This window comes from Flavobacterium panici (assembly GCF_903819335.1).
GTDB lineage: Bacteria > Bacteroidota > Bacteroidia > Flavobacteriales > Flavobacteriaceae > Flavobacterium > Flavobacterium panici.
Genome location: NZ_CAIJDE010000064.1, coordinates 13,009 through 70,679, shown reverse-complemented (window position 1 = coordinate 70,679; position 57,671 = coordinate 13,009). Strand labels below are relative to the sequence as shown.

Below are 57,671 nucleotides of genomic sequence, written 5' to 3'. Positions count from 1 at the left end.
TAAAATACAAAGACAATCTAGTTTTTGCAGGAGTTAAGTTAAAACCGGGAATATTCGATAAAAAGTTTAAATGGGATGGCGAAACCTATTTAAATCTGGTTACAGTTCCGTTAAAAAATATTAATGCAGCAGATTCTATTACACATTATTTTGCAAAGGAATTAAAAACGGGAATGCACGAATCAAATGCCATTTTTACCAAAGATGGTAAAACAATTTACTTTACAAGAAATAATTCTAAAAACGGAAAGAAAAAGAAAGACGAAAAGAAAATTTCAAACCTTCAAATTTTCAAGGCAGAATTAGTCGGAGGAAAATGGACGAATATCACATCGCTTCCGTTTAATAGTGCAAATTATTCCGTAGAACATCCAGCACTTAGTGCTGATGAAAAAGTATTGTATTTTGCTTCAGATATGCCTGGTTCAATAGGTTCTTTTGATATTTATTCGGTAAACATAAACAAAGGTGCATTTGATATTCCAAAAAATTTAGGCCCTGAAATTAATACCAATAAAAGAGAGCAATTTCCTTTTGCTTCCGCAGATAATAAACTTTACTTTTCTTCTGACGGGCATTTAGGTTACGGATCTTTAGATGTTTTTGTTTCTGAAATAAACGGAAATGAATATTCAAAACCAATAAACATCGGACTTCCATTAAACTCAAATTTAGACGATTTTGCATTCAATATAGATTCGGAAACTAAAGAAGGATATTTTGCATCAAATAGAGAAGGCGGGAAGGGCGGCGACGATATTTATCAATTTAAAGAAACTAAAGATTTAATTGTTGAAGATTGTCATCAGTTGATTGCAGGTATTGTAACAGATATCGACACTAAATTGGTTTTAGAAAATGCAACCGTAATACTGCAGGATTCAAATAATAAAACCCTGAATACAGCAACAACTTCTGCAGACGGAAAGTTTAGTTTTAGAGTTCCATGTGAAGCTTCTTATAAAGTTTCGGCTTTTAAAGAAAAATATACAAATGAATCTAAAACGGTAACTTTAGATAATATCAGAGATAAAGAAAATGACGCTTCTTTAGCATTAAAATCTTTGGAAAAAATTAAACTCGAAGAAAAAGAAAATGCTGAAAAGAAAAGACAACAGGAAATTATTATAGAAGAAGAAAACAAGAAAAAAGAAGTTCTTGCCGCTGTCGAATTAAAGCAGAAAGAGAAAAAAGCAAAAGAAGCTGAAATCGTTGCTGCAGAAGTCAAAAAGAACGAAAAAGTAAAACAAATTTTAGAGCAGGAAAAAGATGTTGTAAGAGATAAAGATCGTTTAATTATCAAAACAGATCCAATTTATTTTGATTACAATATGTGGTATATTCGTAAAGAATCAAAAGTTGTTTTAGGAAGAGTTGTAGCACTGATGAATAAATATCCGGGAATGGTAATCGAGATTGGTTCGCATACAGATTCACGTGGAAATGCAAAATTCAATGAAAATTTATCTCAAAAAAGAGCCAATTCAACTAGAGAATTTATCATACAATCCGGAATTGATGCCAAAAGAGTTTCTGCTAAAGGCTACGGAGAATCGGTCCCAATTATAAAATGTAAAACCGATGATGCATGCTCTGAAGAAGAACATGAATTAAACAGAAGATCTGAATTTGTGATTAAAAATTTATAAATTCTGTGAAAACAAATAATTTAATTAAGAAGCCTTTATTTTGGCTTCTTTTTTATTTAATTTTATAAAATAACCTTGAAACAAAATATTGAAATATGAAAAACCTAGTTTTACCTTGTCTGGTAGTTATCTGCATTGGATTTCAAAGCTGTAAAAATGAAGAAAAACAAAAACAAGCTGAAGCAGCAAAAGCTGAATCTGAAATAGTTGTAAAAACGGAGTGTTATCAGGCCATATATGAAAAAGATACTCTTCAGCTAAAGCTGAACACTTTAAAAAATGGAAAATTAAGCGGAAATATGATTATGAAAGTTGCGCCTTCAACAGTTAGAACAGGTGAAATTAAAGGCGAATTTCATGGAGATACTTTATTTGCTGATTATACTTTTAAGGATTTAGCAACTAAAGACAAAACATTTAAAAACCCAATGGCTTTTTTAAAGAAAGACAAACAGCTTATTTTAGGAAACGGAACAATGCAGACCACAATGGGAGTTACTTACTTAGTAAAAGACCAGCCAATTGATTTTGATCGTGTAAAATATAAATTTGATGCAGCTGAATGTGCTGTGAAAACAGAAAAATAGCCACAATATTGTCATTTCGACGAAGGAGAAATCTCCACGAGAAGCTCGACAAAGATTGGATACTCGTTGCGGAGTTACTTGCGGAGATTTCTCCTTCGTCGAAATGACAAAATCATCAAAAAGTGACTTTAATTCATCATAAAAAAAAGCCGTTTCTAAATTTAAGAAACGGCTTTTACTATTTATTAGATTTTATTTTTGTTATAAAACTTCACCTTTAATTTTTAAGGCAACGCGGCCATCAGGATAGTTTACAGCATTGGTTTCAACCGTAATTGTTTTACGAATTGGTCCGGCTGCCATGTTATATTTAACATCAATTTTTCCTTTTTTACCAGGCATTACAGCTGCAGCAGGTTTTGTAACAACTATAGAACTAACTGTCGATTCTGCACCAATAATTAAAAGCGGTGCATCGCCGGTGTTAGTAAACTCAAAGGAGCGAACTCCATTATCAGTCTTAGAAATTTTTCCATAATCAATTGTATTGTCCGGGGCTGCAAATTCAATTTTTGGGCCATTTTGTGCATAACCTATTGCGCTAAACAATACGACTGCAATAAAAGAGGCAACATTTTTCATCTTGAAATTATTTTTAAGTTGTAAGTAAATATACATTCTTTTAATTAACACACAAATTATTAATTCGCTTTTTATAGTGTACTTAATTATTTACTTTTGCTGTCAATTACAATTACAAAAATTGAACCAGTTTTTCTGTTTAATTGCTTAATCGTTAATTTGTTTAATCGAATTGATGATTTGAAGGCTTATCAAAACAATGAACCGATTAAACAGTTAAACAAAAAACGATTAAACAATTAAACGATTAAAACAACCTATTTAAATGACAATTCCAGCACAATTTGACGCTAAGACGATTGAGAACAAATGGTATGATTACTGGATGAAAAACAACTATTTTCATTCAGAACCAGATCATAGAACGCCGTATACTATTGTAATTCCTCCTCCAAACGTCACTGGTGTCTTGCATATGGGACATATGTTGAATAATACTATTCAGGATGTTTTAATTCGTAGAGCACGTTTAAAAGGTTTCAATGCCTGCTGGGTTCCGGGAACGGATCACGCCTCAATTGCAACTGAAGCAAAAGTAGTAGCAAAACTAAAAGCAGAAGGAATTAATAAAAACGATTTAACTCGTGAAGAATTCCTAAAACATGCTTGGGAATGGACAGATAAATATGGAGGTGTAATTTTAGATCAGCTTAAAAAACTTGGAGCTTCATGCGATTGGGAACGTACTAAATTTACGATGGATCCAGATATGTCTGCATCCGTAATTCGCTCTTTTGTTGATTTATACAACAAAGGTTTGATCTATAGAGGATATAGAATGGTAAACTGGGATCCGGAAGCAAAAACGACTTTATCTGATGAAGAAGTTATTTATGAAGAACAACAAGGAAAATTATTTTTCTTAAAATATAAAATCGAAGGAACTGAGGAATTTTTGACCATTGCCACAACTCGTCCGGAAACAATTTTTGGAGATACAGCAATTTGCATCAATCCAAACGATGAGCGTTTTACACATTTAAAAGGTAAAAGCGCCATCGTTCCTATTTGCGGCCGTGTAATTCCAATTATTGAAGATGAGTATGTAGATGTTGAATTCGGAACAGGATGTTTAAAAGTAACTCCTGCACACGATATGAACGATAAAACTTTAGGAGAAAAGCACAATCTTGAAATCGTTGATATTTTTAATGAAGATGCTACATTAAATAGTTTCGGATTACATTATCAAGGAAAAGATCGTTTTGTAGTTCGTACTGAAATTGCAAAAGAATTAGAAGAAATTGGAGCTTTGGCAAAAACCGAAATCCATTTAAATAAAGTAGGAACATCTGAAAGAACAAAAGCCGTAATCGAACCAAGATTATCAGATCAATGGTTTTTGAAAATGGAAGAATTGGTAAAACCAGCCATTAAATCAGTTTTAGAAACAGGAGATATTAAATTACATCCAAAACGTTTTGAAAACACTTATGCGCATTGGTTAAACAACATTCGTGATTGGAATATTTCTCGTCAATTATGGTGGGGACAACAAATTCCGGCTTATTATTACGGAGACGGAAAAGAAGATTTCGTAGTTGCAGAAAACATTGAAGACGCTTTAAAACTAGCACAAGAAAAAACTAACAATCAACAATTAACAATTAATAACCTAACACAGGATGTTGATGCATTAGATACTTGGTTTTCTTCCTGGTTATGGCCAATGTCAGTTTTTGGCGGAATAATGAATCCTGAAAGTGCAGATTATAAATATTATTACCCAACAAATGACTTGGTTACAGGTCCGGATATTTTATTTTTCTGGGTTGCCAGAATGATTATTGCAGGTTACGAATATGCAGGTGAAAAACCTTTTACAAATGTATATTTGACTGGTTTAGTACGTGATAAACAACGTCGTAAAATGTCTAAATCATTAGGAAATTCTCCTGATCCTTTAGATTTGATCGATAAATTTGGTGCTGATGGTGTTCGTGTAGGATTGCTTTTAAGTGCTTCTGCAGGAAATGATATTATGTTTGATGAAGAATTATGCCTTCAGGGAAAATCGTTCACAAATAAAATCTGGAATGCTTTCAAATTAATCAAAGGATGGGAAGTTTCTGAAACAATTCCGCAGCCGGAATCATCAAAAGTGGCAATCGAATGGTACGAAGCGAAATTACAGCAGACTTTAGTTGATATTGAAGATAACTTCGAAAAATACAGAATTTCAGATTCTCTTATGGCAATCTATAAATTAGTTTGGGATGATTTCTGTTCTTGGTTCTTAGAAATGATCAAGCCAGCGTATCAACAACCAATTGATAAAGTAACGTTTGATAAAGCAATCGAAATGTTAGAAAGTAATTTAAAATTACTTCACCCATTTATGCCTTTCTTAACGGAAGAAATTTGGCAGTTAATTGCTGACAGAACTCCGGAAGAAGCTTTAATTGTTTCAACTTGGCCGGAACTAAAATCGTTTAATGCGGATTTAATTTCTGATTTTGATAATATTACAGAAGTAATTTCTGGAATTAGAACTATCAGAAAAGACAAAAATATTCCATTTAAAGATACGATCGAATTAAAAGCAATCAACAGCGAAAATCTAACGACGCATTTTGATTCAATCGTAACAAAATTAGGAAACGTTTCTGCTTTCGAATATGTTTCTGCGAAAGTTGACGGTGCGTTATCTTTCCGTGTAAAATCAAATGAGTATTTCATTCCAATTACCGGAAATATTGATGTTGAAGCTGAAATCGCAAAACTGACAGAAGAATTGAATTATACAAAAGGATTCCTGAAATCTGTTGAAGCAAAACTTTCAAACGAAAAATTCGTAAACGGAGCTCCTGAAAAAGTTTTAAATATAGAGAAACAAAAACAAGCCGATGCTTTAGCAAAAATTGCTACAATCGAGCAGAGTTTAGCTGGTTTGAAATAAAAACCAGAATTTCTTTTTTATTATAAAAACCCGATAGATTTTTTTAAAATCTGTCGGGTTTCTTATTTGTAAAATATTTTGTTTTTAGCTAAAAAATATTTTCATTTTTTAAATTTTATATCTCAAAAATGATATAATTTTAATACGATTTCTATTAAAATAAAATCTCTCTTCTGAATGAAAAAAATCGTGTTGTTTGTGTTTATTTCCTCTCTTTTTTTGGGCTGTTCTAATAAAGTAGAAAACGTTGAAAAATCTTTTTATTACTGGAAAAGTAATTCTTGGCAGTTATCCGACAATGAAAAGGCAAGAATGCGCGATTTACAAGTTAATAAGCTATATGTCAAATTTTTTGAAGTAGATCATGATGAAAATTATGGAGATTTTCCTATTTCAAAAACATCTTTGCGCTATTATGGAGAACAAATACTAACTATTGTTCCTACTGTATACATAAAAAACGAAGTCTTTAAAAACACCAATGAAAAAAGAATAGATACTTTGGCAGATAATGTAAACTTTCTTATAAATAAATATACAAAAGAGAATTTTGAGAAGGCTAATCCTGTTACTGAATTTCAAATGGATTGCGACTGGACTTTAAAAACAAAAGAGAATTACTTTTATTTTTTGAAGAAATTAAAAGCGATTTCTAAAAAGCAAATAAGTTGTACATTACGATTGTATCCTTATAAATATCCTGAGAAAATGGGAATTCCGCCGGTCGACAAAGCAACTTTGATGTGTTATAATTTAGTAAACCCGCTGGAAAATCATTCTAAAAATTCTATTCTGGACCTTAAGGAATTAGGTCTTTATCTTAATAAAGAAAAAAAATATCCGTTGCATCTCGATATTGCATTGCCCACTTATTCCTGGATGCAGGTGTATCAGAATAATAAATTCTCAAAAGTAATTTATGACAATCAAAAGGAAATTTTAGAATCATTAAAAAAAATAAAACCATTGTGGTATGAAGTCACAAAAGACCAGCTTGCAGGCGATTTTTATTTAAGAATAGGGGATAAAATTAAATATGAAGTATTGACTCCCGAACAAATAAACCAAGCCATTGAAATTATCAAGAAAAATGTTGTTTTTGATCCTGAAACAACTGTAACATTATTTCATTTAGACGAAGAACAATTAAGTAAATACAACGATGAAGCACTTTCTGGTTTTTATACTAATTTTAGCAAGTAATGCTATTTTTGCCTGCGGATTTTATCCTTATGGCGAAGATGTTCGTTTTTCGTTTTTTAATCCGGAAAACTTCAACTATTACTGGTATTCTGGTTTTGATTATTCTTCAGACTCTTTTTGTCCAAATCAAAAGTTTGCAGATGGAATAATAAAAATGGATGCAAATGAAAAACTTTGGAGGCAATATTGCAGAAACAAAGTTTCTCTGGAATCGATAAAAGAGGTTTTGTTTGATTTTACTTTAGAAGATATTACAGATAAAAGTACAAATGAAATGCTTCGTTACCTTTATAAAATCAAAGATATTGACGCTATCAATTATTTGAAATTTGCCAAAAAATGCGAAGTTTTTAATATTTTTAATGAGAATCTTTGGGAGCATAATCCTGCATCATTAAAGGTTGAAAACAGAACAAAATGTATTGATGAGGCAATTTTGGTTTCAAATTCAATTAAAAACAAAAACCTTAAACAACGATATACTTTTTTAGCCATACGATTAGCGTATTACAATGGAGATTTTCCAAAAATCAGAACTTTATATACTAAGGTTTTCGAAACTCAAAAACAAGATAATATATTAAAATATTGGAGTTTGTACTTCAGGACGTTTGCAGAACCAGATAAAGCTGTTGCTAGTTTTTATGCCTCGCAGGTTTTTGCAAATGCACCGGATAAGCGTTTTGTAGTTTCATCTGCATTTAATTCACAAATTCCAATTGAAGCAATTTTAAAATACGCTAAAACAAATAAGGAAAAAGCGAATGTTTATTTACTTGGTGGAATAAAAAAAGCAGACCGTTCGCTTGATTACCTAAAACAGGTTTATAAATACAATCCTGAATTGGATGGGCTTTCATTTTTGCTATTAAGAGAAGTCAATAAAATTGAAGACTGGGTTTTTACACCTTATTATTCTCTTTTTAATCCATCGATAGTATCTTATGATGAAAATGAAAAGAATTCGGTCAAGGAAATTATGAAACGTGTAGAAAGGGACCGAATTTATGCTGGTGAAGTATTGGATTTTATCAAGAACCTTAATTTAAAAAAAGTACAAAATCCTATTTTTTGGAAAACTTGCAAAGCTTATTTGTCATTTGTAACAAAGGATAATCAGGGTTGTTTAAATCAAATTTCAAAATTAGAGAAAAACATATCTAAAAAAGATTCAATTTATAATCAAATTGAGATTATTAAAGCTTTGGCATTAACAGCAAATCAAAAAACCGAAAAAGCAGTTATTCTGAATGATGTTAAACCTATTTTGCTAAAAAATAAAAACCACAAGAAATTTTTATTTGCTATTGGAAGAGAATTAGAATTTAAAGGAAATCGAATTGATGCTTCATTTCTATATTCGAAATTAGAGGAAAATCCAGATAATTATAATTATTATAATTTTGCTTATTGGAAAAGCTCTAAGGCAAAAGTTGGTTACTACACAGATTATTATTCGGACTATTTTACTTATATCAATGTTTTTTATTCTCCGGAACAAGTTCAAACCATAATTGATGAAACTGTAAAAAGTGAAAAAGATTCAGATAAATTTTCTGTTTGGAAACATAGTTTTATTAAAAAAGAAATTCCAAGACTTTACGATTTAATAGGCACAAAATACATTCGTCAGAATAAATTAGAACAGGCTTTGTTTTATTTTGAAAAAAATGATAACAAATCATATAGAGAAATTAATTATTCTGATTGTTTGTGGGAAAAAGAAAATTGTGACAATAGATTAAAAGACCCTTTTCTTGTTTTAAAATACACGCCAGAATTTGTTGTGCAAAAAAAAATATTTAGGTTTGATAAATATGCAATAACTCAAAAATTAATTTTGTATTTAAAACAAGCTTCAAATCCTGCAGAGAAAAATAAAGATTATTATAATTTTTTGGTTGCCAACTGCTACTATAACATGAGTATTTATGGAAGCCTTTGGCAAATGAGACGTTACGGACAAGGAGAAACAACTGATATTAGAGATTTTCCTATTGAAGATAACAATGAATATTATGAATGCAATCTGGCAAAAAAATATTATAAACAGGCGTATAAAAATGCAAAAACAGCTAAGTTTAAAGCTTTGTGTCTAACTATGATGGCCAGGTGCGAGGCAAATAAATTAGCTCATAAATATCCGGATGATTATAATAAACCAAAGAAAAATTATGAAACTTTTCTTTGGAATAAAAATAGATACTATAAGGATTTGGAATTAAATTATGAATATGATTATGACAGGTTAGCTTTTGGTTGTAATGCCTTTGAAGACTATTTTAAGGCAAGAAGATAAATGATTAAACCTAACAGTCCCGAAGACTCGGGATAAAACCTGTTAGGTTTTTTTATGCGCAATATTTACTTTTTCTTCTTGATAACCAAAAACAAAGGATAAGAAGCAATAGTGATTCCCAAAATAACAATAAAGCTTTTTGGGTCGCTGTAAATAAATCCAATCAATAAAGCAATTGAAGCAATAATAGCAATTATTGTAGTCCACGGATACCAAAACGAACGATAAGGTTTGGTAAATCTGGTTCAGAAGTTCTTAGTTTTAAAAGTGATAAATAAGCCAGTCCCCAAACGATAATCGAGATAAAAGCGGCGAATCCAAACAAAACTTCAAAAGAGCCGACAAAAATAATCAACAATAAGCTGAAAATAGATGAAACCAAAAGTGCCACAATTGGCGTTCCACCTTTATTTACGGTTGTTCCCTTTTCGATAAAAAAACCATCGCGGCTTAATCCGTAAAGAATTCTTGGCGGAATCATCATAAAAGCATTCAAAATACTGATTAAAGAAAATATAGAAATTACCGTAACGATAATAGCACCGTTTTCTCCAAATAGAATTTTAGCAACATCGGCGGCAGCCAGATTTGATTTGGCTAAAGTTTCAATTGGTAAAACATGAAAAAAGGCCGCATTTACCAAAACATAAATGGCAACAACGAGAATAACGCCACTATATAATGATTTCGGAATATTTTTACCAGGATCGTCATTTTCTTCCGCAAAAAAGCAAGCCGCGTTCCATCCATTATAAGTTCCTATGATAAGTTGTAATGATTTAAAGAATCCGAATAAAAGTCCGATTTGAAAAAAGGAATTATCTGTTTTAATTGGTGCAATTTCAACGCCCGAATACATAAAACACGCTACAACCAAAGCCACAAAACAAATTACTTTCAGGAGACTTGTAATCTGCTGAATTACGCTTCCGTTTTTTACACCGCTCAAATGAATCAATACAAAAGCAGCTAATAAGGAAATTGCCATTACTGTTGAATAATTAGCAAGAGCAGGAAACAAAATAATCATATATTCGCTGATTACAATACAGTAAAATGCAGGCGGAATAGCATTTGTAATATAATCAAACCAGCCTGATAAAAATCCGGCATATTCACCAAAAGCTCTTTTGATATAATTATAAGACCCTCCGGCTTTTGGTAACATTGTAGCAAGTTCTGCATACGAATTCGCTCCAAATAAAATATACAAACCGCCAAAAAGCCAAGATGCAAGAATAAGCCAGTAATTATTTAATAAATCTGCAATCGAGCCTGGCGTGCGTAAAATTCCAACTCCAATTGTTCCTCCAATTAAAACGGCAATATTAAAACTTAGACCTAAACTTTTCTTTAATTGGTTTTTTGTAGAATCAGACATATTTGGATTTTATGTTTTATACAAACAAAAGTACTTATAAAAAGAGATACATTTTTTAACAAAACAAAAAACCTCACCTTTTGCAAGATGAGGTTTAAAGTTTCCAAAAAACATTCTAATTTTTAATAATCAGAAAATGCAGAATGGAAAAAATCTAATTCAAAATTTTAGAATTTATAACGCAGACTTGTCATAATTTGACGAGGTGCAATTGGGTTTACACTATAATTTTCGTGAACGGTATAATTCAATTCGTTTGTAATGTTTGATAATCTGCATAAGATGGAGAATTTTTTCCATTCATACCCAAGAGAAGCATCTACAGTAACATAACCTTCCAAAGGAATATCACGATCTCTAATTGTTACCGTATATGTTTTTGGATTGGTTGAAGGTGTATTTTCTGTCCATAAATAATCATCATTCCAACCTCCTGTACGATCTCCAACATAATTTCCAATCGCTCCAAAAGTTACTCCTTTTAATAAACCGCTAGGCAATTTGTAGAAAAAACTCAAATTGGCAGTGTTTTTTGGAGTTCTTGCTAAAACATCTCCAACAACAAGGCTTCCGCTTGTACCAGATGATTTAGATACTTTGGTTTCGTTAAAACTATAACCAGCCATAATGTTCAAACCTTCTACGGGGGTCGCAGTAATATCTATTTCGACTCCTTTTCCTTTTGTAGCTCCAACTAATTCTTTTAGATTAGTATTAACGTTTTGTGTAACACCGTCTGATAAATATTGAGCTGTTTGTGCTAAATTATTATTGGCAATTTGATATAGTGTTACGTTAGTAGTCAAAAGACCTCTAAAAAAATCTTTTTTCAAACCAACTTCATATTGATCTATAATAGATGGATCTAATGGTTTTGCATCTACTGTAGTTCCTGTATTTGGAGTAAAAGAGTTTGAGTAACTCGCAAACAACGATAAATCTTTAGTTGGCTGTACGACCAATCCTGCTTTAGGCGAAAAAGCTTTGCTTATAGTTTTTGCACCAGTTACAGGTATTGCATCTTCGTAAGCAGTTGTAATGACATTTACATTATTCTTTTTCTCAATCACTTCTTTTGTAGTGGTAGCTTCACTTTGCTGCCACGACCAACGTAATCCTGCCAGAACTTTAATGTATTGATTAACCGAAACTAAATCTTGAAAATAAGCTCCAAAACGCTGTGTTTCTGTACTGGTTAATTGCGTAGTTCTTGTTGGATAAGGAATAACAGTACTTTGGGTGCTATAATCATAAGTATATAAATTTATAGCCGTAGCTTCTGTTGTTAAAAGGTCTGCAGGTTTTCCAGGAGCATAAAATCCAAAAGTATAACTAGGTGCAAGAGAATTTTCATAATCCACTCCCGTAAATATTTGATGTTTAATGCTTCCGGTATTAAAATTTCCCTGTAAACTTAATTGGTCCCCAAATATTTGTTCGGCAGCATCCGCCTTTGTTAAACCACGTTTCCAGTTTCCATTTGCATCAATTGTACTTAATTGGGCTGTAGAAGTTTGTGTTCTTCTGTAAGATTGGTAAGAAGAATTAAAATTTAATTTCCAATTTTTATTAAAATCATGATTAAATAATAAAGAAGCGCTGGAAGATTTAGTATTTGCAGTAGACCAAAGCGATCCGAAGAATTCATTACGAGGTAAGTCTAAAATTGTTTTTCCGTAAATTCCGGTTCCAAAATCCGGAGTCCAGTCAGCACTTAGATAATCTCCTTGTAATGTAATTTGGGTTTTATCTGAAATATGAAATAGGAAAGAAGGGTTTATATAAATACGTTCGTTCTTTACAAAATCCCTAAAACTTTCTGAATTTTCATAAGATCCTGTAAATCTGTAAGCAATAGATTTATTTAAAGGTCCGTAAAAGTCAACAGATGGTTTATAATAAGAGTAACTCCCCATTTGCGTAGAAACTTCTCCACCGCTTGTAAATTTTGGCGTTTTGGTAACTAAATTCATGATTCCGCCAGGAGCAACATTTCCATACAATAAAGCTGAACCTCCTTTTAAAAATTCAACTTTTTCTAAAGAAGAAACTTCAGGTATAGAACCGGCATTATATCTAAAACCATTTTTGAACATATTGTTAGCACTCATATCATATCCTCTTGAAAAGAATGATTCCTGCGCACCACCACGAGCAGATCCTACATAAACACCATTAAGGTTTTTTACTACTTCACTTAATCTAATTGCTTGTTGTTGTTCGATTACTTCACTGCCAATAACCTGAACGCTTTGTGGCAAGTCCATTACTTTAATACCTGAACGTGCTGCTTCAACTGGCTTTTTAGGTTTATTTGCCGTGATTAATACTTCATTAAGGATTTCTCCTTTTTTGTTTTTTACAGTATCGGCTGCTGTACTGTTTTCTGTACTTGTATAGTTTTGGCTATAAGAAGAAGCAAAGCATAGTAAGGCTAAGAATGTAATTAAATTATGTTTCATGGTATTTATTTAGATTCAATAAAAATTATCGAGTGCAAATATAGAACTGACAACACCTTAACAAAAAATTATGAGATGATTATCTTGCTTAAATTTTTATTAGTTTTGTCTTAAGATTGTCTTAAGATTTTGCTTTTGTAACTTTAATTGTTTATGGTACGATATTATATAAAACAAAAAAACCTTGCCCAAAAGAGCAAGGTTTAATCGAAAATTAAAATCTAAAAAAATTTTGAAAATTATTTAACCGTAATTAAGTAAGTAGCCATTTTCCAGATTTCATCGTATTTTTTACCGTTATGGTCTCCGGCAGCTTTTTCAGTATGAGCATATTCTACCATGTAATTTCCTGACCAGATTGGTGTAAAAGAAAATTCACCTTTTTCATTTGTCCATAATTCTTTTTCCCATCCGTTTGGAGCAATTACTTTAATTTTAGTTTCTTTAGCTATAGCCCCATCATAAGATGCAACTCCGGTAATTTTAGTATCTTTTTTGGCAGCATCTGCATTTTCTGAGAAAACAGCAATTTTATTTGTGTTAGATGCAATACTGTTTCCTGCGGTCTTGTTTCCAACGACTACAGTTGCGCTGGAATTATAATCTAATTTCATTGTACCGTAAACATCTTTTACTGTATGCTGCATTACGATTGTATAAACTCCGTCTTCATCTGGAGTAAAAAATGCTTGATATTTGTTATCTAAAGCTTTTGAAGTAAGTTTTGTTTCTTTTTTTGACGGAGAAACCAATATCAAAGTAAAATCTTTTAAATCAGAGAACCATTTGTCTGCTTTTGTAATATCATTTTCTGAAAATTCTCCAAAATAAATTGAAATTTCTTGTGCTTTTCCTTTTGTTCCGGTTGCTTTTGTTTCGATCCAAAGTGCGTGAGCAAAAAGTTGAGGCGCAGCAAAAAGCATTAAAAATGCAAATGTTATTAATTTAAAAGTTTTTGATTTCATGATAATAAGATTTAAAATTAATATTGAAAAAATCCTGATAAACACTCAGAATTTTTGATTTATGGGTTATTATTTTGTGTCACAAATGTACTGTTTAATATTTGTTGCACAATACTTATTTAGATTAATTATTAATAATATAGTAAAATAATGCTGCAAGTTTTTAAAATAAAGAAAAAGGGACTAATAAAAATTAATCCCTTTTTTGATATTTAACTAGAATGAAATTCAACTGTCACCCTGAGCGAAGTCGAAGGGCTTTAAAGCACGAGGGGCTTCGACTTCGCTCAGCCTGACAAAGCTTAAGTTGCACTTGACAAATCTTTAGAATTTATAAGCAAAACTTGCTATGACATTTCTTGGTTTTTGCGGGTTCAATGTTGACCAGCCTCCGTTGAAATAATCTTTGTTTGTAATATTATTTACATTGAAGCTTACGCGGAATTTATTTGAATTGTAAAAAACAGATCCGTTTATAACTGTATATGCCGGTAAAACAAATTTTCCAGTTACAGAACTATCTAAAATAGCATTATCGCTGGCATAATTTCCTCCAAAACCTAAACCGAAATTTTCTAATAAACCTTCGTCAAATTTATAACTTGCCCAAAGATTTACTAAGTTTTTTGGTCCGGCCCAGAAAGGTCTTTGTCCTTGATCCAACCAAACATTTCCTTGATCTCCTTTTGTAATTTTACTGTCATTGTAACTGTATCCGGCAATTATACTTAAACCTTTTACAGGTGCAGCATTCAAATCAAATTCAAAACCTTTGCTTCTGGCTTCACCGCCCTGTGCACTGTACATTGGGTTGCTTGTTACTAAATTGGCAACATTAATAAGATAAAAACTTGCAGTTGCCGTTAATTTATCTGAAAATAAATCCGTTTTTATTCCAGTTTCTAATTGATTAGCGTGTTCAGGCTCAAAAGTTTGAGATCTGATAAAATTGCCGTCATTATCATATATCGCCGACGGTGCAATATTTCTGAAACCGTTCATATAGTTGGCAAATACAGATAACTGATCTTTTATTGGCTGGTAAACAATTCCAAATTTTGGAGATAAAGCCGTTTGATTATAATTGTCATCGGCTGTTTTAACATTTCCTTCAGTATCAAAATAATCAACTCTTAAACTTGCCATTGCCAATAAAGTAGGAGTGATGTTTAATACATCAGATACGTAAGCATTATAAGTCGCGTCTTTAGAGTGATAATCAGGTCCAGCTTCTGCAGCTAAAGCTTTATCTACAGATTCTACAGTTAGGTAATTTGGATTAAGATCATCAAATTGTCTCACTTCGCCTTGTGCTGTAAGATTATAAAGTTTTGCATAACCGGTACCTGCAAAAATTACATCTCTTTTAAAATAATCAAAACCAATTACAATACGGTTTCTCATAGGACCAATTTTAAAATCGCCTATAAAATTTTGCTGAATATCTGTGGTTGAAGTTTGTGATTTTTCTTTAGTAATCCATAAGCCAAAATCCCTGTTTCCATCTTCATTATCATAAATATAGGAGTAATAACCATTTGATTTAGAATTTCCTCTTGAAAATACAGTTTGTGAATTCCATTTAGATGAAATCTTATAATTCATATGCGCCTGTAAATTGAATCGAGGATTTTTTATCGATAAATCATCACTGTAAAATGACAAATTAGTATTGTAATTTAAGTCGGCTAGATTAGCAAATTGCAGAGGGGCATCCCTTCCTAAAAACAACATCGACGGCGTTGTTTTTTCTTCCTGCATAAATTCGGTATTCAACAAAAAAGAAAGTCTTTCATTTACTTTATAAGATAAAGTTGGAGCTATAAAATAAGAAGTTCGAAAACCAGCATCCTGAAAGCTGTTTTCTGTTTGAAAAGAAGAATTAACTCTAAATAAAATGTTTTTATTATCATCCAGAGGTGTATTGATATCTGCTGTAGCTCTGTTCAAACCAAAGCTTCCAACAAGATAGGAAACTTCACCTCCAAAACCTTCGTAAGGCTTTTTAGTAACGGTATTAATCAATCCGCCGTAACTTACCAAACTGCTTCCGAATAAAGTTCCAGACGGTCCTTTAATAACTTCAATGCGTTCAATATTGGCAGGATCTAATGTTCCGCTTGTCAAACCCGGCAATCCGTTAACGATATTCGCCTGAACTTCAAAACCACGAAGGGAATAATAAGAGCCTCCATCGCCGCCCCGCCCTGTAGATTCCCATAATTTCTGAATTCCGGGAACGTTTTTCAAAGCATCTTCATAATTGGTAATTGCTTGTTCTTTCATCAATTCAGATGAAACTATGTTGTAAACCTGTGGATTTTCAATGTTTTTAAGTGGAAGCTTCGATACATAGGTACTTTGTTTAGGAAAAGCTTTTCCTCTGTTACCGGTAATGATAACTTCCTTTAATTGTTTGTTAGAAACAGTCAATTTTAAATTAAGAGAAGTTGTTTCATTAGCAGTTACACTTATTTGTTTTTCTAGTGTTTCATATCCAGTCAGCGAAACTTGCAGTGTGTAAGTATTTGGTTTTATGCGGTTAAATTCAAAAGCACCATCTTCATTAGTAATTGTGCCATATTTTGAATTTTTAAGGATGATATTAACTCCAACGGCAAGTTCTCCGTCAGATGTAGTTATTACTCCTTTAATTTTACCTAAGTTTTGCTGTGCAAATACATTACAGCTGAAGAATAGCAACAAACAGATTTTGGTAAGGATCTGTTTAAAGCTGACATTTGAATAATTCATTGGATTTCTTTTTTTGGATATTTTTTATTATTTAGAATAAATAAAAACAACACAAATTTAGAAATTTTAATCTCTTTACCAACAAATACGGGACTTTTAAAGAAAATATTTTTAAAATTTAATTTTAGAAATCTATTTTTGAAAAAAATATAAACATTGAATAAGAGAAAATGGAAGGAATAAAAGTGAAATTTACAGGCTTTTATTAAATGTAAAATGAACAATAATTCTCTTTAAAAGCTTTATTTTTGCAATCTGAAAAACAGACTTCATGATTTTACCTTTCTTCAAAAAAATACAAAATACACCTCGAGGATTCCGTATAGCAAATACTGTATTTTTTTTCCTTTCCGGATTTGGCTATTCTTCCTGGGTATCCAGAATTCCGCACATACAAGCGCAATTGCATTTATCTGAAGCCGAGTTTGGAGCTGTTTTATTTGCATTTCCAATAGGTTTAATGCTTACAATGCCATTTACAGGGAAGTTATTAAATAAGTACAGCAGTCGTTATATTATGCTTTTAGGAGCAATTATGTTTAATATTGTGCTGTCATTACCGGGTTTAGCCGCTTTTGTATGGCAGCTGGTTATTATACTTTTAATTTTTGGTGCTTCCCGAAATATTTTCAATTTATCTATTAATGCACAATCTCTGGAAGTGCAGAAACTATATCCAAAATCGATCATAACCCGTTTTCATGCGGTTTGGAGTATTGCTGTTTTTTCGGGAGCAGGTTTGGGTTATGTAATGGTTACACAGCATATTGCACCATCACATCACTTATTGGGAGTAAGTGTTTTTATGCTGGCGCTTACGGCTTGTTTTTATCCGTTAAGTATTCATAATGAACCTGTACCGGTTAAAAAGAAGTTCTTTTCGATGCCGGAAAAAAATCTTGTCAAGTTTGCGTTGATTTGTTTTGTTTCAATGGCTTGCGAAAATACGATGTACGATTGGAGCGGAATTTATTTTGAAAATATATTAAAGGCTTCGCCAAAGTTAACCAGCGCAGCATTTGTATTTTTTGCGACTGCGGTAACTCTAGGGCGTATATTTGGCGATTATGGTGTAATGAAATTTGGAACTAAAAAAATCTTGCTTTACAGCGGTATTTTAATTACGGTAGGTTTTGCTCTTTGTTTTATTCTGCCGTACGCTTATCCAACTATTTTTGGTTACGTTTTAATAGGATTTGGGGTTTCCTGCGTGGTTCCGTTAGTGTTTAGCATTGCGGGAAGATCGTCGAAACTCAGCAGTGGTTCTGCCTTAACTTCAATATCTACTATTGGTTATCTTGGGTTTTTGCTAGTTCCGCCAATGGTGGGTTTTATCTCTGAATATCTGAGTATGAAATGGGCGTTTTTAATTATGGCGCTTTTAGGTATTCTGATGATTTTTATGGTGAATAAGATCGGGGAGAATGAGTAGGTTTTTTTTGCTGGTTGATTTGTAAACTGGACTGAAGTCCAGCTCTACAAAATTGATCGAACCTCCGGTTCTTTTTTTGAATTAAAATTTCAAGGAAAAATGCATCTAAAATTAGTAAAAACTTCAACTTTATAAATCTGGTTAATTAAAATTAGGCATTTTAATTTTCTATCTCGCTAAGATAATTTTCCCACTTTTGTTTTTCAATAATATATGAATATTGAAAACTTCCTTCAAAGATTCTTACCTTATTTTTAAATTCAAGAGTATCAACATAGAAAAGATCAAGAGTATCTTTTTTGTTTAAAAAAAGAATAGAATAACTACTTACTGGACAGCAGCAATAACCAGTTTTTTCAGCATTTTCGAAAATATTTTTGAAATCTTGAATTTGCTGATTGGTTTTTGTTTTACATTCTTTTAATGGAACAAGAGATTCAAGATTTCCAGATCGATTGTGTGTTATGGTCGAGTCGTAAACTTTGATAATTATTTCGGAACTATTTGATAATGTAGTATTAAATGAAAAATTGTCGAAAATATTCTCAATCGTATTTTGAGTTTTTTTACTGCAGCTGAGAATTGTAAATAATACTAAAAATAAAACAAAATATTTTTTCATTTAGAATTTTATAGTTTCAGAATATTGAATGTAGTATTTAATTCTCGTACAAATTCTGGATATAATTTATTTTCTGTTTTATTAAATTATTTCTTCGTCATTACAAACTTCTCAGAATTCACTTTTCCATTCAATTTCCCGGAAATCTCAGCCGTTAAAGTATTATTTGCACCTTTTGTATACGTGATTTTTTGAGGATAATCGTGTTTTGCGTTTTCAAAAACCAATTGTTTGTCAGATTCTGCAGTTGATGGAAAAGCTACGGCTTTATCTTCATTTTGTCCTTTTACGGTTGCGAAATAGGTTAGGGTTTCGCCTTTTTGAGCTAAAACAATAGTTTCAAAATGTAAAGTATCTTTTCCTTTTATAAAATAAGAATAAGCGTTGAAAGTACTGTCATTTAGTTTTTCCCAGTTTTCCGTTAAAACACCGTCTGGAGAAGTATTTTCCCAGTTTCCGATAAGCCAGTCGGCAATTTTGATTTTATCTTTTTCTACCGATTCTTTTTTCTGGCAGGAAACAACAGCTAATACAAGCGCTAAAAGAGTAATTTTCTGAAACATATTTATGATTTTTGATTGTACTAAAGTATGAAAAAAAAGTTTGCCACTAATTACACAAATTTTCACGAATTTCTTTTTTAAGTAACTGGAAATGTTTTGCCACAGATTAAAAGGATTAAAATGATTTTGTCTCACGCAGATTCAGCAGATTTAGGCAGATTTAATTTTGATTCAGAATTGTATAAATCTGCGAGTATCAACTTAAATCTTTTCAAATCTGCGTGAAAAATAAATTCGTGAAAATTCGTGTAATTAGTGGCAAAAAAAACACACAGTAGAAAAAAAATCTTTTTAATCCCTTTAATCTGTGGCAAAAAAAAACTAAACGCTTTCCTCTAAAATCGAATACACCAATTCCTTCGTTGGTTTTTGATCTTTTAGTTTGGTACGTACTTCATCAAAAGTGACTTTAAAATCACAGCCCGATTTATATTCAGCACAGCCGTAAGCGGTTTTCCCTTTTAAGATCGTTCCTTTTTTGCATTTGGGACACATTAAAGAATCTGATGTTTCTTGTTTTGTTTTTTTTGCTTCGGTTTTCTTTGGTTCTAATTTAAGTTTGTAATTTTCTTCAAAACGAATTAAACCTTCAACCGTTCCAGATTCGGTTTTAAAGCCTTTTATATTTACAGTTGAACCTTTTTGAACCAATCGCAAATACTGGCTTTCGGTAATTTTTTTATCTAAAAAAACATAAGGAAGTACAAAATCACAGCCCGATTTATATTCACTGCATCCAAAAGCCGATTTCCCTTTTATTAGATTTCCTTTCTGGCATTTCGGACAAGTTTCTGCCAAAATTCCATCCGCTTTCTTTTTTTCTGGTTTTACAGCTGGTTTTTGAATCGTTGCAGCATGCGAAATATTAGCGTGCCTTGTTTCGCTTCGAACTTCGGTAACCAAAGCTTCAACCATACGTTTCATGTTTCTAATAAACGCTGCAGCAGTAAAAGTACCTTTTTCAATATCTTTTAACTGTTTTTCCCAAGAACCTGTAAGTTCAGCCGATTTGATCAATTCATTTTGAATCGTATCAATCAACTGAATTCCGGTTGTTGTAGGCAAAACCTGTTTTTTATTTCGGACAATATACTGACGTTTGAAAAGCGTTTCGATAATATTTGCACGCGTTGACGGACGACCGATTCCGTTTTCTTTCATCAATTCGCGTAAATCTTCGTCGTCGACTTGTTTTCCTGCGGTTTCCATCGCTCGCAGTAAAGTTGCCTCGGTAAAATGATTAGGCGGTTTGGTTTCTTTTTGAAGGAAAGAAGGTTCGTGCGGGCCTTTTTCACCCACAACAAAACTTGGGAGTAAATCGGGTTCTTTTTCTTTCGCATTTGGATCTTCAAAAACAACACGGAAACCTTTTTTCAGAATTTCTTTTCCCGTGGCTTTAAAAGTTACATCGGCTGCTTTTCCTATTACTGTCGTGTTGGCAACGAGACAATCATCATAAAAAACGGCAATAAAACGTTTTACAATTATATCGTAAACCTGCTGCTGATTGTACGGCAGATTAATTTCGATTCCCGTTGGGATAATCGCGTGGTGATCGGTTACTTTTTTATCGTTGAAAACCTTTGGAGATTTTTTTATTTTTTTTCCTAAAAGCGGTTCTGTTAAATGACTATAATTCGTCAGTTTTTGCAGAATTCCCGGCACTTTTGGATAAATATCGCCCGGAAGAAAAGTCGTATCTACTCTGGGATATGTAATGGCTTTTTGCTCGTATAAAGTCTGCGCAATCTTAAGTGTTTCTTCTGCAGAAAATCCAAATTTTTGATTGCAATAAACCTGTAAACCTGTTAAGTCAAACAGTTTTGGTGCGTATTCATTTCCGTTTTTTTTATCGACAGAAACAATTTCGAAGTCACTTTCTTTGACTTTTTCAGCCAGAATTTCTCCATCTTCTTTTTTCAGAAAACGTCCTTCTTCATAACTAAAAAGAGTTTCTCTGTACAAAGTCTGCAATTCCCAATAAGGCTGAGGTTTAAAGTTTTCGATTTCTTTAAATCGGTCTACAACCATTGCCAAAGTTGGCGTTTGCACACGCCCAATAGACAATACTTGTTTGTAACCGCCATGTTTTACGGTATACAAACGTGTAGCATTCATTCCGAGAAGCCAGTCGCCAATCGCTCTTGAAAATCCGGCATAGAATAAATTATCGTAGTTTTCAGATGGTTTTAAGTTGTCAAAACCTTCTTTTATAGCTTCGGTTGTTAGGGACGAAATCCACAAGCGTTTTATTTCACCTTTGTAATGCGCTTCATTCATAACCCAGCGCTGGATTAATTCTCCTTCCTGCCCGGCATCTCCGCAGTTTATGACTAATTCGGCTTTGTCGAAAAGTGATTTTATAATCTTAAACTGTTTTTGAATTCCCGAATTCTGAACAACTTTGGTTTCAAATTTTTCGGGAAGCATTGGTAAGTTATTTAAATCCCAGCTTTTCCAGTGCGGTTTGTAATCGTTTGGTTCTTTTAAAGTACATAAATGCCCAAAAGTATAGGTTACGGCATAACCGTTGCCTTCATAATACCCGTCATGTTTGGTATTGGCGCCCAAAACGGATGCAATTTCACGTGCTACACTTGGTTTCTCAGCAATACATACCTTCATTTCTCTCTTTCTTATTCGAAAGCGAAATTAGGAATTTAAAAAGTGGTATTGAAATTTAAAGAGGCAAAGTTACAAAGTTGCAAAGCCGCAAAGGTTTTTTGTTTCACGCAGATTTAAAAGAGATTTGAGCAAAATCTGCACACAATAACTTAAAAAATCGAATAGAAATTTTAATCTTATGGGTTCATCAATAAAGCATAAAAACCACAAACAGAAGCTTGTGGTTTTTATATTGATTAGATTTAAAAGTAAATCAGCTTATTGTTTGGTTCTTAATTTTAGACGCAAATTGAATTGTTTAACAATGTCTTTAACATGCTCGTCTTTGATTTGTTTTCTGTTTAACCCTTGTAGATCTCCTACATATCCTGTAAATACATGACTTATAAAAAGAGGAGAAAGATTTGATTTATAATATGTATTGTGACAAGAGAAACAATTAACAAGATTAGATACCGAATTCCCGTGTATTGATGTTGGATTAAAACCTACCTGTACATAAGTTTCCATAGTAATATTGTAGGCTGAAACCGAACCTCTGGTTAATTTTCCAGGAGCAGAATTTGAAAGATCATAACTCAACGAATCTAATAAAGCCGCTTGTGCCGGAGTACTATTGTATCCTGCGGTATTTATCCATAATGAACCATTGTAAAAATAATTGTTCCAAACACCTGTCAGCTGTTTTTTAACGCTTTGATTAATAGTACGGATATTATTTAAGTTTTGTGAACCATTTTGGCTGGTTTGCATAAAAAGCTGAACATTATGAGTGCCTTTCATTGCTTTTTCAACAGGAACTCCATATTTGTAAACAGAAAAAACATCGGTATAAATTCCATTTCCTGAGGTTATATTCGTAACCGTTGCCGTACTGGCTTTATTAAAAAATGGGTAATCAACTGTACTGGTCACCGGAGCATCAGTTGTTGGCGTAGCTTTTGACCAATCGTAAGCAGGTGCAAGATTTTCGTGTTCAAAAGTAGCCCACACAAATTCAGGATGATTTTCTACAATTCCAACTACGTGCATTCCCAAAAGTGCTACTTTTGTTTTTACTCCATTTATTACTCCTTGAGTAACAAAATAAGAAGAAGGATCTTTAAGAACGCTTGCATCAATCCAGGAAGTTTTAAGTTCTAATGAACCTACAGGAAAAGCTATATCTTTTACTTTAGTAGGGTCATTTTTTGCTATTGGACCATATTTTAGCATAGTTCCATACATAAGTTTGTCCATAAATATAGAATAATAGACCGTAGTCGATTTAGGAACACCCGATGGATAATTTGGCGTTTTTAAGATATCAGTACTACCACTTGCCTGAGCAGTATCTGTTAAAACAATCCCGCTGCTTGGGTTTAATCTCTGACCTGCGGCATTCACCTGAATCAGGTTAGTCATAAAGAAAGGTTGTCCGTTGACTTCATTAGTCAGCCAAAGAAATTTTTGCCATGACCATTGATGAAAGTCGCAATTTGTTACTGTTGCATTGTTGGCAAATACGCTTGTTGGTCCTTCATTTGGTGGAGGAGTTTGGCGCGTATTGTTTACGATCGTAAACCAATTAGCAGGAGCTAAACACTCAGAAGCTGCAGCACTTTCCTTTACAGTTGTATAATTATCTTTTTCTCCCTTTGAGTCCTTTTTGCAGGCACCAAATGAGATTATTATGATAAAAAGTAATACCATTTTTGTAGTTTTCATAATAAGGAGCTTTAGTTAATTTTGTAATTATTTCTTTTGAATACCTGAAAGTAGATAATTAAGAAAGTGACTACAAAAAAAATGTCGTAAGTCCGTCATATTTAGGTATAAAACCAACAAAAGAGTTACTAAAGTTCTAAGATTCTAAGTTTTTGTGTTGGTGTGTTGGTGTGTTGGTTCTCGCGAAGGCACAAAGTTTTGTCCTTGGAATGAAGCAATCTCACTTAGTCTACTGCTTTCTTAATATTATAAACATAAACTTGAAAATTATGATCTTTCGATTCTCTAACAATTAGAATTTCTTCTGTAGTTTTTATATTCTGATAAGTAACATTGTAGAGATATGCAATCGAATTTTTGTCGTCAGACGTTTTAGTTTTAAGTAAAGTTTTTTCGATTAATTTACCACAGCTTTTATTCTTTTCTTTTAGTACAAGGTAAGATGTGTATTTTTAACGATAAAATCAATTGCCAATTTTACTTTTTCCGGTTTAGTCAAAGTCAAAACTTTTTTATTATAACTTTTACTTTCATCAATAATGAATATAGTAAAACAGTTTACAGAATAATTTAAATCAGGTTCCCAGTTGTGTAATTCTTTAATGTCGTTTGAATAGGAGTAATTAGTAGAAAGTTTACCTTTTATTATGGAAAACTGTTGAAAATTTGAAGTTTCTATTAAGGTTCTTTTTAATCTAAACCCGAATAAGAAAATAACTTTATAAAGCTTTTGATTTTCTACAAAAAAACCTTTCTTAGTAAATAAAATTGAAATGAATATAAGGCATAATAGAAACAAAATACTTTCAATAATATAATAAGATTTGAAACTTGCGGAATTAAGCATTCCAAGAAATAGCATTCCAGTTATAAACGTCAGGATAATCAGATTTTGAAATTGTCTGAAATCTAAATTTCTTTCTAATATAATTTTCATTTTACAAATCGGTATCTATATAAGTTACTTTCATATTTTTATAATTAGGATATTTTTTTCTGTTGATTTCTAAGCAGACAAAAGACGAAGCAGCTTCACCTACAGGTTCATGAATATGATTTCCATTAAAATTTATTTGAATGGTATCATTTTTAATTTCTACTGAACAATTTTCCACCGGAACGTACATGCCGCCGCCTCCAATTATAAATAAATGTTGTGCAGTTTCTTTATATAGACTGTCTAAGTTTCTTTCGTTTAGATTTGAATCTACAAAAGTAAGTTTCGTTTTAAGAGCATCTTCTTTATTATCAATCCATTTGCTGTAATATATTGGATTGTTATATTGAGATTGATCAAATTCACAAGAATAAAATTTGAAGTCTGGATTATTTTTCTTGCAGCTGGTTATACAACTTATTAATAATATTATAATTCCAAATTTGAAGTTTTTTTCCATCTTTTATATTCTAAAAACATCAATTCTTCTCATCCAATTAATTTCAGATTCTAAGAATTGAAGTTTCGTTTTCACGACTTTATCACTTTTATCTCTGGGATTTTTAGCTACAAACCTGGCTGTAGAATTATTAAAATCTAAAGTATATTTTTCGTCAAAGTCCTCTTTTTTATTGGCAGAAAAAGTAATCATATTGTCCTTTACGCTCCATTTCCCTTTTCCGTATTTATTTTCTTCCGGCGGAGTTCCGCCTTGAAGTTTAGAATACGAATGAAATACAAATGTTCCATCTTGATTTAAGGTCAGTTTATATTCAATTATATGTTTTCCCTCTTCAGAAAGTGAACGCGAATAAGCGCCCGCAAATTGATTTGATTGGGCAGATAAAGTGATACTGCAAATTAAAAATAAAGTAGTAATTAATGCTTTCATAGTTTTTTTAAGATTTATAAAATAAATTCACCTTCTAAAACAATTACCGCTTCTCCAAGAATATAAACCTTGTCTTGTAAAAGTTCTGTACTCATAGTCCCGGTTCTTTGAGAAGACTGGTAAGCGTTCAATTTTGTTTTATTGAGTTTTATGGCCCAATATTTTGTCAAAAAAGTTTGAATTCCACCAGTTACAGGATCTTCATTAGTTCCAGCCCAAGGCCAAAAATATCGGTAATGAAAATCAAAATTTTCGTTGTCTGAAACAGCAGTTACAAGCACACCGTTTATTCCGGTATGTGAGTTTATCAAGGCTGTGAAATCTGGGTTTAAATTTGCCAGTTCCTTAGCGCTTTCAATCTCGAGTAAAATTATTTTGTTATTTGGGCTGTACCTTTTTTCGACAGTTTCAGAAATTCCAAGAGCGTCAAGGAGTTTTTGAGGAACTTCTGTTTGTTCTGTGTCATAAACAGGAAATTGCATTTTGATTTTATTCGCTTCTTTTTCAATATTCAATTCAACATTATCGCAGTTGATAAATTTTATGCTGTTTAATGCAGTGGTGCTGAAAAGAATTTTAGACGAAGCCAATGTTGCATGTCCGCATAACGGAATTTCTGTTTTCGGACTAAAAAATCTAATACTATATGTATTGTTTTTTATTTGTTTTATAAAAGCAGTTTCCGAAAAACCAATTTCGGTTGCAATGTTTTGCATACTTTCTGCATCTAATTCTGTATCGGGAAGACAAACCGCAGCTGGATTTCCTTTAAATTTTTCATTTGTAAATGAGTCAACAAAATAAGTTTTCATTTTTATTTGAGAGTACGTTAAATGCTATTTTTAGTTAAACGAAAATACGATTAAAAATGCTAATCTGATAAAATAGATTCAGATTATATTTACGAAAGATAAGCTTCTGTGAACCGAAAAAAATCTTCTAATGATTTCTAATTAAATTTATATATTTTTGATCAAAATAAAATTTAACTCCCAAATAACCACTTCAGAAACCTACGAACCTTATGAGTAATTCTACCCAAGAAACCAGTTTGCCAAAAATTTATAATACTACCGCATTAATTGCCTATATCTATGCAGCTTTAATTATTGTCTTTGCCATTTACAAACAATTTTTTTATGTAGACAAAACCTGGTTTCATGGTTTTTTAGCAAATGGTTTTGCGGTTTTTAGCACTGTGATTTGGTTTGGAATACTAATGGTTTTTAAACTTTTTTTAAATAGAGTGCTTAAATATGGCAAAGCCGATTCATTAATAATTATATCTTTGGTTTTCCTGGCAATACCAATTTATTCTTTAGGTTCGGTTTTATTCAGTTCAATACCAATATATTTCGCACAAGAAGAGCAAGGTTTTAATTCATTAGCTTCTTTTGCTTCAACCTCTATTTCGAGTGCAATATTGCTGATTCTCTCTAATATTGTAATGATAGTGGTTACTATTTTATTAGGAAATCGTATCAGAAAAATTAATGTTATTTTGAAAGATCTTTTCATGGTTTTAGGTTTTTCGCTTATCATACTTGGAGTTGGTTCTGCGCTTCAGGCAGTATCGATTATTGACAGCGATTTCATTGTGTTTTTACCAAAAGCAATTGTGGCTGCGGTTTTAGGGTATATTTTGAAAGCGACTTCTCAAATGAATTATGCTGAATTATCTTCGACGTTAAAAGTTGAAATAAATGAAAATGTGAACCTTACTAAAGCTAAAGTTTCATCTCAGAAGGAATCTGAAAAAGTAGAAAAAATAAATGTTTCCAAGAAAAAGGAAGCAATTACTACAGGACCGGAAGTAGTTCCTTATGTTGATATTAACGAGCTCGAAAATAAGGAACTAGTACTTTCTTATTTTGATAATTTATCAACGGATGAATTATACAGACTTGAGGTTGTAGTGGCTAAAAATTATACTCAAAATTTGACCGACGACCAGAAAAAGAACCTTATTATACAATATATCTCAGAGAGAAAATCGTATGATCACAATCGTTATGCTCCAAAATAAAAGGTGCGTTTACAGACTTAAACTTTCAATTTTAATTAATTATTTTTCTTCGTTTCAATAAGCTGTGTTGGCGAATGTCCAAACAGTTTTTTGAATGCAAACGAAAAATGGGAAAAGTTCTCAAAACCTAAGTCAAGATAAATGTCAGACGGCCTTTTGTTCTTTTTATCAATTAAATGATACGCTTCTTCAAGTCGTTTTTGAACCAGCCAATGACTTGGAGTAGCATTAAATATTTTTTCGAAATCTCTTTTAAAAGCCGACAAACTGCGTCCTGTTAAGTAAGCAAAGCGTTCTATGCTTACATTAAACCTGAAATTTTGAATCATAAAAGCTTCAAGGTCTATTTTTTCGGGACTGCCAAAATCAAACAAAATATTGGCCAGTTCAGGATTAACTTTTAATAGTACAAGCAGTAATTCGGTGCGTTTTACATTCAAAAACTGATCATCAATTGTGCCCTTTTCGTTGAAATAAGGAGTAAGCGACTGAATGAAATTTTTAGTTAATGCATTTTTAGTTAATGCTATAATACCATTTGTCGGTTTCTCACTTTCGACTTTAAATTGATATTTTTCATTAAACTCTTTTAAAAAATCCTGTTCAAACAAAATGTAGATTTTTTTAAACTCACCATTATCAGGTTGTTTGGTATATTTTGCTAAATGATTTCTTCTTGCAATACCAAAATCTCCGGGTTTAATTTTGTATTCTTTACTTCCGTCGTAAGCCAGCATCGAACCCGAAACTAAATACATAAAGCAATGCTCAGGAACAAATTGCTCATTATTAAGTGAAGGACTTACATAACAGGCAGATATAGCAGTTTCTTTCATTTTTCAGAATTTTTATTGTTTTGCTAATTGATCAATATCATCTACTTCTAGAATTTGTTTTGGATATCCTTTAGAAACCACATGAATCATAGCGCGCCCTACTTGTTGAAGTGTCAATGTTTTTTGCGGAAAAAATGGTGCAATTATCGGCCCTAATATTTTGTAGATTGTTTTTACATTTGCCTGTCCTTTAGTTCCTTTCATGATCGCCGGACGAAAATTATATTGATTTTTGCCATATAATTTCATCAGGGCATTTTCTGTTTTGCCTTTAACTCTGGCCCACATTACTTTTCCTTTTTCAGAACTGTCTGTTCTGTTACCGGAAACAAAAATGAAAATCATATCAGGATTCAACTGTAATAATTGGTCTGCAAAAGCAAGTGTTGTATCATAAGTAATTCGGGTAAACTCTTCTTCTTTTTTGCCGACATAACTAATTCCTGCACAGTAAAAACAGGCGTCATAACCTTTTAAATGTTCAGAGAAATTTTCTAATTGTAAAAAGTCAGGTACAAGAAGTTCTTTTAATTTAGGATGATCGAGATCGTAATGTTTTCTATTTACGATCAGTACTTCTTCTTCATTTTCGTTTTCTAAACACTCAAATAAAATACCTTCGCCAACCATTCCTGTGGCTCCTGTTATGATTACTTTCATCTTTTTATTTTTTGATTAGACCTAATTTTAATAGACTTTCGGCAGTTGCTAAAATTGCTTCTTCATTTGAACGTGGAGACCAATTTAATGTTTTTTTTGCTTTTTCTCCGCTGGCCTGCATGTATTGTCCCAGTAAAGTAACCAGCATTTTTAACGATGGTTTTTTTAATGCGCTAGCTTTTAAAACCCAGTTAGGCAGCTCTTTTGTTGGAACTTTATCAGCTTCATTGCCTAATTTGTTTTTAAGAATTTTAGCGACATCAAGCATGGATAAAACATTTCCTGTAGTGGCTAAAAAGCGTTCGCCATTTGCTTTAGGATCTGTCATTGCTAGTAAATGCAAATCGGCAACGTCGCGCACATCAATGTAACAAGAACTGATTTTTGGGCAGGCTTTAATGTCGCCTTCCAGCATTTGTTTAATCATTTGATGGGAATGCGAATAATCTGTACCTAATAATGGCCCCATGACACCAACCGGATTTACTGCCGAAAGTTCCAGATTTCCGCCTTCATTTTTTATAAACTCCCAAGCGGTTTGTTCTGCAATGGTTTTTGATTTTTGATAAGCGTGAATATTACTGTCAATGTTTGTCCAGTCTTCTTCAGTATATGGCGTTTTACGGTTTTTATGTCCCATGCCCACTGCGCCGAAAGCAGAAGTCAAAACTACTCGTTTTACATTGGCATCTCTTGAAGCTTTCAGGACTCTTACAACACCATCTTTGGCCGGATTAATTAATTCGTCTTCGTGTGTAAACTGAATCGCCGGAGTAGGAGAGGCAACATGTAGTACAAACTCGCAGCCTTTTACTGCTTCATTCCAATTTTTGTCGCTTGAAAGATCAGCCTGAATAAATGAAAGATTCTCAAATGTGCTAATACCGCCCACTTTAAGCATTTGTTTTACTTCGTCTTGTCTATTTAAGGAACGAAGCGTTGTTTTTACCGAATAGCCTTCTTTCAATAATTTTAAAATACAATGAACGGCAATAAAGCCTGAACCGCCTGTAACCAAAACTGTTTTGTCTTTTTCTGAATTTGTCATTTTTTTAAGTTTTAATACTGCAAAGTTCAGATTAAAACGAACAGCTTATTTTGCTGTAAAGTCCAAATTTTATGTCTTTAAAAGTCCAGATTTCAGGTTGTTTTTATTAGGTAGATGTTTGATATACTGATTGTTGTTTCTAATTGTTAATCATGGGATTCAAATTTTCATCTTTGTTGCGTAAATCTAAACCGCCTTCGTAAACTGATTTAAGATTAACCAAGTAAAAACCCCAGCCATTTGAACAGCCAAGTCTGATATATTGTTTAGAATAATCATCTGTAGCAATATTATGCTGACGAAGTTCAACCACTGTATAACCATCAGTTTCGGTTAGTTTTATATCTACCAGACAATTTCCTTCAAAAGTAAATTGTAATTCGTCTTTTCCGTTGGCAGCGATAATTTTTCCTTTCATGGCATCTTTATATAAATACCAAAGCCAATCGTAAGTATTGCCTTCAACAGCATTTTTGTCTTTGCCAATTAGTTCCTCGTTTGCATCAAAAAAAGATACTTTTTCGAGAAACCATTTTTCTAATTCATCTGCAATTGTCCAGGCATTATAAATGTCGCTGAGTTTAGCCTTAATTGCTATTTTTTTGGTGAAGGATGTCCAGTCGAAATTTTCCATTTTAAGCTGATTTTATTGTTTTTTGAATATAAAGAACTTAACACGTTTTTTTTTAGTATACATTATTATACCCAAGAAGACTTATTAATTTCTATTATTATAGAAAGATTTATTTAGTTTTTTAATTGATCTTTTTATAATATGGAAAAACCCAAAAGTCATATCCATCTGGTATATATGTTGGGCAATCTTCTATTTTACAAATCTGAAAAGAACGAATCACATTTTCATAAGTAGTTTTTTTGCTAAATATTAAATGAATGCCTTTATTGGAATTTTCTGCTTTTTTTATTTTTTGAATTTCCAGTTGAAAGCGATTCAAAATACTATTATCGTATTTTTCACTTCCGTTAAACTGCAATGTAATCATCGATTTGGTTTTTAAATATTCTTCTAAAGAAGTACCTATTTCTTTTTCTAAGTCTTTGTCACGATAACCAATATAAGTGGCTCTTTCTTTGAATGCATCTTTTCTTATCATCCACAAAAAGCAGGCTGAAATAAAAATGATAAAGAATGCTCTATAAATGTAAAACGGTTTTGGCTTCATTTAGATTGCTTTAATTTGTTTATAAATCTATTAAATATATTTATTCACACAACAAAGTATCAAATTCCAAAGAACAAAAAAGCGCAAAGTCAGAGACATTTGCGCTTTTGTATTATAGTGAACCTTCTAGTTTAAATTTTCCTTTTTTCATAATGTTGTAGTCAGGGCTTCTATAAAGATTGCCGCTTGTATCTCGTATGGTATAATAGATTATAAAATTAGAAGTTTGTAATCCCGGGTCAGAATAAAAAGTATCGGCAACAGCCATAAAATAGCCGGTTGCACCCCAGCCAATGCCATAAGGAGCTCCAGCGCCATTTACTTTTGAGTACCACCAAATAATACTGTCTAAATCGGCATTTGCTAAATTTCCTGTATATGTCCATGTAAATAAACTGATTCCAGATGACAGATAACTTGGACCAGATGCCGTTATTTGAGGTAAAATTACAGGCTCTGGGTACAAGTATTTGATGGCTATTAAATCGTAAGTTGAAAACCCGCTCCATTCGTAATTGGCAGTTCCGCCGTTCATTACAGAATTTGGATCCTGATTTGGCGTATTCGGTATCAGGTTTGCACCAACAGTTCCTGCCGTTTCACCTCTAATATCCCAGTTTGTGTGTCGTAAACCTATACAATGACCTAGTTCGTGTACAATATTGTAGCGTTTACTACTTTCGGTAACCGTAACATTGCTTAAAAAATCTAGATTTATAATAACCTGATTATAAGGCTGGTTATTTGTTGGGAAACCCGCACTTGCTATAACATTGTCAGCCAATTGATTCCCGTCACTCTGAATAATTATATCAGATGAAGGACTTGTAGAAATTTCAAAATTAACTTTAGATCCAGAAATAGTATTCAAGTCGTTAATAGCATTGTTAATGGCAGCTCTCCAGTCGTCGGCTCCGCCAGTTGGAATTGATGGGGCTACATAAACTGTCATAGAAGTAACATTGGTTTGTGAAACCAAATTGTTGGTATGTGCATGTCTGTCAGTAATACTTTTTGAATAAGATTTTATGTCTTTAGAAAACATTAAATCGCCCTCAACCAAATAGAAATTTTCATATTCTGTAATTCTTTCTTTTGCGAACCCCATTTCAATAAGTTTATCAACAACAGGGGAATCTTTTAATGCGCTTTCTGTACTGTTCGAATCAGGATTTTCATCAGAACAATTTTGAAATAAAAACAGGGCTGAAATTGCAAAAGCAAACAGCATTGATTTACCAAATAATTGGTTTTTCATTTTTTTCATAATTTTTCAAATTAATTTGTTTAGGAAATTTTTTGAAGAATTTATTATAAAATCTAGCTGTTAAACCATAAAAAATGTAAGTGGTTTTAATTGTGTTTTTAAGGTTTTTTAAAATAAAATAGTAACAGGCTAAAATGTATAATAAATCTATTTGTTAAAAATAACCTATTTATTTACAATTGTTTTACGGAAAAACCGTAAAGTATTTTTTATGAAATTTATGTTTTTTATAAAAGTAATTTGGTGTTGTTTTTTTATTGTTTTTTGTAAGAAATAAAATGTATCTTGCAGAACAATTATAATTATAAAATGATAACTGCAAATTCATATTTAGTAAACAGCTGTTTAATGTGCCTGATGTGCACATTATTGTATTTGCATGATGATACTTTCTTAAAAAGTTCAAAAGAGTTTATTCATTTTGCCCTGTCGCAACTCTAGGCAGGGAACTCTTATATTATAGTTATTTATTAATCTTCAATTTTTTTAGGATATGATATCACTGAAAGCCTTATGCTATTCAGTGAAGAGTTATATATCATACTGTATGGAAATGAAGCAAACAAGAAAGTCATGTCACACAATATTATATTAACCACAGGAACATACGATTTAATTAAAGATCACATAAGACGAAAAAAAGTAACGCCTCAGGAAGAAGAGTTGTTACTTGGCCAGTTAAAAAATGCATCTCAGGTATTGAGAAAAAATCTGCCGGAAGATATTGTTTCCATAAACCGAAAAATAACTTATAAAGACCACACCAATAATGAAGAAAAAACAATTCTTCTTGTAGGTCCCGAAAAAGTAAAAGTAAGTAAAAAAAAAATCTCAGTTCTTTCTGATGAAGGTATTGCAATGGTTGGCTACAAAGTAGGAGATCTTATAGAATGGCCGGCTAAAAAAGGGAATTTAAAATTAGAAATTTTAAAGGTAGAAGTAGAGGCATAATATTGTTTTCATTTAAGTTAGTAACATCCCAAAAGAGTTTTCTTTTGGGATATTTTTTTGCATTAAAAATAATAAGATAATTACTTCAAAAAATAAGCATTGAAAGATTAAAATAATTATATTCGTTGCTCTCAATTTGACTAATAACCAACATTAAACGATTATGAAACAAGCAAATACTATTGATGAAGTAATTCAGTTTTTGGATGAAATAATAGAAAAATCAAAGATTGATCAAAGCAATATAGGTTTATTTGCTATTCTTTATCGTGAAGTTACTATAAGAGTTAAACAAGGCATCGCTGCTGGTTCTTTTCAAAACGGCGAACGAATGGAAAAACTGGATGTTATTTTTGCTAATCGATATTTGAAAGCTTACTATCAATATCAGGCCAAAGAAAAACCATCAGAATGCTGGGGATTTGCCTTTGAACAAGCCGAAAAATTCTGGCCAATAGTTCTGCAGCATTTATTATTGGGAATCAATGCACACGTAAACCTTGATTTAGGAATTGCCTCTGCTCAAGTCAGCACAGTAGAAGATATTGCAGATTTAAAACATGATTTTGACCAAATAAACTTTATACTTAGCAATTTAGTAGGCGGTGTCGAAAAATGTTTAATTAAAATTTGGCCAACGCTTACTTGGATATTAAAATACACAGGAAAAATAGATAATTTTTTTATTGATTTCAGTATGGAAGAAGCAAGAAACGGAGCATGGAAATTTGCCAACGAATTTGTGGCCGTTCCAGAAAACGAAATAGAAGCCTGTATAAAGCTAAGAGATGAAAGAATAACAGAAATCGCCCGATTAGTTTCAAATCCCGGATATTTTGTTAGTGCCGTTTTTAAATTCATACGCTTATTTGAAAGAGGAACTATCGCTCAAAAAATAATTGATATGCAGATAATGGAAGAAAAAAATATGGAATGTGTTGTGGCTTAATTTTGAATGAAATATAACGAAAAAAGCAAGCTGTTATTTCCAATCCAAAATAATACTAAGTAAATTCTCGACAATTATTTTGAGCCAGTTTTTCTTTTTTGGTTCAGTCATTTTAAATTCCAATTATATGGTTTTTAGATTTTTTTTTGTGCTATCAAAAGCCCCCATATTGCAATTCCAAAGATGATTGAAAACACAATATCGCTTTTATCAAAATTTTTAGACTCAAATAAGAAGTTGATAATTACACTAGCCAAACAGCATACTATGAGTTTTAATAACTTATTTTTTAAAGTTTTGTCGTGATAACTCCACTTTTGCTGTGGTATAGTTTTTTTCATTTAGGATTGAGATTGATTATTAATTTCTCATTGTTGTATTCGTCGCTGTTGCGAGAAATTATCGAGCAGATTTCATGGCTTTTACCTTTTTGATTTTGGGATCTTTTAAAAACTTTAGGTATTCATCTGTTTCCATGCCAAAAATGGCTATTTTTCCATTATGGTTATTATGGATTCCAAAACCATATGTTTTTGAAAGAGGTGAAGCGCGAAAACAAGCTTGTCCCTTAGAAAAAAAATCTTCTCTGGCTTTTTCGTATTCACTTTTTGTTAAATCATTCCGATCAGCAAATACCTGAAAAAGAACATCATCTGAGGTGTATTTATACGGATTTTTGCTAATTAGTTCGTATTGCATTTCTGCAACAGTTTTTTTGTCTTTGCTTGGCGGTTTTGTTCCCTGAGAAACTTTGCTGTCTTCTGCTGTTTCTATAAAAGTATCAAAATAGTTGGTGGTGTGTATTTTCATCTCCCTTTAAATTTGCTTTGTAAATTTAGATTTTTCTTACGGAATATTTTTTACCAACTAAAATTTACTTCTAATTTTAAAAAATCTCAATTCATATAAATGGAAAACGGTGCAAATGTCAATGACTTTGCACCGTTTTGTATTAAAACTGATTTAAGAGTGAATTTATTAAAAACTACCTTATTGCTTAGTTAGTGTAATATTATCTTTAGGAAATAATTGTACTGCAGCACCATTAGGGCAAGTCTGAGAATTTATAAAACCTTGTCTTGGGGATAAAAATAATTTCAAGGTTTTGTAATTGGTGCTTTTTTGTGCTTCAACAAATAACTCTCCTGCTTGTCCACAATCACTTTGACGTCCTTGATAAGTTAAAACGAAAAATGATTTTTCATAATATCGACTTGTTACAATATATGGGCTGTCATTCGGTAATGATCGAGTGTCTTCCAAAATCTTGCCATTAGAATCTGTAATTACATAACGCATTAATAATTGATCTTCATTAATTATAAAATTACTAGTGTAATTTGTAAAATGAATTTCATAGTTTTTGTTATTATAAGATCCTTTCCATATGCCAAGATAATTTTGTCTTATATTATTAACATCTTTGATATAGGTTGTTCCATCTGGTGCTCCTTGATCTGTTTTTACATAGTCAATTAATTTTTCCAAAGGCAGAACTTGAGATTTGCAAGATATGTTAGTTATGATTAAAATACCTAATAATATTATTTTTTTCATAGTCGCATTTTTTTTAAAATCCTCAAGTATTTTTTTACTTGAGGATTTTAGATATAAACTATTGCTTGGTTAGATTCATTGATGTAGTAGGCAATATTTGGTCTGCGATTTTAGAACATTTGTTATTAATAAAACCCTGATTGGGAGATAAAGATAATTTCATTTGTTTGTTGTCTTTGGTAGTCGAGATAAAAACAACTCCAGACTGACCACATTTTGAATTTTGACCGAAATAATTTAATGTATAATATCCTTTAGATTTACTAATGTAATCTCCTTCTATCACTAAAGGATTCGTATCAGGTAAATTTCTTGTATCTTCCAGAATTGAACCTGTTGGTGTAGTTATTAAATAACGAACTAATAATTTATCTTTCGAAATTTCTAAAAAATCTTTTTTAGTTTTCGTTATTATAAAGACGTAATTTTTATTATTATAGGTTCCTTTCCAAATTCCTAAGTATTTATTAAGCAAACCATTTACAACCTTAAGGTAAGTTCCATCAGGGATTTCAATATCAGAATCTCTATATTCAATTGCCTTTTCTAACGGTACAATTTGTTGTGCTTTACATGATAATGATACTATCATTAAGCTTAATATTATTATCGTTTTCATATTTTAACAATTTATGTTTATTACTGTTTTTTTTGTATCCAATGTTTTTTTTGTACTTGTTTTATCTTTATTAATCTTATATAACTCAATACCTTTTATATAACATTTGTCATTTAAAAACCTTAAAAAATTTACTTCTTTGTTTCCTTTTTCTAGATAAGTCATATAATCTTTTTCCATGCTTGTTGCATCCCAATCAAAATTTATATTGATTTGATTCGGATCTCCGGTAAATCTTAATTGATAAGTACCGTCACTAGAAACCATTGCACCATATACATTGTCTATTGGAATATTATTATTTTGTGCATTTTTTGCTAATTGCAAAAAAGCTCCAATATCAACAGGTGAAAATATTCTTAGAGGTTTTCTAATTAAAGGTTCACCATCTGCGTTTACTAGTCCAGAATCGTAATCATTAAGGTGAGTATGCACATATCCAACCATATCAGGTGTAAGAATTAATTTCATTCTGTCAGCACCATTAGTACTTGGTAAAACTATCAATGGAGTAAAAGGACCGTTTTTACTTTGTGAATAACCTGATTCAACTTTTAAATTAGTTTTTTTACCTAGTTCTTCTAATTTGACAATAAAATTAGGATTTGCCATTAGTGCTTTTATTTTATCACAAGGGTTACCTTCTGCAGTATTTGTATTCTGTGTATTTTCAGATCCGCTGCTGGCGCCAGTTCCATGATTTGTATATCCGCCGGGACTAGTGTCACCTGTAAAACCTCCACCTTCATTATTGTATATTATAACATATCCTGATGGGTTTTGATAGTTGTTGTTTACAACGACTTCTTTTAATTGTGTTCCTGTATCACCGCTGCCATCGGTATCACATTCTACTCCCGCGGGGCAATTTGCCTGATTCGATGGTGCCTTGCCTGTTATTGTTTTGTTTTTAGAATATACCTTAATACTACCATTTTGTGCAATTTTTCCATTTTCAAACAGAGCGGCTTTTACAAAGCCTTTTTTTAAATCCCAGGCTGCTATATAACCCGTAAAAATTCCGCTATCGATCAATGAACTTTCTACGTCTGTATTTTTGCTGTCGGGATATATTTCAAAGAGCAGTGCTTCGTAATTATTTTCGCTTAACTTATAAATATACAGTTTTTGCTCCCAATTTTCTGTCGGGTCTTTTTTGATTTCGTTAATGGGAACTATAATTGTTTTTGTCCCGTCTTCTGAATTTGTAATTTCTGCATTATTCCAGTCGTAGTCTAAATTTTGAAATAATGCATAATTACTTTCTTCTGCTTCATAGTTTTTAAACCATTGCTTGGCAGATAAAAGGGTTTTATCATTTGCCTGTCCTAAATCATCATCTTTCTGGCACTTTGTACAAGTGGCTAAAATCATAAAAACGACAATTAATCTTGCTGCATTCTTAATTTTTTTTCTCATAGTGTTATGGTTATAAGTTAATTAAAACCAATTTACCATGCTAAAAATCAATATCTTGCCACTAAAAGTTTAGAAAATATCAATATAAGACAATTCTCTAGGATTGAATTGTTTAAATTTCTTTGCAATAGTATTTATTCCAAAAAATATGATTTGAAAAGCTAAAAACAAACATAATTCATTGTTTTAGGTTTTAAAACTCGGTTGTATTCACCTGATTGTTTACAATCACTTAAAAATAATCTGTTATTTCTAATTTCGTTTTGAAATAAAAAATATGAAATCATGCAATTAAAGAATAAAGATAGAACCGAGAAATTGTTAGAATTAATGAGTAAAAGAAATTATTTCACCAAGCTAAAACTAGAACATAAAGAAGACAGTTCATTTACAATACCGCTAAAAGTTTCGTCTTATAACGAATTAAATCTAATAGTTTCAGATTTGCTTAAAGCCAGTATTGTTCTAATGAATAAAGAAGCCCGAAGTTTAGCCGTTTTTCATAAAGAAACAGATATTAATGTATTGATTTTACTTGAAATTGCATTACAGCTTCTGCCGGAAGAAGAAATGGAGTTATTGGATGATTTGCATAAAGTTTATCTCGATAGTTAAGCCGTGCTGCGCAAATGTCTCTGACTTTGTGCCGTCCTATATGTTTTATTCAAAATCCGTCCGATAGCGCGGATTTGTAATCCGTTCCCACAAAGATTAGTTTGTGCTTTTGTAATAAAAAAAGCTACATGATTTTGTAGCTTTTATTTTTGATGTTTTTTGTTGTGTCTTATTGTTGTGTCTTATTGTTGTGGGCACGGATTGCAAATCCGCGCTATCGGGTTTGATTTATTAATTCTTTTCTAATACAATTACAAGAGCAAACATGTAGCTTCCCGTTGCTGCTGTTGTGATTGGATAAACGTTTACAACTTTATAGCCATCTTCTAAAAGTTCGTTTACAGGTGGATATTGTTCTTCGTGAAAATTATTACCACCTTTATTTGTGTGAGTGGTTACTGTAATTAGTTTTTGCATAATATATTAGTTAAAAATTTTAAGTTGAAATTATTTAAAAATCCAATTTAATTTTCAATATTTCCTAGCCAAGAAGGGTTTTTCCCTATTATAGCTTGATATTCTTCCAACGTTACATTCTTGTGACTAAGAATTATTGATGTAATTTTTGAATTAGGGTTAGATTCTCTTAACATGTTTTCTGCATATCTTTTTACTTGATTTGGCTCGTATATACCAGAACCCGTAACTATAACATTCTCCGGTAAACCACTGTCAACTATAACACTGACTTCGTCTATATAATAATGTCTTAAATTATTCATTCTTTAAAATGTTTTATAGAATACTATTAGATTTTGTTTTCTTTTAGTGTTAGTTTTTAATCTTTAAAAGTTTGACGAACAGTTTCGTCTCTGTCTATACCGGATATCATTACATCAAACTCCTCCAAATTCTGTAAAATTCCAGGACAGTCATCAAAAACATTTTCAAAAGCAAAATGTAAATTTTTTGTATTATCACTTATTTCAATATATTTGATCTCATCGTCTTCTCTTGGTACAATTTCAGTTTCAGAAAATACGTTTTGAAAATCGTCTAAAATTTGTTTTAATTTTTCGGCTTCTTCCTTGGTAAAATTGTTTAACGAGTCTTCTTCTCCATGCTTGTAGAGGTAGAATTTTTGATTATTGTAAACATTATTTGTAACTTTTGTTAATACTGAATAAGTCATAAATTTAATTTTATTTGTTTATATTATTTTTTGTTAAATATTTATTCGCCGTTAGTGGGAGTATTCTACTCATGCAAATGCAAATTATTCACGAACGAGATGCTCGCACTATTAGGTGAGCTATAGAAAAATTATTCTTCACTTTCTTGTTCTTCTTCTTCACTTTCTTGTTCTTCTTCTTGCTTTCTTTTTTCTTCTTCAGCTTCTTTTTTTTCCTTTTCTTCTAATTGCTTTTTTTGATATTCATCTTCTTCATCCTGTCTTATTCTGTCTTCTTCATCTTCGTTGTCTTCTTTTTGCTGAATTAGATCATCCTCATCTTTCGCATATGTACTGGTGTTACAATCTCCATCATTTCCAATAATTTTTACTGTGTAATCAACACCACGGTCACTTGTAAACGAAGCTTCGCCGCTTGAAATATCTGGAGGAGTAAAATGGGAATTGTCAAGCCAGCCTCCATTCGGCCAATGAATTTCAATTAGTTCATTATTTTCAATTTCAACAAGTAAAATATATGTTGAGTTAGTCCCGGTTTCGGAATAATAATAATCTATTTCTGCACAATAAGTTCCATCAGAATAATCATCTTCTCCAAAATCCCCTAATGTGTGTTCTTGTAAATAATAACTATTTGATTTTTTACACTCAGCAAACAAAATGCTAATGAATACAATTGAAAATATTTTTAAAAGTTTTTTAACTTTCATTTTTCGTTGTTGGTTCTTTTAATTTCAAATTTTATAAAGAATTAAATAACAATAGTTTTTAGAGAAAGTGATTTAATGTAAAAACAAACATCGACTTTAATTTAAATTAATCACCACGTAAAAACACCTGATTTTTATAAGACGATTAATTATCAATTATTTAAATTAGTTTTTCCAAAAATAATCCTCTTCACTTTAATAATTTTACGGAAATCCGTAATAGGTCTTTTAAATACGAGTGTTCTAGCCCTGATAGAAGTGAAAATCCTTTTGTGCCGGGGTTCGGCACAAAAAATTGTAACGGATAGCAGGAAACAGCTCCAAAAAACATTCATAAATCCACTAAAATTTCTCCGAAAACCACCCTCAAAATTCCCAAAAAATCAACACTAGAATTTTCCACAAAAATTTTGTAATTTTGCAGTCCAATAAAAGGAATTAGAAAATGTTAGATAGACTTCAATATGTAAAGCAGCGTTTTGATGAGATTTCGGATTTGATTATTCAGCCGGATGTTATTGCTGATCAAAAACGTTATGTGCAGCTTAACCAGGAATATAAAAGCATAAAAGCACTGGTTGAAAAGAGAGAAGAATACATTCTTGTTTTAGCAAATATTGACGAAGCAAACGAAATTATTGCTGACGGAAGCGATGCTGATATGGTTGAAATGGCCAAAATGCAGCTTGACGAAGCAAAAGAACGCTTGCCGCAGCTAGAGGAGGAAATCAAATTTATGTTGATTCCTAAAGATCCTGAAGATGCTAAAAATGTAATGGTTGAGATTCGCGCCGGAACGGGTGGGGACGAAGCTAGTATTTTTGCAGGGGATTTATTTAGAATGTATACTAAATATTGCGAAGGCATGGGCTGGAGAACTTCGGTTGTAGATATGAACGAAGGGACTTCTGGAGGTTTCAAAGAGGTTATTTTTGAGGTTTCGGGAGAGGATGTTTACGGAACTTTGAAGTTTGAAGCAGGTGTTCACCGTGTACAGCGTGTTCCGCAGACAGAAACGCAAGGTCGTGTGCATACATCGGCAGCTACTGTTATGGTTTTACCAGAAGCAGAAGAGTTTGATGTACAGATCGATATGAACGATGTTCGTGTAGATTTCTTCTGTTCGTCTGGACCTGGAGGACAATCTGTAAATACGACGAAATCGGCAGTACGTTTAACCCACATTCCAACGGGATTAGTGGCGCAATGTCAGGATCAGAAATCGCAGCATAAAAATAAAGATAAAGCCTTAATCGTATTACGTTCTCGTTTATACGAAATGGAATTAGCCAAAAAACAAGAAGAAGATGCTACAAAACGTAGTTCTCAGGTAAGTTCTGGTGACCGTTCGGCTAAAATTCGTACGTACAACTATGCTCAAGGTCGTGTAACCGATCATAGAGTTGGTTTAACGCTTTACGATTTAGGAAACATCATGAATGGTGATATCCAAAAAATTGTTGCCGAGTTACAATTGGTAAACAATATGGAGAAATTGAAAGAAGCTTCGGAAGTATACTAAGTTGCTAAGATACTAAGATGCTGAGGTTCTGAGTTTTTTTAGATTGTAGACTTTGGATTTTAGATTAAGATATAAAAAAGCCGAACTTATGTTTGGCTTTTTTATTATCACAAAAAACTTAGCATCTTAGAATCTCAGAACCTTAGCCCCTTTCAAAAAAAGTCCCTTTTTTACGAATCTATCTTCTCTAATTATAAAGGTTTTCTGAGAAACTTAGAAGCTTAGCATCTTAGAGCCTTAGAAACTTTCAAAAAATTTTATATTCTCATTTTTTATTTCATATTTGCGTTACTAATCAACCAATTATAACCAATTTATGAAGAGAACTTTACTATTATTTTGCTTCTTTGGAAGCTTTTTTTATGCCCGGAGTCAGTCTTATTTCGGATTTAGGGATGACAATTATGCCGGAATTCAGGGCGTATTATTTAATCCGTCGGCAATTGTAGATTCTAAATACAAAGCCGATGTTACGATTGCTTCGGCAAGTGCAACGGCACAAAATGATTTGTACGGAGTTAATTTTGCCGAAATATTCGACGGCGGTTACGATCTGGATACAGATGCCAAAAAGAAATTCAAATCGAATAACAGAGGGAATTTTAATGTCGATATTCTTGGTCCTTCTTTTATGATGAATATTAATGAACAGCACAGTATTGGCGTTTTTACACGTGTACGAAGTATTACCAATTTGGTTGGCGTAAACGGACAGCTTGTTGATGAGGTGAATAAAGATATTGATGCGTCAAACAGTTTTTTAATATCAGGAGGAAATCCTAATGGTGTCAATAATTCGTGGGCAGAGATTGGAGCCAGCTACGGAACGATTTTGTTAGATCATGATGTACATTTTCTTAAAGCTGGGATTACCATAAAATATTTAATGGCAGGAGTGAACGGTTATATCAACGGAAATAATTTGAGTGTTGCCTTTAATAAAAATGATGCAGATCCGGCTTTGAGTTCCTATACTTCAACAGGAACTTTGAAAACTGCCGCAAGCTATGATTATGAAAACGGAAAAGATCCTGAGTTTGATTTGGCTTCGGCAGGAATAGGGCTTGATTTAGGATTTACTTATGAATATCGTACCAATTGCCATACTTGTATAGGAAACAGATATAAGCTTAAAGCTGCTGTAGCAGTAACGGATATTGGCAAACTTAATTATAAAAATCTAACTGAAAACACCTATGATATAACCGGAAATGTTACTCAGGATGACATTGACAATGCTGACGATGTTTTCAAGTTTTTTGATACTTATTATACCAAAATCTCATTGAGAAAAGGGGTAAAAGCAAATTTACCAACGGCATTGCACACCAACTTCGACTGGAATATCGATAATAAGTTTTATTTGAATTTAAGCAGCGATTTTAGTTTAGTTGATGCTAAAAAAATCAACGGAACTTCGATTGCAAACTCGGTTACATTTACGCCGAGATACGAAACCAGACAATTCAGTTTTTATATTCCCATAACTTATACGGAATACAGCGGAACACAAATTGGAACTGGTTTTAGAGCCGGCCCGTTATTTATTGGTTCTGGATCTTTGATTTCGAATTTGTTTTCAAATAATTCTAAAGCAGCGAACGTGTATGTTGGTTTGAAACTGCCAATTTATCAAAATTATAACTAAGTTTCTAAGTTGCTGAGATGCTAAGTTTCTAAGTTTTTTTTTAAATGAAAAAGAGATTGTTTCACTTGTGTGAAACAATCTCTTTTTGTTTGATTGAGAACTATATTACTTAGAAACTAAAATCTTAGAATCTTAGCAACTTAGAACCTCAGAACCTTAAAAATATAATAAAGTACTAACTGTTTAACCGTTTGTAATAGCAAAAACGTATAAACGAGTTATATACCAAAAAATACTCGTGTGTATTCAAAACATTTATATAGATTAGAGTACATGTATACACCGTTTTTTAATACTATATGACTTAACTTTTCCATAATGTTTAAAATTTAAGTTTAACAATTACTCTCTAGATGGTTCGTATTGTGATGATTCTTCTTCGTCTTCTTCAGAAGTTTCATGTGAAGATTCGCTTGGTTTTGAAACCAGATTAGTTACAACAAGCTGTACGATTGAGCCCAAAATTCCTTTAAAAACTGAATCGCCTTTGCCTACAATAAATCTTTTAGCAAGATATCCAATTCCGATACTGATGGCAGATTGTGCCAGGTGGCTTTTAAAACCAACTGTTTCGTTGATTTCCTCGACCGTATTTCGAATGAGATTAATAGGTTTTAAATTCTCTTTAATATCTTCGATATGGTCTTTAATGGCGCACCATTCTGTATCCTGACGATCTTCTAATAATTTAATTCTCTGATTTAATTCATCAATAGTGTAAATAGGCTCCATAATAGTCTTTTTTAATATTAATTGTTTTAAATCAGTTTATTTTTCTTTTAAAATACTCGAAATAATCGAGTTACCAATTGGGGTTTTTATCAGTCTGTGATGCGATTTGTGCAGTACAATGGCCACTATTAAATAGAAAAGTGCCATGATAAAAAAGCCAAAATAATATTCCCCAAGTTCTTTCCCAATCCATAAACTTAAACCAACATTAAGGAACAACGTAAAAAATGCAACAACAACACCTACCGCTATCTTTGATGCTAATGATGAAACACCATCGGCGACTGAATTTATTGTTTTGAGTTTTAATAATTCTAAACTCGTTTTTGTATAATTTTCAGCTTTTTCATATAGATTAAAGTCCTGGTTTGTTGTTGCATTTGGTTCCATGATGTTGGTATTTATGGTTTGAAAAAATCACTTATATTAATAGTTTGATTTTACAGTTTTAGCTTCATCTTTAACTGTATTGAAATCATCTTTTACCTGGTTGAATTTTGCTTTTCCTTCCTCGATGATGTCTTTACCGTTTGAAGTGATTGTGCTTACAATACCATCAAATTTAGTTTTGATATTATCTCCGTAATCTTTCGATTTATCTTTGATTTTTTTTCTGGTATTTGAACCTTTGTCCGGTGCAAATAATACTCCTAATAATGCTCCTGCTGCTGCAGCTCCTACGATTCCTAAAATTGTGCTAGATGCTTTCATAATATTGATTTTTAATAGATTAATATATTTATTTAATGTTGATTAATTTTAAATCTCTCGGCCTTTGATAAGTCTTAGTAAAATGGCAATAATGGCGATTACTAATAAAATATGGATGATACTTCCAAAACTGTATACAAAGAACCCAAGAGCCCACAGAATAATAAGTATTACTGCTACGGTATATAATAAATTTGACATGGTTGTTTATTTAATGGGTTAGTAATAATTGTTTAATTTAACTTATATGAAAGGTATAAGGTTAAATTGCTGTTTTTTGCGTCTGGGAACGTATACGTTGTTCCGGCAACAGTTCTTTCTTTTCCAACAGTTGTAAGACCATAATTGTAACGTAATCCGATGCTTATTGGGTTAAAATCTACTCCAACACCTGCAGCGATACCCGCATCAAATTTGTTTAAATCGTCTGTGTCTACATCTTCGTCAAAATCAAAATCTCCGTTTCCTGTAACTTTAGAACTTACCAGATATGATGCATATCCACCGGCATGTACATTAAAGTTTTTAGTAATGTTAACTCTTACTAAAAGAGGAACTTCGATATAGTTTAATTTGAATTTAGCGTTTCCTGATGCAAAAGCATTGTTGTATTCAAATTCAGAACCCTTTGTTGTAAATAAAATCTCTGGCTGAATAGCTACGAAATCTGAAATTGGTAATGTAGCATATACACCGGCATTAAAACCGTATAGAACATTTTCATCAGTAGGTTCGTTGTCACCATCAGATATTAAATTCGACATGTTGAATCCTCCTTTTACACCAAACTCTGTGTTTACATTATTGTCCTGAGCGTGCAGCATTCCAAATGAAGCTGAGATAAAAAGGGTTAAGGCGCATAAAAAATTTGTTTGCATTTTCATAATAAAATAATTTAGTTAGTAATCCGGGCTTTTAAATAATTCTTTTTTAATTTTTTTTGTTAGTGATTCTTTCGGTTTCCCTCAAGAGATCAAATTGTTCAGGCAAATACTTTAATACTAATTTTAAAATTATTTTATCGTTAGTTTCTTTCGAAACGGTTTCTAATAACTTAATTTGCTGTTCCAGGCATTCTTTCATAGAGTTTAAATACACTCTGTTGAAATCCCTAGGATTTGCGGTAATTAATTCATAAGTATCTCTTCTGTGTGTTGCATTTATTTCAGAAATTATAATAAGCTTTTTATTGGCTAATTCTGTTATTTCCTGCAGCAGTTGATTTTGATGTCTTTCGATGTTTTTACCTAAAACCACTATTGAATTGTCTGAACTTTTTTGTTGTGCAATTTGACTTTTTGAAATAATTGTTTTTCCAACATTTGCCGTTTCAATAAAAAAAAAGGCTATTGTTTCTTCCTCCTCGTTTTTTGTAAAAGCTTCATTTTTTTTTAATGTATTTTCTATCGAATTATTTTTTTTGCATGATGAAGCACAAATCATAATCAATAAAATTAGTACCCTAAAAAATGCTGCTTTTAGTACTTGGATTTTTTTCATTATTACTTCTTAAAGTATTACATTACAAAGATGCTAACGAATACAACGTTTTGCTTTACAGCATAAAAAAGAAACGTTATATAATTCCCATAAAGAATTTATATAACGTTTAATATGTAGTGTTTTAGGGTGTTGACGACTTAGTCAGGAAGAAATATGGTAAAAACAGAACCTTTATCAGGCTCACTTTCGGCCATAATAAATCCTTTATGGTTCTCTACGATTTTCTTACAAATCGCCAAACCAATTCCGGTTCCGGGATAATCTGTTTTTGAATGTAAACGCTGAAACAAAATAAAGATCGTTTCTTTAAACTGAGGATCAAATCCCATTCCGTTATCTGTAAAAGTTATTTTGTGGAATTTTTTAATATTTTGATCCAGCTTCGGATAATCTTCAGCATTTACTCTGGAGCTTTCAATAGTTATAGAAGGTATAACATTTGGTCTGCTGTATTTTAAAGAATTTCCAATAAGGTTAATAAAAAGCTGTTCTATTTGATATGGAATCACGGCAAGTTTAGGAAGTTTATTTGAAACAATAACCGCGCTTTTTTCTTCAATAATTTCTGTTAGTTCAGATTCGGCGTTTTCAAGCAATTCCTCTAAGTTCGTTTTTATAAATTCTTTCTTAGTCGTATTAGTTCTTGAAAATAAAAGTAAATCATCAATTAAAACACGCATTCTTTTTGCCGAAACTTCAATTTTCTCAATATAATCTCTTGCACTTTGTGACATTACTGCTTTATCAGCATCAGAAACCCTAGAAATAAAAGTCTGGATTTTTCGCAGCGGTTCCTGTAAATCGTGACTCGCCACGTGGTTGAAAGATGCCAATTCCTTATTACTTTTTTCTAATTCTTTATTACGTTCCTGCAATTCAATGTTTAGCAAATGCTCATCAGTAATATCAAAATTAATTCCCAGTAAAATTTTACTTCCCTGCTGATCTGTCAATAATTTTCCTGTAGATTTAAAATATCTTACTTCATGGCTCGGAAGCAGTACTTTATAATACACAAACGGAAGCTGTCTGTTTTTTAAAATTCCTTCAATAGAATTCGAAACATTTTCTTTGTCATCAGGATGAACAAAATCTAAAAAAGTTTCTTTTACAGGTACAAATGCTCCCGGATCATAACCCAATAACCGATATTGATTATCTGAATAATCTATTTTATTACTATCTAAATCCCATTGCCAGGTACTGAATTTTCCAATAGTTTCTGACTCCGATATTAATCCGTTTGAAATTAAAAGCCTTTTATTGAAAACTTTTAAACGCTGAAAATCCTTGCTGATTTGTCTAAAAGCTATAAGGATAAAAAATAAAGCCGTTAAAAAAAGGGAAATAGAGAAAAGAGGACTTAAAGAAATTTCGTCATCATAGATTTTAAGTCTGTTTTTTAAATACGTTTTCTCGATGTCGTTCATTTCGTCCACTTTAAAACGAATGTTTTCCATCAGGATTCGTCCCCCAAACATATGATTGTCGAGTCTTCGTTTATCATATGTTTTGGGATCGCTGTATTTTAAACAATTTTCGAAAGAAACAAAACGCTGAATAATGAGTTTGAATAACCTTCGAAGGTTTGCCTGCTGAACGGGATTATCAGCAGTTAATTTTTTTAAAGTAATAAATGAAGTGTTTACCTTATCGCGAGAATAAATATAAGGAGTTAAAAAACGGGCATTTCGGGTAATAATATAACCTCTTTGTCCGGTTTCGGCGTCCTTAATTGCCGACATTAATCTTTCTAACTGAATGTTTATTTCGTAGGTATGCATAACCAGTTTACTTGATTCGTTCAAGTCCTGATTATGTTTATAAGCAATAGAAGAAAGAAATAACAGAATGAAAACTGCGATTACAAAAATAACTCTCAAAGAGTTTGAAGAATTAAAATTTGGTATCCATTTCATTGGTATACTTTTATTTTAGTCGCAGCAAGAAATTATCACGATTTAACCCAGAGGTATGATAGTGCCAGTTTACGGTCACGACTTCATTAATTATTTTTTTCAGCGTATTAAAATCGCTTGGCTTTTTGATATAAATATTGGCACCCTGAATAAAAGTATCTTCTATATCTTCTTCAGAAGATGAAGTCGAATAGATTGCAATAATTATATTTTTAAGATGTTCTGTTTTTTTAATTTCAATCAAACACTCTTTACCAGTTTTTTTTGGCATATTTAAATCCAGAAACAAAATATCCGGCAGTTTGTTATCTTGGTCCATTAAATGCTCCATTAACTGCATTCCATCATGAACAAACTCTACGTTAGTTTGTATCTTGATTTCTTCAAAAGCATCCTTAAAAAAAAGACGATCATCTTCGTCATCATCCGCCAGTAAAATATTTAATGCGTTTTTTTGCATTTTAGTATGGTATTTGGTTTTTTATTTTAAATTTTCTCTTCGTTTTTTAATTATTCTTTGAAATGCCGATGGTGTAATTCCGGTCGTATTTTTAAACTGTGTGCTTAAATGCGCAACGCTGGAGTAATTTAACAAAAAAGCAATTTCTGTCAAACTCATTTCATTAATAATAATCAATTGTTTTGCTCTTTCAATTTTTTGTAAAATGATGAAGTTTTCGATAGACGAATAGGTAACTTCTGAAAAAACATTGGATAAATAACCATAACTATGGTTTAGTTTTTCTGCCAAAAATACAGAACTTTTATAATTGTTACTGTCTTCCATAAAGACAAGTTCAATTATAGCATCTTTTATTTTCTGTACTAAAACACTTTTCTGATTTTCAACAACTTCAAAACCGTGCGGGGTCAAATTATTTTTTAAAGTTTCGAGTGCATCAGCATCAAGATTGTCGTCAATCTCGATCTCGCCAAATCCTAAACTGGTAAAATTAATATTTTGTTGTTCCAGGTTTTGTTTTAGATAAAGTGAACAGATGGTATTTATGTCGAACTTTATAAATAGCTTCATTTTTGTAAAAAATTTGGTTAAAGATAAATAAATTATTTGGGGTTACCGCGTTTAATGTTTTTTAAAAATCGATAAACAGTAATAATACTCGCTAAAAGTTTCAAAAAAATACCGCCTAATACATTTAATTACTAGACGGTATTTCCTGATTGAGCCAGAAGGTTTACAAATCTGACAGAATTTGATGAAATTCTTCTTTAGTTTTACCTAATTTTTGCTGAAGTTTTCCATACAATTCATCTTCTTTTCCCTCAGCATAAATTAAATCATCATCTGTCAACTCAGCATATTTTTGCTTTAGTTTCCCTTTTAACTCATTCCAATTTCCTTTTATTTCTGTAGTATTCATGATCGTGTTTGTTTTTTATTATTACAATGTAAAATTGCAGTTTCTCAATAAAAATTGTGTTACAAGAATTTCGATGATCGTTGCATAATTCACATTTTGCCTTTATTTACGCCTGATAACGACGTAAAACCCAAGCCATTTTTTCGTGTTCTTGTAATAGTCCCGTAACAAAATCAGCAGATCCGGCATCTTTTGTTTCATTTTCAAAAACCGGGATATAATCTCTAAATTCGGTAACCAATTGTTCGTGGTTCTCTAAAAGTTCCTCAAGCATATGTTTTTGCGAAGTATATTCTTTTGGAGATTCTTTAAGAGTCGAATTTTCGATAAATTCCTTCATTGTACCAATTGTTTTTTCGCCAAGCTGACTGATTCTTTCTGCAACCTCGTCAATCTGCGCTTCTAAAATTCGGTATTGCTCTTCAAACAACTTATGCAGTTCCATAAAACTATTTCCGGAAATATTCCAGTGAAACTTTCTCGTTTTTACGTAAAGCGTCATTTCGTTTGATAAAATTGTAGCTAATATAGTAGAGCTCTTTTTTAAGTTTGCACTTGATATTCCGATATGTGGAGTCATAATTGTTGTTTTTTGGGTTCAATTCAAAAATAAAAAGGAAGAGTCTGGCGCATCTTACATAATTAGCAAAAGATGTTACATGAATTCAATGTTTTCATAACATATTAATGATTTCAAAATTGTAGTTTTGCCGCCAACTAAAACTAAAACCCCTGATTAATGAAAAAACAATTACTCATTTTATTTATTTTAATTACTTCCGTATCAGCCAAAGCACAATCTTATTTAGGTTATTTTCATGATAATTATGCAGGTGTACAAAGTGTTCTTTTTAATCCGGCTTCTATAGCCGATTCTCGTTTTAAAACAGACATTAATATATTTTCTGTTAGCGGATCTGTGCAAAATGATTTGTACGGAGTTAAAGTTTTTGATACTTATAAAAAAGGTTATGATTTTGACAGCGAGTCGAAAATGTTTCCAAAAAATGCCAATAATGCATTAGTAAATGTTGATGTTATGGGGCCGTCATTCATGTTTAATATTGCTCCAAAACACACAATTGCAGTATTTACAAGAGCAAGATCAATAACAAATGCCAAGAAAATCAACGGATATTTGGTAGATCAGGTAAAAGATGGTTTAGACGAAGCAAGTGATTTTAATTTCAATTTAGGAAATCCTAACGGATCTTCAAATGCATGGGGAGAATTAGGAATTTCATATGCGGCGGTTTTATATCAAAACAATCAGCACTTTTTAAAAGGAGGTTTAACTGCCAAATATTTACAAGGCGGAGCAAATGCTTATGTTCAGGGAAAAGATGTAAGTGTAAGGTATGTTGAGAACACAGCAAATCCGCAATTAGGAGTATTACAATCAAGTGGAGAAATTACAGTAGGAGGAAGCCAAGATTGGGAAAATAACGAAGATTATGATTTTGACTCTGCTTCACGCGGATTTGGTTTTGATTTCGGATTGGTTTATGAATGGAGACCAGATTACGATCAATATGATTTAAGAAACGCAAAACCTGCAGATAATAATTTCCGTGATTTAAATAAATATAAATTACGTTTCGGATTATCGGTTACAGATATTGGATCGATGAACTACAAAAATTCTAAACTGGATACCTATAATGTAAATGGTATTGTAACGCAGCAAATGATTGATGATGCAGACAATTTATACGACTTTTTAAACGATCATTATACTAAAGTTTCTACTTCAAAAGGAGTAAAAACAAATCTGCCAACAGCTATTCACGCTGATGCTGACTGGAACATGTACAATAAATTCTATTTGAACCTTAACGGAGATATCAGCATGGTTTCTGCCAATAAAATAAATTTATACGGAATTGCAGACAGAGTAACATTAACGCCTCGTTACGAAAGCAGATGGTTTAGTTTTTATGTTCCTGTAACGTATATGCAATATAGCGGTATGCAGGTTGGTACAGGTTTGCGTACAGGAGTTTTCTTTATAGGTTCTGGTTCTATTTTGAGCAATTTAGTTTCAAAAGAATCAAAAGGAGCAGATTTTCATATTGGGATGAAAATTCCGGTTTACGAAAAACAGTTTAAAGATACAGACGGAGACGGAATTATTGATAAAGAAGATGCCTGTAAAAAAGTAGCCGGCCCTAAAGAAAATAATGGATGCCCGTGGCCAGATACAGATGGCGACAAAGTTTTTGATAAAGACGATGCCTGCCCTGATGTAAAAGGTCCAAAAGAAAATAAAGGATGTCCGTGGAAAGATTCTGATGGAGATACTTTATTAGATAATGTTGATGCCTGCCCGGCAGTTGCAGGTCCGGTAGAAAATAAAGGATGCCCTTGGCCAGATACAGATGGAGACGGCGTTTTAGATAAAGATGATGCGTGTCCAAATGTTGCTGGATTAGCAGTAAACAAAGGTTGTCCAGATCTTGATGCTGATAAAGACGGCGTTTTAGACAAAGAAGACGATTGTCCGCTTGTAGCCGGGCCAGCAGATAATAAAGGTTGTCCTAAAGTAACCAAAGAAACTTTAGCACAATTAAAAGTGGAAGCTAAATCTATTTTCTTTAATACAGGAAAAGCAACTCTGGACGGTGCTAAAATGGGAGAAACTTCTGGAAGACTTGACGCAATCAAAGAAATTTTGAAGAATTATCCAAATGCTAAATTTGCAATTAACGGACATACAGATAATGTAGGGAATCCAAAAGCGAATCAGAAATTATCTGAAGCAAGAGCAAAAGCAGTAATGGATCTTTTAATTGAAAAAGGAGTAAATCCTGCCAATTTAACTTCTAAGGGTTACGGAGCTTCAAAACCGGTAAAAACAAATAAAACCGCATTAGGAAGAGCCGAAAACAGAAGAACAGAAATTGTTTACTTAGGTAATTTATAATTGCTTTTGAATATAAAAACAAAAAGCCATTCTTAATTGAGTGGCTTTTTTTATTTTTGCATACTTTCTAAAAAGAATAAAATCTTTGAAAAAGAACTAAAAAAACAATATGACTACACAACAACTACACGAACAAATTCTTCAAAAAAAATCATTTTTATGCGTAGGCTTAGATCCTGATCTGGCTAAAATTCCACCGCATTTATTAGAAACAGAAGATCCAATTTTTGAATTTAATAAAGCGATAATCGATGCAACTCACGATTTAACCGTAGGCTACAAACCAAACACCGCTTTCTTTGAAGCATACGGAATAAAAGGATGGATGTCTCTGCAAAAAACAATCAATTATATCAACGAAAATTATCCTGATATTTTCACGATTGCCGATGCTAAACGCGGCGACATAGGAAATACGTCAAGCATGTATGCCAAAGCTTTTTTTGAAGATTTAAATTTTGATAGTGTAACCGTTGCACCTTATATGGGAAAAGATTCTGTTGAGCCTTTTCTTGCCTTCGAAAATAAACATACTATTATGTTAGCCTTAACATCAAACGAAGGTGCTTTCGATTTTCAGACTTTAAACACAAACGGAACAGAATTATACAAACAAGTTTTAGAAACTTCTAAAACATGGAAAAACAGCGATAACTTAATGTATGTGGTTGGCGCTACAAAAGCCGAATATTTTGCCGATATCAGAAAAATTGTTCCGGACAGCTTTTTACTAGTTCCCGGAATTGGCGCTCAAGGCGGAAGTTTATCTGAAGTATGCAAATACGGAATGAACGATAAAATAGGTTTATTAGTAAACTCGGCAAGAGCTATTATCTACGCCTCAAAAGGAACAGACTTTGCAGAAAAGGCTAGGGAAGAAGCTTTATCAGTTCAAAAAGAAATGGCAGAAATTATTCGTTTAAAGTTTCAGGTTTAAAGTTTAGTTTGAACATAATTTTAACGCAAAGTCCGCAAAGGTTTTTTTCGCAAAGTGCACTAAGAATTAGCTGGAGTTTGTAAAAGTTTTTTTAAGTTCTAAAAGCAAGTGCATAAGTTTTTTGTTTAAAGCTTTGAGAACTTAAAAAACCTTACTTCAACGAAAATACAAACCTTTGCAACCTTTGCGAAAAAAACTTAGCGCACTTTGCGTTAAAATACACACACCAACAACCTGAAACCTGAAACAAAGAAAACATGAAACAAATTAAAGACCAGCTTGGCACTTTACATTCTTTTGAGACGTCTCCAAAGCGTATTATTTCGCTGGTTCCTTCTCAAACAGAATTGCTTTATGATTTAGGTTTAGAAGATAAAATAATCGGGATAACAAAGTTTTGTGTGCATCCGTATCATTTAAAATCTACCAAGAAGATTGTTGGCGGAACGAAGAAAATCCATTTCGAAAAAATAAAATTATTACAGCCTGATATTATCATTTGTAATAAAGAAGAAAACACAGAAGAAATCGTAAAACAATTAAAGGAAATATGTCCGGTTTGGGTTACGAATATCGTTTCTATAGAAGATAATTTCCAGATGATTTCAGATTTCGGACAATTATTCAATTGTAGAACCGAATCTCAAAAGTGGAATGATAAATTGACTTTCGCCTTGAGCGATTTCAAAAAATATATTCAGGATATTCCAGAAAAGAAGGTTGCTTATTTTATTTGGAAAAATCCTTATATGGTGGCAGGAAAAGATACTTATATAAATGAGTTATTAAAACTTAATCATTTTAAAAATATTTACGAAGATAAAGGACGTTATCCTGAAATCGAACTTAAAAAAATGCGTTTAGAAGGTGATCCTGATATCGTTTTTCTTTCCTCAGAACCTTATCCTTTTAAAGAAGAAGATGCTTTTGAAATAGGAAGGTTCACCCACCACGCCAAAACCATTTTCGTCGACGGCGAAATGTTCTCCTGGCACGGCAGCCGATTATTAAAGGCTTTCCCTTATTTTAAATTACTACACGAAAGACTTAAAAATTAGTTTCAGGTTTTCTTTGTTTCAGGTTTCAAGTTGTGTTGGGGTGTATTTTTAACGCAAAGAACGCTAAGTTTTTTTTCGCTAAGTGCACAAAGAAATTAGCTGCAGTTTTATAAAGTTTTTTTTAAGTTCTCAAAGAGTATACCTTTCTCTTTTTTTTTAAGCTTTGAGAACTTAAAAAAAACTTTAATTCAAGAAATATACAAGCCTTTTGCGAAACTTTGCAAAAAAACTTAGCGTTCTTTGCGTTAAAAAATTATACTCAAAGCAAAACAATCTGAAACAAACTTTACACAAAAAATAATGCCGGCATCTCCAAGACGCCGGCATCATTTAACTAACCAAAACCAAAATAATAAATAACCAGTTTATTACATTACAAAGATCCGACATATATCAATCTTATGCTGTTAAGGTCTTGTTATTACTTTGTTGACCATAAGTTAAGATTTGTCAAAACCCTTTTTTGAGCTTTCTGCAGCGTTAAATAATTTTTGATTATTAAAATATAATAACAATCAATTTTGTTTATGAATATCGTAGGGATTAGTTTGTATATTTGATAAAACATTAAAAATCAGCGATATGGAATCAAACAAAAAATTAACAACTGCTACAGGAACTCCAGTTCCAGACAACCAAAATATCCAAACAGCAGGTCCGCGAGGCCCCGTTTTATTACAAGATTTTTGGTTCTTAGAAAAAATGGCACATTTTGATCGAGAGGTAATCCCGGAACGTCGTATGCATGCAAAAGGATCTGGCGCTTACGGAACTTTTACGGTAACTCACGATATTACAAAATACACAAGAGCCGATTTGTTTTCGGAAATTGGTAAAAAAACAGAAATGTTTGCTCGTTTTTCTACTGTTGCAGGGGAAAGAGGTGCTGCTGATGCCGAAAGAGATATTCGTGGTTTTGCTTTGAAATTTTATACAAATGAAGGAAACTGGGATTTAGTTGGAAACAATACTCCGGTATTCTTTTTTAGAGATCCAATGAAATTTCCAGACTTAAACCACGCCGTAAAACGTGACCCAAAAACCAACCTGAGAAGTGCTGATAACAATTGGGATTTTTGGACATTATTGCCAGAAGCTTTACACCAAGTGACAATTGTAATGAGTGACAGAGGAATTCCAAGCTCTTATAGACACATGCACGGATTTGGTAGTCATACATTTAGTTTTATTAATAAACAAAATGAAAGACATTACGTGAAATTTCATTTTGTAACACAACAGGGAATTGATAACCTTTCTGATGAAGAAGCAGCTAAATTAGTAGGAGGAGACCGAGAAAGCCACCAAAGAGATTTATTTGATGCTATCGAAGAAGGAAACTTTCCAAAATGGAAATTATTCGTTCAAATCATGACCGAAGAACAAGCTGAAAATTATCGTTTTCATCCGTTTGATTTGACTAAAGTTTGGTTGAAAAAAGATTTCCCATTGATTCCGGTTGGAGAATTCGAATTAAACAAAAATCCTGAAAATTATTTCGCAGAAGTAGAGCAGGCTGCATTTAATCCGGCACATGTTGTTCCGGGAATTAGCTTCTCTCCAGATAAAATGCTGCAAGCACGTTTGTTCTCTTACGGAGATGCACACAGATACCGTTTAGGAGTAAACAACTTCCAAATTCCGGTAAATTCAGCAAGATGCCCATACAATACTTTCCATAGAGACGGAGCAATGCGTGTTGACGGAAATAATGGATCTAAAAAACATTATGAACCAAATAGTTTTGGTGAAATGCAAGAACAGCCAGAATTTAAAGAACCACCATTAAAACTTCATGGTGATGCCTGGGCTCATAATTTTAGAGATGACGATAACGATTATTTCACTCAGCCAGGATTATTATTCAACTTACTAACTCCAGAGAAAAAACAATTATTGTTTAAAAATACCGCTGCACAAGTTGGAGGTGCTCAAAAATTTATCCAGATTCGTCACATCAGAAACTGCTACAAAGCCGATCCTGCATACGGAGAAGGTGTTGCAAACGCACTAGGTTTAACAATGGATGAAGTAAATACTTTTGATGATCCGAGGTTGTCAATTGTGGTTAGATAAGGTTAAAACAATCAGAGGTTCAAAGGGACAAAGGTTCTGAATCTTAATTAGGATTTAAAAGTAAACCTGACAGGTTTTTAAAACCTGTCGGGTTTTTTATTTTATATCGATATGAATTTGATTTCCATAATTTCAAATATTCTTTATTCAAACTGGACTGAAGTCCAGCTCTACAATATAATTTGTTCCTTCGGAACTATAAAAAGAACCTTCGGCTCGATCCATATTGTAGGGCTGGACTTCAGTCCAGTTTTATATGTACAAAATAATCCGATGGGATTTTAAAATCCCATCGGGTTATTTTGTAGTTTAAAAATTTAATAAAACAAATCAGTGAAAACCCGTTTTATCCGTTAAATCCGTGGGCAAAAATCTATGCACAAAACCTTTGTAAACTGGACTGAAGTCCAGCTCTACAATATAATTTGTTCCTTCGGAACTATAAAAGAGCCTTCGGCTCGATCCATATTGTAGGGCTGGACTTCAGTCCAGTTTTATATGCACAAAATAACCCGATGCGATTTTAATATCCAATCGGGTTATTATTTAGTTTAAAAATTTAATAAAACAAACCAGTGAAAACCTGTTTTATCCGTTAAATCCGTGGGCAAAAATCTATGCATAAAACTTTTGTAAACTGGACTGAAGTCCAGCTCTACAATATAATTTGTTCCTTCGGAACTATAAAAGAGCCTTCGGCTCGATCCATATTGTAGGGCTGGACTTCA

Annotated in this window: 55 protein-coding genes (1 of these 55 running past the window's edge); 16 read left to right on the top strand and 39 right to left on the bottom strand. The window is 32.2% G+C overall.

Translation table 11 applies throughout. The features are described 5' to 3' along the window. Positions 1 to 1,649, top strand: the 3' portion of a protein-coding gene (locus tag FLAPXU55_RS22680) for an OmpA family protein (RefSeq protein ID WP_180861570.1). 481 nt of this gene lie to the left of the window's left edge; the window shows 1,649 of its 2,130 coding nt (coding positions 482–2,130); the start codon falls outside the window, past its left edge; the stop codon is at positions 1,647 to 1,649. Positions 1,650 to 1,744: 95 nt separating this feature from the next. Then, entirely contained in the window at positions 1,745 to 2,236 is a 492-nt protein-coding gene (locus tag FLAPXU55_RS22675; protein WP_053470972.1) for a hypothetical protein, read from the top strand. Between the two features lie 201 nt (positions 2,237 to 2,437). On the opposite strand, the gene FLAPXU55_RS22670 is transcribed toward FLAPXU55_RS22675, so the two are convergent. Further along, positions 2,438 to 2,818, bottom strand: coding sequence for a DUF1573 domain-containing protein (locus tag FLAPXU55_RS22670; protein ID WP_053471178.1), 381 nt, complete (start codon positions 2,816 to 2,818; stop codon positions 2,438 to 2,440). 265 nt (positions 2,819 to 3,083) lie between these two features. On the opposite strand from FLAPXU55_RS22670, the gene FLAPXU55_RS22665 reads away from it, so the two are divergent. The 3 genes from FLAPXU55_RS22665 (at position 3,084) to FLAPXU55_RS22655 (ending at position 9,219) form a co-directional block, all read left to right on the top strand. Beyond that, a complete protein-coding gene (locus FLAPXU55_RS22665) occupies positions 3,084 to 5,717 on the top strand; it encodes a valine--tRNA ligase (RefSeq protein ID WP_180861568.1) in 2,634 nt (877 codons plus the stop codon). A 177-nt stretch (positions 5,718 to 5,894) separates the two neighbouring features. Further along, positions 5,895 to 6,920, top strand: coding sequence for a hypothetical protein (locus FLAPXU55_RS22660; RefSeq protein WP_180861564.1), 1,026 nt, complete (start codon positions 5,895 to 5,897; stop codon positions 6,918 to 6,920). After that, complete coding sequence (locus FLAPXU55_RS22655) at positions 6,880 to 9,219, top strand: hypothetical protein (protein ID WP_180861563.1); 2,340 nt, start codon at positions 6,880 to 6,882, stop codon at positions 9,217 to 9,219. The genes FLAPXU55_RS22660 and FLAPXU55_RS22655 overlap by 41 nt, the downstream gene beginning before the upstream one ends. A gap of 193 nt (positions 9,220 to 9,412) precedes the next feature. On the opposite strand, the gene FLAPXU55_RS22650 is transcribed toward FLAPXU55_RS22655, so the two are convergent. The 4 genes from FLAPXU55_RS22650 to FLAPXU55_RS22635 all read right to left on the bottom strand — a co-directional run bounded on the left by FLAPXU55_RS22650 (position 9,413) and on the right by FLAPXU55_RS22635 (position 16,781). Next, positions 9,413 to 10,600, bottom strand: coding sequence for an APC family permease (locus FLAPXU55_RS22650; protein ID WP_235992145.1), 1,188 nt, complete (start codon positions 10,598 to 10,600; stop codon positions 9,413 to 9,415). Positions 10,601 to 10,767: 167 nt separating this feature from the next. Next, complete coding sequence (locus tag FLAPXU55_RS22645; RefSeq protein WP_180861562.1) at positions 10,768 to 13,062, bottom strand: TonB-dependent siderophore receptor; 2,295 nt, start codon at positions 13,060 to 13,062, stop codon at positions 10,768 to 10,770. 239 nt (positions 13,063 to 13,301) lie between these two features. After that, entirely contained in the window at positions 13,302 to 14,027 is a 726-nt protein-coding gene (locus tag FLAPXU55_RS22640; RefSeq protein WP_180861560.1) for a DUF4198 domain-containing protein, read from the bottom strand. 324 nt (positions 14,028 to 14,351) lie between these two features. Then, positions 14,352 to 16,781 (bottom strand): TonB-dependent receptor, encoded by a 2,430-nt coding sequence (locus FLAPXU55_RS22635; RefSeq protein WP_180861559.1) that lies wholly within the window; start codon positions 16,779 to 16,781, stop codon positions 14,352 to 14,354. A gap of 271 nt (positions 16,782 to 17,052) precedes the next feature. Here FLAPXU55_RS22635 and FLAPXU55_RS22630 point away from each other — a divergent pair, with 271 nt between their 5' ends. Continuing rightward, positions 17,053 to 18,213, top strand: a complete 1,161-nt coding sequence (locus FLAPXU55_RS22630; protein ID WP_073482855.1) for an MFS transporter — start codon at positions 17,053 to 17,055, stop codon at positions 18,211 to 18,213. 160 nt (positions 18,214 to 18,373) lie between these two features. Here FLAPXU55_RS22630 and FLAPXU55_RS22625 read toward each other — a convergent pair whose 3' ends face one another. The 8 genes from FLAPXU55_RS22625 to FLAPXU55_RS22590 all read right to left on the bottom strand — a co-directional run bounded on the left by FLAPXU55_RS22625 (position 18,374) and on the right by FLAPXU55_RS22590 (position 26,371). Then, positions 18,374 to 18,835 carry a hypothetical protein gene (locus FLAPXU55_RS22625; protein WP_180861558.1) on the bottom strand — a complete coding sequence of 154 codons (462 nt, stop codon included), beginning with the start codon at positions 18,833 to 18,835 and terminating at the stop codon, positions 18,374 to 18,376. A gap of 86 nt (positions 18,836 to 18,921) precedes the next feature. Next, positions 18,922 to 19,398 carry a DUF6265 family protein gene (locus FLAPXU55_RS22620; protein WP_180861557.1) on the bottom strand — a complete coding sequence of 159 codons (477 nt, stop codon included), beginning with the start codon at positions 19,396 to 19,398 and terminating at the stop codon, positions 18,922 to 18,924. Positions 19,399 to 19,719: 321 nt separating this feature from the next. Further along, on the bottom strand, positions 19,720 to 22,023 hold the full coding sequence (locus tag FLAPXU55_RS22615) for a type IA DNA topoisomerase (RefSeq protein WP_180861556.1): 2,304 nt from the start codon (positions 22,021 to 22,023) through the stop codon (positions 19,720 to 19,722). Positions 22,024 to 22,281: 258 nt separating this feature from the next. Continuing rightward, positions 22,282 to 23,730 (bottom strand): hypothetical protein, encoded by a 1,449-nt coding sequence (locus FLAPXU55_RS22610; RefSeq protein WP_180861555.1) that lies wholly within the window; start codon positions 23,728 to 23,730, stop codon positions 22,282 to 22,284. A gap of 427 nt (positions 23,731 to 24,157) precedes the next feature. Continuing rightward, complete coding sequence (locus FLAPXU55_RS22605) at positions 24,158 to 24,667, bottom strand: hypothetical protein (protein WP_053470959.1); 510 nt, start codon at positions 24,665 to 24,667, stop codon at positions 24,158 to 24,160. A gap of 1 nt (position 24,668) precedes the next feature. Then, on the bottom strand, positions 24,669 to 25,127 hold the full coding sequence (locus FLAPXU55_RS22600; protein WP_053470958.1) for a hypothetical protein: 459 nt from the start codon (positions 25,125 to 25,127) through the stop codon (positions 24,669 to 24,671). A gap of 3 nt (positions 25,128 to 25,130) precedes the next feature. After that, positions 25,131 to 25,559, bottom strand: coding sequence for a copper resistance protein NlpE N-terminal domain-containing protein (locus tag FLAPXU55_RS22595; RefSeq protein ID WP_053470957.1), 429 nt, complete (start codon positions 25,557 to 25,559; stop codon positions 25,131 to 25,133). A gap of 14 nt (positions 25,560 to 25,573) precedes the next feature. Then, positions 25,574 to 26,371, bottom strand: a complete 798-nt coding sequence (locus FLAPXU55_RS22590) for a PhzF family phenazine biosynthesis protein (protein WP_082356385.1) — start codon at positions 26,369 to 26,371, stop codon at positions 25,574 to 25,576. A 212-nt stretch (positions 26,372 to 26,583) separates the two neighbouring features. Here FLAPXU55_RS22590 and FLAPXU55_RS22585 point away from each other — a divergent pair, with 212 nt between their 5' ends. Then, on the top strand, positions 26,584 to 27,585 hold the full coding sequence (locus FLAPXU55_RS22585) for a hypothetical protein (RefSeq protein WP_180861554.1): 1,002 nt from the start codon (positions 26,584 to 26,586) through the stop codon (positions 27,583 to 27,585). Between the two features lie 35 nt (positions 27,586 to 27,620). On the opposite strand, the gene FLAPXU55_RS22580 is transcribed toward FLAPXU55_RS22585, so the two are convergent. The 6 genes from FLAPXU55_RS22580 to FLAPXU55_RS22555 all read right to left on the bottom strand — a co-directional run bounded on the left by FLAPXU55_RS22580 (position 27,621) and on the right by FLAPXU55_RS22555 (position 32,571). Then, positions 27,621 to 28,421, bottom strand: a complete 801-nt coding sequence (locus FLAPXU55_RS22580; RefSeq protein WP_053470954.1) for a helix-turn-helix domain-containing protein — start codon at positions 28,419 to 28,421, stop codon at positions 27,621 to 27,623. Between the two features lie 12 nt (positions 28,422 to 28,433). Beyond that, the gene (locus FLAPXU55_RS22575; protein WP_180861552.1) at positions 28,434 to 29,081 is read right to left on the bottom strand and encodes an NAD-dependent epimerase/dehydratase family protein; all 648 of its coding nucleotides are present in this window, start codon (positions 29,079 to 29,081) and stop codon (positions 28,434 to 28,436) included. Between the two features lie 4 nt (positions 29,082 to 29,085). Continuing rightward, the gene (locus tag FLAPXU55_RS22570) at positions 29,086 to 30,129 is read right to left on the bottom strand and encodes an SDR family oxidoreductase (protein WP_180861550.1); all 1,044 of its coding nucleotides are present in this window, start codon (positions 30,127 to 30,129) and stop codon (positions 29,086 to 29,088) included. A gap of 139 nt (positions 30,130 to 30,268) precedes the next feature. Continuing rightward, positions 30,269 to 30,763 (bottom strand): SRPBCC family protein, encoded by a 495-nt coding sequence (locus tag FLAPXU55_RS22565; RefSeq protein WP_180861548.1) that lies wholly within the window; start codon positions 30,761 to 30,763, stop codon positions 30,269 to 30,271. Positions 30,764 to 30,884: 121 nt separating this feature from the next. Then, positions 30,885 to 31,313, bottom strand: coding sequence for a hypothetical protein (locus FLAPXU55_RS22560; RefSeq protein ID WP_180861546.1), 429 nt, complete (start codon positions 31,311 to 31,313; stop codon positions 30,885 to 30,887). A 112-nt stretch (positions 31,314 to 31,425) separates the two neighbouring features. Next, on the bottom strand, positions 31,426 to 32,571 hold the full coding sequence (locus FLAPXU55_RS22555; protein WP_165590677.1) for a M57 family metalloprotease: 1,146 nt from the start codon (positions 32,569 to 32,571) through the stop codon (positions 31,426 to 31,428). Positions 32,572 to 33,153: 582 nt separating this feature from the next. Between FLAPXU55_RS22555 and FLAPXU55_RS22550 the strand changes: the two genes are divergently transcribed. Beyond that, positions 33,154 to 33,531: a GreA/GreB family elongation factor gene (locus FLAPXU55_RS22550; RefSeq protein WP_180861544.1), complete on the top strand. Its 378-nt coding sequence runs from the start codon at positions 33,154 to 33,156 to the stop codon at positions 33,529 to 33,531. Between the two features lie 163 nt (positions 33,532 to 33,694). Beyond that, positions 33,695 to 34,480: a DUF5995 family protein gene (locus FLAPXU55_RS22545; protein WP_053470947.1), complete on the top strand. Its 786-nt coding sequence runs from the start codon at positions 33,695 to 33,697 to the stop codon at positions 34,478 to 34,480. 134 nt (positions 34,481 to 34,614) lie between these two features. On the opposite strand, the gene FLAPXU55_RS22540 is transcribed toward FLAPXU55_RS22545, so the two are convergent. From FLAPXU55_RS22540 to FLAPXU55_RS22520, 5 genes are all read right to left on the bottom strand, one after another. Beyond that, the gene (locus FLAPXU55_RS22540) at positions 34,615 to 34,821 is read right to left on the bottom strand and encodes a hypothetical protein (protein WP_180861542.1); all 207 of its coding nucleotides are present in this window, start codon (positions 34,819 to 34,821) and stop codon (positions 34,615 to 34,617) included. 58 nt (positions 34,822 to 34,879) lie between these two features. After that, a complete protein-coding gene (locus FLAPXU55_RS22535) occupies positions 34,880 to 35,290 on the bottom strand; it encodes a DUF6157 family protein (protein ID WP_180861540.1) in 411 nt (136 codons plus the stop codon). A 180-nt stretch (positions 35,291 to 35,470) separates the two neighbouring features. After that, the gene (locus tag FLAPXU55_RS22530; RefSeq protein ID WP_180861538.1) at positions 35,471 to 36,037 is read right to left on the bottom strand and encodes a DUF6705 family protein; all 567 of its coding nucleotides are present in this window, start codon (positions 36,035 to 36,037) and stop codon (positions 35,471 to 35,473) included. Between the two features lie 58 nt (positions 36,038 to 36,095). After that, positions 36,096 to 36,656, bottom strand: a complete 561-nt coding sequence (locus FLAPXU55_RS22525; protein ID WP_317169663.1) for a DUF6705 family protein — start codon at positions 36,654 to 36,656, stop codon at positions 36,096 to 36,098. Between the two features lie 3 nt (positions 36,657 to 36,659). Further along, on the bottom strand, positions 36,660 to 38,075 hold the full coding sequence (locus tag FLAPXU55_RS22520) for a hypothetical protein (protein WP_180861534.1): 1,416 nt from the start codon (positions 38,073 to 38,075) through the stop codon (positions 36,660 to 36,662). 285 nt (positions 38,076 to 38,360) lie between these two features. Between FLAPXU55_RS22520 and FLAPXU55_RS22515 the strand changes: the two genes are divergently transcribed. Beyond that, the gene (locus FLAPXU55_RS22515) at positions 38,361 to 38,690 is read left to right on the top strand and encodes a hypothetical protein (protein ID WP_180861532.1); all 330 of its coding nucleotides are present in this window, start codon (positions 38,361 to 38,363) and stop codon (positions 38,688 to 38,690) included. Between the two features lie 231 nt (positions 38,691 to 38,921). On the opposite strand, the gene FLAPXU55_RS22510 is transcribed toward FLAPXU55_RS22515, so the two are convergent. The 4 genes from FLAPXU55_RS22510 to FLAPXU55_RS22495 form a co-directional block, all read right to left on the bottom strand. After that, a complete protein-coding gene (locus FLAPXU55_RS22510; protein ID WP_180861530.1) occupies positions 38,922 to 39,107 on the bottom strand; it encodes a hypothetical protein in 186 nt (61 codons plus the stop codon). Positions 39,108 to 39,154: 47 nt separating this feature from the next. Continuing rightward, on the bottom strand, positions 39,155 to 39,412 hold the full coding sequence (locus FLAPXU55_RS22505) for a hypothetical protein (RefSeq protein ID WP_180861528.1): 258 nt from the start codon (positions 39,410 to 39,412) through the stop codon (positions 39,155 to 39,157). 56 nt (positions 39,413 to 39,468) lie between these two features. Further along, positions 39,469 to 39,822 carry a hypothetical protein gene (locus FLAPXU55_RS22500; RefSeq protein ID WP_180861526.1) on the bottom strand — a complete coding sequence of 118 codons (354 nt, stop codon included), beginning with the start codon at positions 39,820 to 39,822 and terminating at the stop codon, positions 39,469 to 39,471. Between the two features lie 131 nt (positions 39,823 to 39,953). After that, on the bottom strand, positions 39,954 to 40,532 hold the full coding sequence (locus FLAPXU55_RS22495; RefSeq protein WP_180861524.1) for a hypothetical protein: 579 nt from the start codon (positions 40,530 to 40,532) through the stop codon (positions 39,954 to 39,956). Positions 40,533 to 40,977: 445 nt separating this feature from the next. Between FLAPXU55_RS22495 and prfA the strand changes: the two genes are divergently transcribed. Together prfA and FLAPXU55_RS22485 are read left to right on the top strand one after the other, a co-directional pair. Further along, positions 40,978 to 42,054 (top strand): peptide chain release factor 1, encoded by a 1,077-nt coding sequence (prfA, locus tag FLAPXU55_RS22490; RefSeq protein ID WP_180861522.1) that lies wholly within the window; start codon positions 40,978 to 40,980, stop codon positions 42,052 to 42,054. A 316-nt stretch (positions 42,055 to 42,370) separates the two neighbouring features. Further along, on the top strand, positions 42,371 to 43,702 hold the full coding sequence (locus FLAPXU55_RS22485; RefSeq protein WP_180861519.1) for a DUF5723 family protein: 1,332 nt from the start codon (positions 42,371 to 42,373) through the stop codon (positions 43,700 to 43,702). Between the two features lie 342 nt (positions 43,703 to 44,044). Here FLAPXU55_RS22485 and FLAPXU55_RS22480 read toward each other — a convergent pair whose 3' ends face one another. From FLAPXU55_RS22480 to FLAPXU55_RS22430, 11 genes are all read right to left on the bottom strand, one after another. Further along, positions 44,045 to 44,434 carry a hypothetical protein gene (locus FLAPXU55_RS22480; protein WP_180861517.1) on the bottom strand — a complete coding sequence of 130 codons (390 nt, stop codon included), beginning with the start codon at positions 44,432 to 44,434 and terminating at the stop codon, positions 44,045 to 44,047. Positions 44,435 to 44,470: 36 nt separating this feature from the next. Then, positions 44,471 to 44,824 (bottom strand): hypothetical protein, encoded by a 354-nt coding sequence (locus FLAPXU55_RS22475; protein ID WP_053474145.1) that lies wholly within the window; start codon positions 44,822 to 44,824, stop codon positions 44,471 to 44,473. Between the two features lie 36 nt (positions 44,825 to 44,860). Beyond that, a complete protein-coding gene (locus tag FLAPXU55_RS22470) occupies positions 44,861 to 45,145 on the bottom strand; it encodes a YtxH domain-containing protein (protein WP_053474144.1) in 285 nt (94 codons plus the stop codon). A 48-nt stretch (positions 45,146 to 45,193) separates the two neighbouring features. Beyond that, positions 45,194 to 45,346, bottom strand: coding sequence for a lmo0937 family membrane protein (locus FLAPXU55_RS22465; protein ID WP_108422304.1), 153 nt, complete (start codon positions 45,344 to 45,346; stop codon positions 45,194 to 45,196). A 32-nt stretch (positions 45,347 to 45,378) separates the two neighbouring features. Then, entirely contained in the window at positions 45,379 to 46,029 is a 651-nt protein-coding gene (locus FLAPXU55_RS22460) for a porin family protein (protein ID WP_053474143.1), read from the bottom strand. 46 nt (positions 46,030 to 46,075) lie between these two features. Further along, positions 46,076 to 46,645: a DUF4142 domain-containing protein gene (locus tag FLAPXU55_RS22455; RefSeq protein WP_053474142.1), complete on the bottom strand. Its 570-nt coding sequence runs from the start codon at positions 46,643 to 46,645 to the stop codon at positions 46,076 to 46,078. 140 nt (positions 46,646 to 46,785) lie between these two features. After that, positions 46,786 to 48,567 (bottom strand): sensor histidine kinase, encoded by a 1,782-nt coding sequence (locus tag FLAPXU55_RS22450; protein WP_180861515.1) that lies wholly within the window; start codon positions 48,565 to 48,567, stop codon positions 46,786 to 46,788. A gap of 10 nt (positions 48,568 to 48,577) precedes the next feature. Continuing rightward, complete coding sequence (locus FLAPXU55_RS22445; protein ID WP_053474140.1) at positions 48,578 to 49,027, bottom strand: response regulator; 450 nt, start codon at positions 49,025 to 49,027, stop codon at positions 48,578 to 48,580. Positions 49,028 to 49,048: 21 nt separating this feature from the next. After that, positions 49,049 to 49,600, bottom strand: coding sequence for a helix-turn-helix domain-containing protein (locus FLAPXU55_RS22440; protein WP_053474139.1), 552 nt, complete (start codon positions 49,598 to 49,600; stop codon positions 49,049 to 49,051). A 163-nt stretch (positions 49,601 to 49,763) separates the two neighbouring features. Then, complete coding sequence (locus tag FLAPXU55_RS22435; RefSeq protein WP_053474138.1) at positions 49,764 to 49,949, bottom strand: CsbD family protein; 186 nt, start codon at positions 49,947 to 49,949, stop codon at positions 49,764 to 49,766. A 106-nt stretch (positions 49,950 to 50,055) separates the two neighbouring features. Continuing rightward, positions 50,056 to 50,529, bottom strand: coding sequence for a Dps family protein (locus FLAPXU55_RS22430; protein ID WP_053474137.1), 474 nt, complete (start codon positions 50,527 to 50,529; stop codon positions 50,056 to 50,058). A gap of 159 nt (positions 50,530 to 50,688) precedes the next feature. On the opposite strand from FLAPXU55_RS22430, the gene FLAPXU55_RS22425 reads away from it, so the two are divergent. The 4 genes from FLAPXU55_RS22425 (at position 50,689) to FLAPXU55_RS22410 (ending at position 56,943) form a co-directional block, all read left to right on the top strand. Next, positions 50,689 to 52,872 (top strand): DUF5723 family protein, encoded by a 2,184-nt coding sequence (locus FLAPXU55_RS22425; protein WP_180861513.1) that lies wholly within the window; start codon positions 50,689 to 50,691, stop codon positions 52,870 to 52,872. Between the two features lie 109 nt (positions 52,873 to 52,981). Continuing rightward, positions 52,982 to 53,809, top strand: a complete 828-nt coding sequence (gene pyrF, locus FLAPXU55_RS22420; RefSeq protein ID WP_180861511.1) for an orotidine-5'-phosphate decarboxylase — start codon at positions 52,982 to 52,984, stop codon at positions 53,807 to 53,809. Positions 53,810 to 54,066: 257 nt separating this feature from the next. Beyond that, positions 54,067 to 54,867 (top strand): ABC transporter substrate-binding protein, encoded by an 801-nt coding sequence (locus FLAPXU55_RS22415; RefSeq protein WP_180861509.1) that lies wholly within the window; start codon positions 54,067 to 54,069, stop codon positions 54,865 to 54,867. Positions 54,868 to 55,449: 582 nt separating this feature from the next. Then, positions 55,450 to 56,943 carry a catalase gene (locus tag FLAPXU55_RS22410; RefSeq protein ID WP_053474133.1) on the top strand — a complete coding sequence of 498 codons (1,494 nt, stop codon included), beginning with the start codon at positions 55,450 to 55,452 and terminating at the stop codon, positions 56,941 to 56,943. The last annotated feature ends 728 nt before the right edge of the window (positions 56,944 to 57,671 follow it).

Coding starts and splice junctions, on each gene's coding strand:
- FLAPXU55_RS22610 (WP_180861555.1), bottom strand. CDS start 23,730: ATGAAAACTACAAAAATGGTATTACTTTTTATCATAATAATCTCATTT.
- FLAPXU55_RS22415 (WP_180861509.1), top strand. CDS start 54,067: ATGAAACAAATTAAAGACCAGCTTGGCACTTTACATTCTTTTGAGACG.
- FLAPXU55_RS22660 (WP_180861564.1), top strand. CDS start 5,895: ATGAAAAAAATCGTGTTGTTTGTGTTTATTTCCTCTCTTTTTTTGGGC.
- FLAPXU55_RS22650 (WP_235992145.1), bottom strand. CDS start 10,600: ATGTCTGATTCTACAAAAAACCAATTAAAGAAAAGTTTAGGTCTAAGT.
- FLAPXU55_RS22565 (WP_180861548.1), bottom strand. CDS start 30,763: ATGGAAAATTTCGACTGGACATCCTTCACCAAAAAAATAGCAATTAAG.
- FLAPXU55_RS22605 (WP_053470959.1), bottom strand. CDS start 24,667: ATGAAAATTATATTAGAAAGAAATTTAGATTTCAGACAATTTCAAAAT.
- FLAPXU55_RS22460 (WP_053474143.1), bottom strand. CDS start 46,029: ATGAAAATGCAAACAAATTTTTTATGCGCCTTAACCCTTTTTATCTCA.
- FLAPXU55_RS22435 (WP_053474138.1), bottom strand. CDS start 49,949: ATGAATACTACAGAAATAAAAGGAAATTGGAATGAGTTAAAAGGGAAA.
- FLAPXU55_RS22465 (WP_108422304.1), bottom strand. CDS start 45,346: ATGTCAAATTTATTATATACCGTAGCAGTAATACTTATTATTCTGTGG.
- FLAPXU55_RS22410 (WP_053474133.1), top strand. CDS start 55,450: ATGGAATCAAACAAAAAATTAACAACTGCTACAGGAACTCCAGTTCCA.
- FLAPXU55_RS22505 (WP_180861528.1), bottom strand. CDS start 39,412: ATGAATAATTTAAGACATTATTATATAGACGAAGTCAGTGTTATAGTT.
- FLAPXU55_RS22430 (WP_053474137.1), bottom strand. CDS start 50,529: ATGACTCCACATATCGGAATATCAAGTGCAAACTTAAAAAAGAGCTCT.
- FLAPXU55_RS22555 (WP_165590677.1), bottom strand. CDS start 32,571: ATGAAAAACCAATTATTTGGTAAATCAATGCTGTTTGCTTTTGCAATT.
- FLAPXU55_RS22510 (WP_180861530.1), bottom strand. CDS start 39,107: ATGCAAAAACTAATTACAGTAACCACTCACACAAATAAAGGTGGTAAT.
- FLAPXU55_RS22515 (WP_180861532.1), top strand. CDS start 38,361: ATGCAATTAAAGAATAAAGATAGAACCGAGAAATTGTTAGAATTAATG.
- FLAPXU55_RS22585 (WP_180861554.1), top strand. CDS start 26,584: ATGAGTAATTCTACCCAAGAAACCAGTTTGCCAAAAATTTATAATACT.
- FLAPXU55_RS22540 (WP_180861542.1), bottom strand. CDS start 34,821: ATGAAAAAAACTATACCACAGCAAAAGTGGAGTTATCACGACAAAACT.
- FLAPXU55_RS22635 (WP_180861559.1), bottom strand. CDS start 16,781: ATGAATTATTCAAATGTCAGCTTTAAACAGATCCTTACCAAAATCTGT.
- FLAPXU55_RS22590 (WP_082356385.1), bottom strand. CDS start 26,371: ATGAAAACTTATTTTGTTGACTCATTTACAAATGAAAAATTTAAAGGA.
- FLAPXU55_RS22625 (WP_180861558.1), bottom strand. CDS start 18,835: ATGAAAAAATATTTTGTTTTATTTTTAGTATTATTTACAATTCTCAGC.
- FLAPXU55_RS22535 (WP_180861540.1), bottom strand. CDS start 35,290: ATGAAAATACACACCACCAACTATTTTGATACTTTTATAGAAACAGCA.
- prfA (WP_180861522.1), top strand. CDS start 40,978: ATGTTAGATAGACTTCAATATGTAAAGCAGCGTTTTGATGAGATTTCG.
- FLAPXU55_RS22600 (WP_053470958.1), bottom strand. CDS start 25,127: ATGGAAAAAAACTTCAAATTTGGAATTATAATATTATTAATAAGTTGT.
- FLAPXU55_RS22450 (WP_180861515.1), bottom strand. CDS start 48,567: ATGAAATGGATACCAAATTTTAATTCTTCAAACTCTTTGAGAGTTATT.
- FLAPXU55_RS22575 (WP_180861552.1), bottom strand. CDS start 29,081: ATGAAAGTAATCATAACAGGAGCCACAGGAATGGTTGGCGAAGGTATT.
- FLAPXU55_RS22620 (WP_180861557.1), bottom strand. CDS start 19,398: ATGTTTCAGAAAATTACTCTTTTAGCGCTTGTATTAGCTGTTGTTTCC.
- FLAPXU55_RS22530 (WP_180861538.1), bottom strand. CDS start 36,037: ATGAAAAAAATAATATTATTAGGTATTTTAATCATAACTAACATATCT.
- FLAPXU55_RS22595 (WP_053470957.1), bottom strand. CDS start 25,559: ATGAAAGCATTAATTACTACTTTATTTTTAATTTGCAGTATCACTTTA.
- FLAPXU55_RS22560 (WP_180861546.1), bottom strand. CDS start 31,313: ATGAAGCCAAAACCGTTTTACATTTATAGAGCATTCTTTATCATTTTT.
- FLAPXU55_RS22475 (WP_053474145.1), bottom strand. CDS start 44,824: ATGGAACCAAATGCAACAACAAACCAGGACTTTAATCTATATGAAAAA.
- FLAPXU55_RS22485 (WP_180861519.1), top strand. CDS start 42,371: ATGAAGAGAACTTTACTATTATTTTGCTTCTTTGGAAGCTTTTTTTAT.
- FLAPXU55_RS22615 (WP_180861556.1), bottom strand. CDS start 22,023: ATGAAGGTATGTATTGCTGAGAAACCAAGTGTAGCACGTGAAATTGCA.
- FLAPXU55_RS22630 (WP_073482855.1), top strand. CDS start 17,053: ATGATTTTACCTTTCTTCAAAAAAATACAAAATACACCTCGAGGATTC.
- FLAPXU55_RS22640 (WP_180861560.1), bottom strand. CDS start 14,027: ATGAAATCAAAAACTTTTAAATTAATAACATTTGCATTTTTAATGCTT.
- FLAPXU55_RS22445 (WP_053474140.1), bottom strand. CDS start 49,027: ATGCAAAAAAACGCATTAAATATTTTACTGGCGGATGATGACGAAGAT.
- FLAPXU55_RS22580 (WP_053470954.1), bottom strand. CDS start 28,421: ATGAAAGAAACTGCTATATCTGCCTGTTATGTAAGTCCTTCACTTAAT.
- FLAPXU55_RS22525 (WP_317169663.1), bottom strand. CDS start 36,656: ATGAAAACGATAATAATATTAAGCTTAATGATAGTATCATTATCATGT.
- FLAPXU55_RS22655 (WP_180861563.1), top strand. CDS start 6,880: ATGAAGCACTTTCTGGTTTTTATACTAATTTTAGCAAGTAATGCTATT.
- FLAPXU55_RS22675 (WP_053470972.1), top strand. CDS start 1,745: ATGAAAAACCTAGTTTTACCTTGTCTGGTAGTTATCTGCATTGGATTT.
- FLAPXU55_RS22520 (WP_180861534.1), bottom strand. CDS start 38,075: ATGAGAAAAAAAATTAAGAATGCAGCAAGATTAATTGTCGTTTTTATG.
- FLAPXU55_RS22495 (WP_180861524.1), bottom strand. CDS start 40,532: ATGAAAGTTAAAAAACTTTTAAAAATATTTTCAATTGTATTCATTAGC.
- FLAPXU55_RS22550 (WP_180861544.1), top strand. CDS start 33,154: ATGTCACACAATATTATATTAACCACAGGAACATACGATTTAATTAAA.
- pyrF (WP_180861511.1), top strand. CDS start 52,982: ATGACTACACAACAACTACACGAACAAATTCTTCAAAAAAAATCATTT.
- FLAPXU55_RS22665 (WP_180861568.1), top strand. CDS start 3,084: ATGACAATTCCAGCACAATTTGACGCTAAGACGATTGAGAACAAATGG.
- FLAPXU55_RS22470 (WP_053474144.1), bottom strand. CDS start 45,145: ATGAAAGCATCTAGCACAATTTTAGGAATCGTAGGAGCTGCAGCAGCA.
- FLAPXU55_RS22440 (WP_053474139.1), bottom strand. CDS start 49,600: ATGAAGCTATTTATAAAGTTCGACATAAATACCATCTGTTCACTTTAT.
- FLAPXU55_RS22545 (WP_053470947.1), top strand. CDS start 33,695: ATGAAACAAGCAAATACTATTGATGAAGTAATTCAGTTTTTGGATGAA.
- FLAPXU55_RS22425 (WP_180861513.1), top strand. CDS start 50,689: ATGAAAAAACAATTACTCATTTTATTTATTTTAATTACTTCCGTATCA.
- FLAPXU55_RS22455 (WP_053474142.1), bottom strand. CDS start 46,645: ATGAAAAAAATCCAAGTACTAAAAGCAGCATTTTTTAGGGTACTAATT.
- FLAPXU55_RS22570 (WP_180861550.1), bottom strand. CDS start 30,129: ATGACAAATTCAGAAAAAGACAAAACAGTTTTGGTTACAGGCGGTTCA.
- FLAPXU55_RS22645 (WP_180861562.1), bottom strand. CDS start 13,062: ATGAAACATAATTTAATTACATTCTTAGCCTTACTATGCTTTGCTTCT.
- FLAPXU55_RS22480 (WP_180861517.1), bottom strand. CDS start 44,434: ATGGAGCCTATTTACACTATTGATGAATTAAATCAGAGAATTAAATTA.
- FLAPXU55_RS22670 (WP_053471178.1), bottom strand. CDS start 2,818: ATGAAAAATGTTGCCTCTTTTATTGCAGTCGTATTGTTTAGCGCAATA.
- FLAPXU55_RS22500 (WP_180861526.1), bottom strand. CDS start 39,822: ATGACTTATTCAGTATTAACAAAAGTTACAAATAATGTTTACAATAAT.